General features: G+C 61.7%; 39 protein-coding genes (1 of these 39 only partly in view). 15 read left to right on the top strand and 24 right to left on the bottom strand.

Features of this window, described 5'->3' with window-relative positions:
- On the bottom strand, nucleotides 1-2,045 hold a 2,045-nt coding region (locus tag AC1DD7_RS22450), incomplete at its 3' end, for a DUF7507 domain-containing protein (RefSeq protein WP_477516622.1).
- Nucleotides 2,046-2,298: 253 nt separating this feature from the next.
- Between AC1DD7_RS22450 and AC1DD7_RS22445 the strand changes: the two genes are divergently transcribed.
- On the top strand, nucleotides 2,299-3,051 hold the full coding sequence (locus AC1DD7_RS22445; RefSeq protein ID WP_477516621.1) for a hypothetical protein: 753 nt from the start codon (nucleotides 2,299-2,301) through the stop codon (nucleotides 3,049-3,051).
- Between the two features lie 184 nt (nucleotides 3,052-3,235).
- On the opposite strand, the gene AC1DD7_RS22440 is transcribed toward AC1DD7_RS22445, so the two are convergent.
- From AC1DD7_RS22440 to AC1DD7_RS22425, 4 genes are read right to left on the bottom strand one after another with little or no spacing between them, the layout of a single operon-like run.
- Nucleotides 3,236-5,077 carry an IucA/IucC family protein gene (locus AC1DD7_RS22440; RefSeq protein WP_477516620.1) on the bottom strand — a complete coding sequence of 614 codons (1,842 nt, stop codon included), beginning with the start codon at nucleotides 5,075-5,077 and terminating at the stop codon, nucleotides 3,236-3,238.
- Nucleotides 5,074-5,664 carry a GNAT family N-acetyltransferase gene (locus AC1DD7_RS22435; RefSeq protein WP_477516619.1) on the bottom strand — a complete coding sequence of 197 codons (591 nt, stop codon included), beginning with the start codon at nucleotides 5,662-5,664 and terminating at the stop codon, nucleotides 5,074-5,076. The genes AC1DD7_RS22440 and AC1DD7_RS22435 overlap by 4 nt, the downstream gene beginning before the upstream one ends.
- Nucleotides 5,661-7,004, bottom strand: coding sequence for a lysine N(6)-hydroxylase/L-ornithine N(5)-oxygenase family protein (locus tag AC1DD7_RS22430; protein WP_477516618.1), 1,344 nt, complete (start codon nucleotides 7,002-7,004; stop codon nucleotides 5,661-5,663). Before AC1DD7_RS22430 ends, AC1DD7_RS22435 begins: the two co-directional genes overlap by 4 nt.
- A complete protein-coding gene (locus AC1DD7_RS22425; RefSeq protein WP_477516617.1) occupies nucleotides 7,001-8,563 on the bottom strand; it encodes a pyridoxal phosphate-dependent decarboxylase family protein in 1,563 nt (520 codons plus the stop codon). Before AC1DD7_RS22425 ends, AC1DD7_RS22430 begins: the two co-directional genes overlap by 4 nt.
- A gap of 231 nt (nucleotides 8,564-8,794) precedes the next feature.
- On the opposite strand from AC1DD7_RS22425, the gene AC1DD7_RS22420 reads away from it, so the two are divergent.
- Nucleotides 8,795-9,151: a hypothetical protein gene (locus tag AC1DD7_RS22420; protein ID WP_477516616.1), complete on the top strand. Its 357-nt coding sequence runs from the start codon at nucleotides 8,795-8,797 to the stop codon at nucleotides 9,149-9,151.
- Here the strand turns inward: AC1DD7_RS22420 and AC1DD7_RS22415 are convergent.
- The 6 genes from AC1DD7_RS22415 to AC1DD7_RS22390 all read right to left on the bottom strand — a co-directional run bounded on the left by AC1DD7_RS22415 (nucleotide 9,148) and on the right by AC1DD7_RS22390 (nucleotide 18,297).
- Complete coding sequence (locus AC1DD7_RS22415; RefSeq protein ID WP_477516615.1) at nucleotides 9,148-11,886, bottom strand: DUF7507 domain-containing protein; 2,739 nt, start codon at nucleotides 11,884-11,886, stop codon at nucleotides 9,148-9,150. The two genes, AC1DD7_RS22420 and AC1DD7_RS22415, sit on opposite strands and share 4 nt — an antisense overlap.
- A 221-nt stretch (nucleotides 11,887-12,107) precedes the next feature.
- The gene (locus AC1DD7_RS22410) at nucleotides 12,108-13,676 is read right to left on the bottom strand and encodes a sigma-70 family RNA polymerase sigma factor (protein WP_477516614.1); all 1,569 of its coding nucleotides are present in this window, start codon (nucleotides 13,674-13,676) and stop codon (nucleotides 12,108-12,110) included.
- Between the two features lie 171 nt (nucleotides 13,677-13,847).
- On the bottom strand, nucleotides 13,848-14,204 hold the full coding sequence (locus AC1DD7_RS22405) for a GNAT family N-acetyltransferase (RefSeq protein ID WP_431117533.1): 357 nt from the start codon (nucleotides 14,202-14,204) through the stop codon (nucleotides 13,848-13,850).
- Nucleotides 14,201-15,580, bottom strand: coding sequence for an acyltransferase family protein (locus tag AC1DD7_RS22400; protein ID WP_477516613.1), 1,380 nt, complete (start codon nucleotides 15,578-15,580; stop codon nucleotides 14,201-14,203). Before AC1DD7_RS22400 ends, AC1DD7_RS22405 begins: the two co-directional genes overlap by 4 nt.
- A gap of 90 nt (nucleotides 15,581-15,670) precedes the next feature.
- Complete coding sequence (locus AC1DD7_RS22395; protein ID WP_477516612.1) at nucleotides 15,671-16,882, bottom strand: M20 family metallopeptidase; 1,212 nt, start codon at nucleotides 16,880-16,882, stop codon at nucleotides 15,671-15,673.
- Nucleotides 16,879-18,297, bottom strand: coding sequence for an MFS transporter (locus AC1DD7_RS22390; protein WP_477516611.1), 1,419 nt, complete (start codon nucleotides 18,295-18,297; stop codon nucleotides 16,879-16,881). Before AC1DD7_RS22390 ends, AC1DD7_RS22395 begins: the two co-directional genes overlap by 4 nt.
- On the opposite strand from AC1DD7_RS22390, the gene AC1DD7_RS22385 reads away from it, so the two are divergent.
- Both AC1DD7_RS22385 and AC1DD7_RS22380 read left to right on the top strand, forming a co-directional pair.
- Nucleotides 18,207-19,442, top strand: coding sequence for an Lrp/AsnC family transcriptional regulator (locus AC1DD7_RS22385; protein ID WP_477516610.1), 1,236 nt, complete (start codon nucleotides 18,207-18,209; stop codon nucleotides 19,440-19,442). The two genes, AC1DD7_RS22390 and AC1DD7_RS22385, sit on opposite strands and share 91 nt — an antisense overlap.
- Before the next feature lie 64 nt (nucleotides 19,443-19,506).
- Nucleotides 19,507-19,926: a VOC family protein gene (locus AC1DD7_RS22380; RefSeq protein WP_477516609.1), complete on the top strand. Its 420-nt coding sequence runs from the start codon at nucleotides 19,507-19,509 to the stop codon at nucleotides 19,924-19,926.
- A gap of 21 nt (nucleotides 19,927-19,947) precedes the next feature.
- Here the strand turns inward: AC1DD7_RS22380 and AC1DD7_RS22375 are convergent, their stop codons facing one another.
- Genes AC1DD7_RS22375 through AC1DD7_RS22355 form a run of 5 tightly spaced genes read right to left on the bottom strand, consistent with a single transcriptional unit; the run spans nucleotide 19,948 to nucleotide 24,020 of the window.
- Complete coding sequence (locus AC1DD7_RS22375; protein ID WP_477516608.1) at nucleotides 19,948-20,340, bottom strand: DUF1304 domain-containing protein; 393 nt, start codon at nucleotides 20,338-20,340, stop codon at nucleotides 19,948-19,950.
- Between the two features lie 38 nt (nucleotides 20,341-20,378).
- Nucleotides 20,379-21,086, bottom strand: a complete 708-nt coding sequence (locus tag AC1DD7_RS22370; RefSeq protein ID WP_477516607.1) for a YoaK family protein — start codon at nucleotides 21,084-21,086, stop codon at nucleotides 20,379-20,381.
- Nucleotides 21,087-21,090: 4 nt separating this feature from the next.
- Nucleotides 21,091-22,716: a gamma-glutamyltransferase family protein gene (locus AC1DD7_RS22365; RefSeq protein WP_477516606.1), complete on the bottom strand. Its 1,626-nt coding sequence runs from the start codon at nucleotides 22,714-22,716 to the stop codon at nucleotides 21,091-21,093.
- On the bottom strand, nucleotides 22,713-23,465 hold the full coding sequence (locus AC1DD7_RS22360; RefSeq protein WP_477516605.1) for a FadR/GntR family transcriptional regulator: 753 nt from the start codon (nucleotides 23,463-23,465) through the stop codon (nucleotides 22,713-22,715). The genes AC1DD7_RS22365 and AC1DD7_RS22360 overlap by 4 nt, the downstream gene beginning before the upstream one ends.
- Nucleotides 23,466-23,525: 60 nt before the next feature.
- Nucleotides 23,526-24,020, bottom strand: a complete 495-nt coding sequence (locus AC1DD7_RS22355; RefSeq protein WP_477516604.1) for a RidA family protein — start codon at nucleotides 24,018-24,020, stop codon at nucleotides 23,526-23,528.
- A 258-nt stretch (nucleotides 24,021-24,278) separates the two neighbouring features.
- Between AC1DD7_RS22355 and AC1DD7_RS22350 the strand changes: the two genes are divergently transcribed.
- Nucleotides 24,279-25,922, top strand: a complete 1,644-nt coding sequence (locus AC1DD7_RS22350; RefSeq protein WP_477516603.1) for a purine-cytosine permease family protein — start codon at nucleotides 24,279-24,281, stop codon at nucleotides 25,920-25,922.
- A gap of 66 nt (nucleotides 25,923-25,988) precedes the next feature.
- On the opposite strand, the gene AC1DD7_RS22345 is transcribed toward AC1DD7_RS22350, so the two are convergent.
- The 4 genes from AC1DD7_RS22345 to AC1DD7_RS22330 all read right to left on the bottom strand — a co-directional run bounded on the left by AC1DD7_RS22345 (nucleotide 25,989) and on the right by AC1DD7_RS22330 (nucleotide 30,858).
- Nucleotides 25,989-26,864 (bottom strand): class II fructose-bisphosphate aldolase, encoded by an 876-nt coding sequence (locus AC1DD7_RS22345; RefSeq protein WP_477516602.1) that lies wholly within the window; start codon nucleotides 26,862-26,864, stop codon nucleotides 25,989-25,991.
- On the bottom strand, nucleotides 26,864-28,333 hold the full coding sequence (locus AC1DD7_RS22340; RefSeq protein ID WP_477516601.1) for a GntP family transporter: 1,470 nt from the start codon (nucleotides 28,331-28,333) through the stop codon (nucleotides 26,864-26,866). Before AC1DD7_RS22340 ends, AC1DD7_RS22345 begins: the two co-directional genes overlap by 1 nt.
- Nucleotides 28,334-28,433: 100 nt before the next feature.
- On the bottom strand, nucleotides 28,434-29,336 hold the full coding sequence (locus tag AC1DD7_RS22335; protein WP_477516600.1) for an NAD(P)-dependent oxidoreductase: 903 nt from the start codon (nucleotides 29,334-29,336) through the stop codon (nucleotides 28,434-28,436).
- Nucleotides 29,337-29,361: 25 nt separating this feature from the next.
- Nucleotides 29,362-30,858: a four-carbon acid sugar kinase family protein gene (locus AC1DD7_RS22330; protein ID WP_477516599.1), complete on the bottom strand. Its 1,497-nt coding sequence runs from the start codon at nucleotides 30,856-30,858 to the stop codon at nucleotides 29,362-29,364.
- A 131-nt stretch (nucleotides 30,859-30,989) separates the two neighbouring features.
- Here AC1DD7_RS22330 and AC1DD7_RS22325 point away from each other — a divergent pair, with 131 nt between their 5' ends.
- A complete protein-coding gene (locus AC1DD7_RS22325) occupies nucleotides 30,990-31,793 on the top strand; it encodes an alpha/beta fold hydrolase (protein ID WP_477516598.1) in 804 nt (267 codons plus the stop codon).
- 79 nt (nucleotides 31,794-31,872) lie between these two features.
- The gene (locus AC1DD7_RS22320) at nucleotides 31,873-32,574 is read left to right on the top strand and encodes a FadR/GntR family transcriptional regulator (RefSeq protein WP_477516623.1); all 702 of its coding nucleotides are present in this window, start codon (nucleotides 31,873-31,875) and stop codon (nucleotides 32,572-32,574) included.
- A 74-nt stretch (nucleotides 32,575-32,648) separates the two neighbouring features.
- On the opposite strand, the gene AC1DD7_RS22315 is transcribed toward AC1DD7_RS22320, so the two are convergent.
- Nucleotides 32,649-33,080 carry a universal stress protein gene (locus tag AC1DD7_RS22315; RefSeq protein ID WP_477516597.1) on the bottom strand — a complete coding sequence of 144 codons (432 nt, stop codon included), beginning with the start codon at nucleotides 33,078-33,080 and terminating at the stop codon, nucleotides 32,649-32,651.
- Between the two features lie 173 nt (nucleotides 33,081-33,253).
- Between AC1DD7_RS22315 and AC1DD7_RS22310 the strand changes: the two genes are divergently transcribed.
- Together AC1DD7_RS22310 and AC1DD7_RS22305 are read left to right on the top strand one after the other, a co-directional pair.
- Entirely contained in the window at nucleotides 33,254-34,060 is an 807-nt protein-coding gene (locus AC1DD7_RS22310; protein ID WP_477516596.1) for an SDR family oxidoreductase, read from the top strand.
- A gap of 108 nt (nucleotides 34,061-34,168) precedes the next feature.
- A complete protein-coding gene (locus tag AC1DD7_RS22305; protein ID WP_377667018.1) occupies nucleotides 34,169-34,378 on the top strand; it encodes a dodecin in 210 nt (69 codons plus the stop codon).
- A gap of 50 nt (nucleotides 34,379-34,428) precedes the next feature.
- On the opposite strand, the gene AC1DD7_RS22300 is transcribed toward AC1DD7_RS22305, so the two are convergent.
- Complete coding sequence (locus AC1DD7_RS22300; protein ID WP_477516595.1) at nucleotides 34,429-35,313, bottom strand: helix-turn-helix transcriptional regulator; 885 nt, start codon at nucleotides 35,311-35,313, stop codon at nucleotides 34,429-34,431.
- 234 nt (nucleotides 35,314-35,547) lie between these two features.
- Between AC1DD7_RS22300 and AC1DD7_RS22295 the strand changes: the two genes are divergently transcribed.
- The 5 genes from AC1DD7_RS22295 (at nucleotide 35,548) to AC1DD7_RS22275 (ending at nucleotide 40,385) form a co-directional block, all read left to right on the top strand.
- Nucleotides 35,548-36,369, top strand: a complete 822-nt coding sequence (locus tag AC1DD7_RS22295) for an aldo/keto reductase (protein ID WP_477516594.1) — start codon at nucleotides 35,548-35,550, stop codon at nucleotides 36,367-36,369.
- 27 nt (nucleotides 36,370-36,396) lie between these two features.
- Nucleotides 36,397-37,368: an aldo/keto reductase gene (locus AC1DD7_RS22290; protein WP_477516593.1), complete on the top strand. Its 972-nt coding sequence runs from the start codon at nucleotides 36,397-36,399 to the stop codon at nucleotides 37,366-37,368.
- The gene (locus tag AC1DD7_RS22285; RefSeq protein ID WP_477516592.1) at nucleotides 37,365-38,387 is read left to right on the top strand and encodes an NAD-dependent epimerase/dehydratase family protein; all 1,023 of its coding nucleotides are present in this window, start codon (nucleotides 37,365-37,367) and stop codon (nucleotides 38,385-38,387) included. The genes AC1DD7_RS22290 and AC1DD7_RS22285 overlap by 4 nt, the downstream gene beginning before the upstream one ends.
- Before the next feature lie 83 nt (nucleotides 38,388-38,470).
- The gene (locus AC1DD7_RS22280; RefSeq protein ID WP_477516591.1) at nucleotides 38,471-39,301 is read left to right on the top strand and encodes an aldo/keto reductase; all 831 of its coding nucleotides are present in this window, start codon (nucleotides 38,471-38,473) and stop codon (nucleotides 39,299-39,301) included.
- 34 nt (nucleotides 39,302-39,335) lie between these two features.
- The gene (locus AC1DD7_RS22275; RefSeq protein WP_477516590.1) at nucleotides 39,336-40,385 is read left to right on the top strand and encodes a lactonase family protein; all 1,050 of its coding nucleotides are present in this window, start codon (nucleotides 39,336-39,338) and stop codon (nucleotides 40,383-40,385) included.
- On the opposite strand, the gene AC1DD7_RS22270 is transcribed toward AC1DD7_RS22275, so the two are convergent.
- Both AC1DD7_RS22270 and AC1DD7_RS22265 read right to left on the bottom strand, forming a co-directional pair.
- Nucleotides 40,382-40,612, bottom strand: a complete 231-nt coding sequence (locus tag AC1DD7_RS22270) for a hypothetical protein (RefSeq protein ID WP_477516589.1) — start codon at nucleotides 40,610-40,612, stop codon at nucleotides 40,382-40,384. The two genes, AC1DD7_RS22275 and AC1DD7_RS22270, sit on opposite strands and share 4 nt — an antisense overlap.
- Nucleotides 40,609-40,806 (bottom strand): hypothetical protein, encoded by a 198-nt coding sequence (locus AC1DD7_RS22265; protein WP_477516588.1) that lies wholly within the window; start codon nucleotides 40,804-40,806, stop codon nucleotides 40,609-40,611. The genes AC1DD7_RS22270 and AC1DD7_RS22265 overlap by 4 nt, the downstream gene beginning before the upstream one ends.
- 322 nt (nucleotides 40,807-41,128) lie before the next feature.
- On the opposite strand from AC1DD7_RS22265, the gene AC1DD7_RS22260 reads away from it, so the two are divergent.
- A protein-coding gene (locus AC1DD7_RS22260; protein WP_477516587.1) for an alpha-amylase family glycosyl hydrolase crosses the window boundary here: on the top strand, nucleotides 41,129-43,131 show its 5' portion. It continues 766 nt past the right edge of the window; the window shows 2,003 of its 2,769 coding nt (coding positions 1-2,003); its start codon is at nucleotides 41,129-41,131; its stop codon lies beyond the right edge, outside the window.

The raw sequence follows: 43,131 nt of genomic DNA, 5'->3' as shown, positions 1-43,131 counted from the left end.
GCGGTGGTGGTCGCCGTGCCCGTCACAACGTTCACGAGCTGTTCGTTCCACGCCCCGGCTTTGACCACGACGCTGTACTTCAAGGTGGCGGTCTGCCCGGCCGGGAGGGTGAACGCCGCGGTGGCGAGCAGGGTGGAGGGCGGCACGGGGTTGGCCACCGCCACCGGGGATCCGGTGCCGATTACCAGGGACGCGGACCCGGACACGAACGTCGCATCATCCAGGACCTCCGCCAGGTTGTCCTTCAGCACAACCCCGGTGATGGTGCCGCTGATACTGCTCGCCGTGACCGTGTACACGATGGTCTGGCCCGGAGTCACGGACCCGTTCGCCGGAACTCCCCCGTTGACCGTCGCGGTCTTTTTGATCTTCCACGCCGGGGGTGCGGTGACCTGAGCATCATCGGTTGCCGTGACGGGCAAACCCAGGGGCGGGTTCCCGGTGACCTTCGCCGTGTTGGTCAGCAACCCCGTGGTGACATCGCTCGCCGTGACCACATAAGTTGCGGTCGCGGTCACGGACTGCCCCGGCAATAGGATGCCCGGAAGGCCGGGCCAGGCGTAGGACAGGGCAGATATGGTGCCCGTTCCGGAGAACTGGGTCTCGGCGATGACCACCGAGGTCAGCGTCACGTTGCCCGTGTTTTTCGCCACGAACGTGTACGTGGCCGTTTCACCGGCCACCAGGATGGTCTTGTTCACCGTCTTCACCAACGTGATCGCCGGAGCAGCCGCCGGAGCGACCGTGAAGATGTAATCCTCCACCTCGCCGGAATCAGACGGTCCGATCGGAAGCTGGACCTGGGCGGTGGTGTAACCGACCCGGAACCGCGCATACGTCGTCCCCGCAGTCACCCCCGCAGGGACCGTCGCCCAGGTCAGCGTGGCGGTCGTGGCACCGGTCGCGAACGTGGCGCAGGCGCGCTCGGCAGTGTTATTGAACAGTCCGTCTTTGTTGAAATCAATCCACCCACAGGTCGTGCCTGCTTTACTGGCCCCGCTGATCGCCACCGTTGTGGAGTAGCTGGTAGCACCCTGCACCATCGGTGCCAGCACCACGCCGTCGTCCATCAGGTCCTGGGCCGCCGTCAAACCCGCATTCGGCGACACGGTCCCATTGGCCACAGTCGCGTTGTCCTCAGTCACGTTCGGCCCAAGAGTCACGTCCGAAAGAACAGCCCGGGCGGCACTGCCTTGGTCATAACTGGCCGGGGCATCACCGAAATCCTGCAGAGCGCTCATCGCAATGACGAAGTTGTCCTGGTTGTGGTCTCCGATGTGTGTGATGTCGTTGTCGGTGTAACCAGGCATTGTGCTGCTGACTGGAACGAAGACGCTGCTGATGTTGAAAGTCAACGTGTTCACAATGCCGTTGATGCGGACCGATCCACATCCTGCCGTAGCCTGTGCGTCGACAGGGTCGGGTGTGCCGGTCTGCACACTCGTATTACACGCCGTTCCGGCATTGTTGTTGCTAGTAGTGATGGCGTTGTTTGCCACCGAAAGGTTGCCGCCCGACAGCTTGGTCATCGTCAGGCCTGGGGTTGCGAGGTTTAGGACGGCGCTCAACTGGGATTGTCGGTCAACACTCCCGTTGTCAGTTTCATCCAAGTGAACCTCTCCGCCGAGGCCAGCGATGTTAAGTACGGGATTCCTCACCGGTTGGTTGAAAGCGATGGTGACAGTCCCCAGACCGCTGCAAGGGCCGGTTGCTGCGCAATTGTTGACTGCGTGAGTGGCAAATTCGACGGCAGGGGCCCCGGTTCCGATGTTCTGTGAGAAATCAGAGGCCACATATCCACGGCTACCCATCGTTGACCGGCCCACCATCCAGGTATTTCCCGACATGCCATAGGTGGTGGTCAGATTAGATCCAGGCATCGAAAGTGTGGCGATGGTACCGGGACCATTGAGGTTCGCCGGGGCGGTTGCGATCTCGTAAGCCTGAGCCGGTGTGCCAAAACCCACCGTCCCGAATGAAAGCCCTCCCACGACCACCATTAGCGCGGCAACGAACGCCGTAATCTTCCCAACCGGATACTTCAAGGGGTTCCTTCCAAAGAACAGTGACCCGGCCGACCCCTCAACCGACGAGCAAAACATTTACATCAAGAGAGACCATCCATTTGCGTCCGGCAGGGTTGGTCTCCAGTCAATGAGTGCAGCGTGGGAAAAGTTCATGCCGCAAAAAGGGAAAACTTTTTCTGGCCTGCGGATGGAACCATGTCCAAGCCAGAACGATGTCCAGTATTTGGACGAAATTGCGTCATGACTTCGCGATCAATGGCACTCATTGGACATGAAAGATCAACGCGCTCATCTGAAAATCGAAAGCAGGTCCCTGCAGCTCCGTGGGCGCTGGCGACAACGTAGTGAGCAGGCCGGATGGCTATTCCCAGGTGACTGGCTGGTTCCTGAAGTCGAGGACATTCTGAAGGCCCAAGCTGAGGGTGGTGAGCTGCACATGTCCGCCAAGAACCTCGGGGCGTCCCGCGCCTATCACGGCGTTGGAGTCCGCGAAACCATGAAGGATCTCAGTGCCTTTTTCGAAGCGGCTGGCGTACCCGCTGATGACGGCTCTATGCGGGACCTCGTCGAAGGATGGGCAACGGAAAATGAACGCCTCGAGCCCTTCTCCTGCACCGATGTCTATACAGGGCTTGCAACCATGGCGCACTTTGAACGGCTGATCCATGAAATGTCGCTCCGCCCCAGCGCCCGACGCAAAAGCCACACGATAGCGACCCTTCATCTGGGATGGTCTAAAGGCGGCAAGCTGCTGAGCTGGGAAATGCTGGCCGAAATGGGACAGATATGCCGAGGGGAACTTGCGGCAGTGGAAGCCACTGCGGCCTATCATCGCGGAAGTATTCACACCATGATGACCCGCAAGCGGGAGAGCTACGAGGCGTTGTTCCGCTGTTTGCAACTCATCGACGGGCTACACCTGGGCGTTGGACGGCGAACGCTCGTGGAATTTTTGGATTTTCCCACCTCGCCAGCGGAGTGCGACCGGGCAATCGCAGGCCTCCGCTACAGACGGTCAGCCTGATAAAAGGAAACGCCACGGAATCAGGAAATGTCGCGAAGCCGTGCCCATTTTCGCAACACGATTTAGCGGCAATTGGTACTAGATAGGCGTGGCAGCTGCCTGGGGTCGGATCAGGCAGCCAGTCATGAGGAGGCGCCACCGGATGAAGCAATTTTTCCCGGCGGCGCCTCCGCCAATTTTCCGCTTAAGCGAACTTTGCCAGGGGGTTGGCCAGCCGCCCAGCCATCTGCAATCCACCGGACGGATCCGAGATATCGAGCATCTGCTGGTTGTTCCGCAGCTGCAGCCGGTTAAGGCAGGACAACTCGAAGTCCGCAGCGAACAAATCATGCATGGCGAACTGGTCCGCTAGTTCCGGATGCCGTTCCTGATATTCACGAACCACGGCAGCGGCAGTCCCCCAGAATTCGTCTTCCCGCAGCCTCCCGTCCTCCACAAGGATGGCCCCGAGGAAACGGAAGATGCAGTCGAAGACGTCAGTGAAGATCGCGAGGACCATTTCTTCAGCGGGAATCTCGGCCTTGACCCGGGAGACTTCCTCGGGCAAGTCCAGCCGGTCCCCCATGACCACAATTTCCTCGGCAATGTCCTTCATGATCGCCCATACCGGCACGCCGTCCTCGAGGATCAGGATGACATTCTCGCCGTGAGGCATGAACGCGAGCTCATACTCGTAGAGGCAGTGGACCAACGGAACGAGGTAGGCCTCGAAGTAGCGGCGGAGCCACTCGGTGGGTGACAGGCCGGAGCGTGCAATGAGCGCCGAAACTACGGACGCCCCAGACGAATCCACGTGCAGCAAAGACGCCATGGTGGCCAGCTGCTGCCCTTCCTTGAGCAACGGCAACGGGCTCTCCCTCCACAGAGCCGCGAGCATCTTCCCGTATGGAGAGCCCTTGGCCGATGCAGCCTCGTAATAGTGGTTGTGGTAACCGATGGCCGCCGTTTCACGGATCATGGCCAGGCCCCGGTTCTGGAGCTCCTGGTCATTGCCGATCAGTTCCTGCAGCCAATCGTTAATGGCCGGTGTTGCCTTCATGTATTCCGGGGAAAGGCCACGCATGAAGCCCATGTTCAGCACGGACATGGCCGTTTTGACGTACGCCTTCTCCGGTGAGGTGGTGTTGAAGAACGTACGGATGGACTGCTGCGCCTGATAGGAGTCGCCGCCGCTGCCCAGGTTTACGATGTGGCGCTGGGCGATTTCTGCCGCGAACGTCACGGTGAGCTTGTTGTCCCATTGCCAGGGGTGCACCGGCATGAGCAGGTAGTCCTCAGGATCCAGGCCGGAAGCGGTGAGTTCCGCGTTGAACCATGACAGAGTTGCAGCTCCGAGTTCGGCCTCAAAGTGCGTCCGGTAATCCAAGCCTGCGCTGGACGTAAAGACGGCTTTACTGCGATGCACGGCGATCCACTGAAGCTTCACCACGGCACCGGTTTCCGGCGCGAACGCATGGTAATCGGCGATGCCGAAACCCAGCCGGCCGTTGTTTGCAACGAAGCATGGATGCCCCTCGGTCATGCTGTGCTCGATCGCCTGGAAATCGGCCGCCCGGTCCGTGCCACGGGTGATGCCCGCCGCCAACTCGCCGGAGCTAAAAGTCTTGCCCTGCTTGTAGGCGTGACTGGCCAGCGTGCTGCTGATTTCCTCGAGGTAGACGGGCAGCATCTCCTGGCGGATGGCCAGCGCCTCGTGGAACTCGGTGATGAAGTCCAAGGCATCCAGCGGCCGCTCCGCACCATCGCGGATTCGGGCAATGGATTCCGGGAAGACGGACCAGTGTTCAAGCGCCAAGAGCCGCGCACGGAAGCGGTACTCAACGGTGGCGTCGTCGCTGACAACCTTGTACAGTCCGACGCCGCCGTCCTCCTCACCGATCAGCTCCGGTACCAGGATCCTCTCGTGCGAGAACTCGGCAATGGCTTTTCGGATCAAGTGCCTGTTGGCCACGGCCCAACGCTCGGGGGTCAGGTGGGATACAGGTTCGGTTACCTCGTGGAGGGAAGTTTCAGTGGTAGTGGTCACAGGGAATCTCCTCTGGTCGCCGCGGCAGGCGCGGCCAGAATCGGGGTAAGAGTTGCGAGGAAATCCTCGCGCGCGCAGAAGCTCAGGAGCCCCTGCTTGTGGTCTTCGGCAGGATCGACGGCGGGAAGGGTCACCACGCCGTGCGGGCGGAAGCCCACCTTCTGGTTCAGCACATGGATCTTGTGGTTACGGGCGTCAGGCTCGACGACGACGCGCTGGGCTGCGGGATCAGCAAACAGTTCCGTCATCACCGACTGCATGACGGCTGTGGTGTAACCGGGCTGCGGGTCGCCACTGGGCGGAGACACCAGGAGGTGCATTCCCACGTCGCCGCTCTGGACCTCGTAAACGTCTGCCAACGGCGATGACTCGGGACGATACCGCTCCATCAGAAACGCGGGCACGCCGTTGTCGAGCCCCAGGAACGCCTGGTGGTGACCCGATTCGGCGATCCGCGAGTACTCCTCCACAACGTCCTGCTCGGTGGCCGAAACCATCCCCCAGAACCGGGCGTACTCCTTGCTGACCCAGCTGTGGAGGACCGGTGCGTCCGCTATGGGGTCGACTGGCCGGAATGTGAAGCTCATACAGCGGCCCCCATGGTGTTCGGAATTGTTGAGGCAACTGGGGCTGGGGCGCCGAACTGCTGGAACGCGATGCTCCGCTCGATCGGATAGACCTCGCGGCCGGTAATTTCCCGCAGGATGCAGGAGTTGCGGTAAGCGGCCATGCCAAGGTCCGGCGTGACGAAACCGTGGGTGTGAAGCTCAGCGTTCTGGACGAAGATTTCGCCAGGTTGGACGCCGGTTCCATAGTTTCGTTCGACGTCGAAGCGGCCCTTGGCGTCGCGGCGGATCCGGTCCTGGATGCCGGCCAGGAAGGCGGGCTCCTTGTACGTGTAGCCGGTGGCGAGAACCACGGCTTCGGACTCCAGGCTGTAATCGCGGCCGTGTTCCTCGTGGTGCAACTGCAGTGTGTGGGTGCCCGTGGCCGGGTCCCATTCAGCGGATGTTAGCGATGAGTGCGTGTGCAGCTGCGTATCCACCATGCCGGAAAGACTCTTGGTGTACAGGACATCGTAGATGTCGTCGATCAAGTCCGAGTTGATGCCCTTGTACAGGTTCTTCTGGCTCTTGATCAGGGAATCGCGCTGCTCCCCCGGCAGCGAGTGGAAGTAGTCCACGTACTCGGGCGAGGTCATCTCCAGCGTCAGCTTGGTGTACTCCAACGGGAAGAAGCGGCCGGAGCGGGTCACCCAATTGAGCTGGTAGCCGTACACGTCGATTTCCTGAAGGAGTTCGTAATAGAGCTCCGCGGCACTCTGGCCGCTACCGACGATGGTGATGCTTCGCTTGGACTGCAGCTCACTCTTCCTCGACAGGTACTCGGCGTTGTGGAGGACAAGTCCGCCGCCGTCCACAATCCCTGCACAGGACTCCGGAACGTACGGCGATGTGCCGGTTCCCAAGACCAACTTGCGGGCACAAAGCACCTCAGCGCGTTCCGGGCCCTGCACCGAAAGGCGGTACACGCCGTCGTCGTACGCCACATCCAGCACATCCGTGCTAAAACGGGCCGACTCAAGCTGGCCGGCCACCCACTGGCAGTACTGGTTGTATTCCTCACGCAGCGGGTAGAAGTTTTCCCGGATGTAGAAGCGATACAACCGTCCGGTCTGCTTGAGGAAGTTCAAAAATGAGTACGGGGACGTCGGATCGGCGAGCGTCACAAGGTCCGCCATGAACGGTACCTGCAGGTGCGCCGGCTCCAGCATCATGCCGGGGTGCCAGTCGAAGGATTCGCGACGTTCAAGGAAGACGCAGTCCAGACCTTCCACCGGCTCGCTCAGCGCGGCGAGGCCCAGGTTGAAGGGCCCGACGCCGATGCCGGCGACGTCGTAAATCCTGCTGTTGCCTGGGGTGCTCATGCTGCAGCCTCCGTGGTGGTCGCGAGCAGGCTGGCGCCCGCCCGGCGGATAAGTTCAATGATTTCCTGAATATCCTTCAGGGAGGCCTCGGCGTTGAGGAGGGTGAATTTGAGGTAGTGGCGTCCGGCAACCTTGGTTCCGGCAATCACAGCTTCGCCCGAAGCAAAGATCGCTGCCCGAATGGCCGGGTTGAGGACGTCCGCGGCGTCCTCGTCCAAGATCATGCCGTCAACGGCGGGGCGGTAGCGGAAGACCAAAGTGCTCAACTGGGGTGCGGCGGCGAGTTCGAACTCGGCGTCATCCACCAACAGGGTTCCCACACGGCCGGCGAGGTCGATTGCTTCGTCGAACAGCGCACCAATGGCGTCGGCGCCCATGATGCGCAAGGTGAGCCACAGCTTCAGGGCATCGAAGCGGCGGGTGGTCTGGATGCTCTTGTCCACCTGATTGGGAATTTCAGCCTTCGCGGCGCTCTCCGGATTCAGGTAGTCCGCGTAGTAGGTGACGTGGCGCATCATGGAGCCGTTGCGGACCAAGACCGCGCTGGAGCTGACGGGCTGGAAGAAGGTCTTGTGGAAGTCAATAGTGACGGAGTCGGCCAGGTGGATGCCATTCAGGAGGTGGCGGTAACGGCCGGAGACGATGAGGCCTCCACCATAGGCGCCGTCCACGTGCAGCCAGGAGTCGTAGGCGCGGACCAAGGCCGCCAGTTCGGAGAGAGGATCGACCGAACCGAAGTCGGTAGTTCCGGCGGTGGCCACTACCGCCATAGGCGCCAGGCCGGCGTCGTGCGCTTCCGCCAAAGCAGCCGCAAGCGCGGCGGGGTCCATGCGGTGATCGTCAGCGGTGGGCACGGAGATGACGGCATCGAAGCCGAGCCCGAGCATGGACGCGGACTTCTGGATGCTGAAGTGGCTGTCTGCAGACGTGAAAATTCGGAGTCGGTCAAGGAGGTGCGGGAGGCGCGCGTCGCCGTTCGCGGCACGCAGCCTGGCCACGGCGTGGTTGCGGGCGATCAGCAGCGCCTGGAAGTTGGACTGGCTCCCGCCGGAGGTGAAGACACCATCAGCGGCGGCGTCAAAACCAATACGCTCGGCAGTCCAATCGATGAGCCGGCGCTCGATCATGGTGGCGCCGGCACTCTGGTCCCACGTATCCATGGAGGAATTCACGGCCGAAAGTACGGCTTCACCAACCAGTGCGGGGATGACCACCGGACAGTTCAGGTGAGCCGCGTAACGGGCATCATGGAAGTAGATCGCGTCCTTGAGGTAGAGCTCCTCAAGCTCCTCAAGGGCAGCAGCCGTATCCGGCAGCGGACGTTCGAGGTCGACGCCACCAACGCGGGCCTTCAGTTCTGCATGCGCGACGCCGGTGAAGGGCCGGGCTGTGCGCTGGACTTTGGTGGAGACAGCATTGACTCCCTGAAGAACCTGAGCCACATAGTTGGGCGAATTTCGTGCGTTGAACAGCTGGTTTGTGGCAGCGAGGGCCAGTTCCACCTTGGAGCCAAAGTCCTGCTCCTGAGCGATCCGCTCTTCGACACTTGGTGACGTCACGTCAGCTTCCTTCCATCATTGGGCGCTAGTTAGCAAAGGCAAGCCTTACTTAGGCTTGCCTTTTCGTCAAACTTTTGTGACCTATTTCGCCCGAGCCCCGTCCTCTCGCCGATTTTGGAGAAGAGGAAGCGTCATTGACTTTTATTGGAAGCTATCGCCGTGGAAAATACCCCGGCTCTTGGCCAAGAACTGTAGAGTCAACGCACAGAAACTCTACGGTTGGGGGACCCAGTGGCTGACGACATACACGAGCGGATCGGATTCCGCGAGATCGATGAACACGGGAATGCGGTGCGGGCAGTGAGTCCACACGACCCGGAAGCCCCTGAACGGGGGCGGAGGCGAGTGCTCGTGAACCCCTTCGTCGTGGCTCTTTGGGTGCTGGACGCTGGGTTGGTGTGGTTTTGCTTCTGGGCTTTCGAAGCCGTCGCGGCAATGACCGGCCCGACGGCGCCAAGTCCCTCAGCCCAGGTAAATTTTATGGTCCTGCAGTCGGTGCCTTACGTCATTCCAGGGACCATCCTGGTCACAGCCGCCCTCCTGTTCTGGCACGCTTGGCAATGGCAGAAGAAGCACGCCACTACCTAGACCTGCGGCTCACTCCGAACGGCTTTGCGGCGTCCCATCAGGAGCAGGACGAGACCGGACAGGATGAGGACAGCAACCGGCAGGATGGAGAACGCGACTCCCGTGTTGGCCAATGCTCCAGCGGATGCATTGGCATCGGCCATGGACCCGCTGGGCTGTTTCAGGCCGGCCTGATTCGGAACGGACGTATTCGGAACGGACGTATTCGGAACGGACCACGAAGAGGCCTCTTGTCCTGATTGAATTGCCAGCCGCTGGAAAGCCTCTTCGGTCTCCTTCTGCCCCGTCCGCGGGAATGCCACTGCGGTTGTGGCAGGATGCGTTGTTACCCGCCCACCTGCCGAAGTCGTCCCCATAGCTGTTGCCGCGTTGGTGATGCTGCCTGCTTTGACGTCCCACCACGTGAGTTTGTAGCTTGCCGAAGCAGTCACAGTTTCACCGGGCAACAGTTCGCCCGCGACTCTGGGCCACACGTAGACCAGTGGCCCGAGTCCCCGCACGTGATCGTCAATGGAGACGTCCTTGAGGGTGGCGTTTCCGGCGTTCTTCGCGGTGAAGTTATACGTGATGACCTGGCCCACCTGAGCGGGATCACCCACCGCAGATGCATCTGCAGTCGTGGAGAATTCAAGGCGTGCATCCGGTGACAACGGCGTATCTGTAGTCACCGGCAACGAGGCCGTGAGGCCGCCGGCGCCCGGAACGCCAGCGAGCGCAGCGGAGTTGGCGACCTTACCGGCGTCGAGGTCTGTTTGGGTAATCCTGTAGGCAGCAACGGCAGTCAGCGTTTGACCAGGTAGCAGCTGGCCGGGGATTCCTGGCCAGGAGTATGCCAACTCGGGGAGCCCGGAAAGGGTGTGGTTGATGACCACATCCGTCAGCGGCACGTTTCCGCTGTTCGTTGCCCCGAAGCTGTAGCGAATCACATCCCCCACCTGCGCTGGCGAGTGGACAGCGGAGGCATCAGCGCCGTGAGTAAACCTGAGGCCTGGAAGGGGCGCAGCGGTGCCAGTCAAAATGCACGTGATGTCTGCGCCAGCGACGGGCGTCAGTACAAACGGCCCGTCAACTGCCGCTCCTGCGGGCAAATTCGGCTGCAGGCCAGTCGCGTCCGTACAGGTGATGTTCCGGTGGTAATTGGACGGGATGCCGCCCGCTTCCGTGAGGTAGTAGGTAGTGCCTGCGTCGGCCGCAGTCTGACCTGTGACACCAGTACCCGCGGCGATGCCTGCCACAGATCCTGAGGTAGTTGAGTGACTATTGGCATTCACCACGGGACCGGCAGGAGACCCCGCACGGATCTCCATGGTGAATTGGTCGGAGACGTCAGCGCGGGCGGTGGTCAGCGCCTTGCCCAGCGTAATCCGGGGAGCCCGTACCACAAGGGAAGCCGCTGCAGGAGGGTTCAAGTTGGTTGCAATGTCCGTGGATGCGCTGGAGTACGTGCCCTCGGCCGAAACTGTCACATCCACCACGACGGTGCATGAGGCCTGACCCCGGCGGAGGTCGCCGCCGGAAATCGAGAGAGTTCCGCTGCCGGCATCTGCCGAGCGAAGGAAGGGTTCGGTTCCGGAAACCTGAACGCACGTTCCCCCGATGTTCGGATTCCCTGCGATCCTCAGTCCGGAAGGAAGCACCTGATTGATGGACCAGTCATGCTTCGCGTTGAGCTCGCTGGTATTGGTGACGGTGATGCTGAGGGTGGAAATCCCGCCGGGCCCCACCACCGAGGGCGTAAAGGATTGCTTCAATAGCGGAGTCACGTCCATCAGGCGCACATCGTCAAAGGCGCCATCGTTTCCGTTGGTGGTGCCGTTGTTGTTCCACATTTCAAGCCCCAGGGAATTGCCAGTGGCTTGGATCGCCGTGTTCGACGTCATCGAGTTGATGTTGACGGTCCTGGTGACGGTTCCTGGGTTTCCGCCGACGTCGCTGGTGACTTGTTGCTGGAATGAGTCCACGTTGGGATCGTCCGAGGTTTGGCACCCGTTGAGTGGGGTCCCGATGAGTGTGGCTGTCCCGTCGCTGTCAACGGTAGCGAACTGATAGGACGGATCGCCCCCAGCCAGGCCGCAATTCATGTACGCCGTGTTGAGGCCGAAAGTGTAATAGTGGCCCGCGGTCACCGGGACTGGGCTGGCCGTCCTGAACATCACTCCATCAGTGGGCCCTGAAGGGATGGAATCGCACACCGATCCGCTGGAGCTGGTGGAGGGGCATTCAGTGTAAGAGCTGTTGACGTGATTGGTGGTGGGAGAAGCCGGGGTGAATTGTTGACCCATGCCCAAGGCCAACATGCGCATGTACTGATAGCTGCGGACATCCGCGAGCTCGGCGCACCTGTTGTTTTTGCCTTCGGCCGCCGTTCCGGACTGCGCCCATGTGGGGGTGGTCGAGTTCCGGTAGCTCAGAATGACGCCATTGCACCGGGCGGCGTCGATCCAAGCTGGAGAACCTGTGTACGCCTGGCCGCCCTTGCCAACGTAATGCTTTGACCCGGGAGCCGAGTAAGACTGCGCACCCAAGGCGGAGTTGGGGCTGCCGTGCTCGAAATTCTCCGAAAACACCACAGTGCCAGGCTGGGTAGCATCGGGCGTCGAGGATGTTGAGGGCGTAGGTGGCTTTGACGGCGTTGTCGCCTGCGCAGGCGAAAGTTGAAGGCCGCCCAGCACTGAAGCAGCAGTGAGGGTGGATAGAAGTATCACCAAAGTTCTGGCCAGGAGAGAATTCTTCACGGCTGTTACTTGTCTTTCCATCGTCCCCAAGCGCCCCAGGCTCAAGTCCCAGGCGGTTGCGCTTGGTGCTTCCGCTTCCAAGGAAGCCGATGCGCACAGATATTGTCAGCCTCTTAGTGTTGGTCAAAGGCGAATCGTGACGGCGAAAACGGAAAAAGATTTAGGATCTTTTCGAGCAAGCTCAGCGCTGGGACCGGCGTGTGAAAGGCAGCGGCCAGCGGCTAGTGGAAACTGTTGGCGAAGGACTTGGTAAGGATGTGTTGGCCGCCGAACTGATAGTTCAGTGTGCTGCCTGCTTCTGGATTCCGAAGGGAAACGCCCAGCTTGAATGCCAGGCTGGCTGGCTCCATGGACGTCGTGGTGCAGCGGATCAACCGACTGTCCACAGCGGGATCCGAGCACGACCATCCGGACGGTGCCGAGAATTTCCCCGGGATGAACGTGGCATTCTCCGGCAGGCTGAAGGTTGTTTCACCGGAGCTTTGTACTGAGCCTCCAAGCAGTGAGAAGCCCACACTGATATCGCGCTCGAGTAGCCCGCCGCCGGCTTCCATGCCAAAGACGGCGTCGACTGTCTGTGACGGGGCAGCCGTTGAAGGCATGGCCTCGGTGGTTGAGGACACCGTCCCGGAGTTCGTGACAACTGCTGCCCGCTGTTTGGCTATTTCCTCGGATACAGGATGTGGGCCAACCTCTACTGGTACAAAAGGTTGCGGCAACTGCACCGTTGACTGAGCTGGGGACGGCACGTTGGGCACGTCCTTTGTGGGGCTGGACGCCGAGGGTGACGCAGAGGTGCTTGGAGCATCGCCGGCGTTATTGACCTCGGCACCGGACTGCCCGAACCACGCGACCAGACCAAAAATCGCCACGCCTGCAGCAACAGCCGCAGCAACAGCAACCTTCCACACGCGCCCGAGGGATCGAACTGTTGCAGGGTCTTGCCCGGTGTGGGCGGAAGGGTTCGACGCCGAGAGCAGTCCCGCAGCCGCGCCAGGAGTCAGTGCGATGCCCGTCACCAGGGGGAAGAGAGCTGCCCGCATGGCACCTTGGATGTGGTTGAGTTCAAACAGCAGTGCTGTGCACTTTGAGCAGGTCTCCAGATGCGCGCTGACCTTTTCGCTTGAGGTCCGTTTCAGCGCGTTCCGTGCATATTTGCCCAACTGGCCGGAATACTCCGAACACTCATCGTCAGGAGCAAGCACCACGTGGCTTTGCAAATACGCCTGACGGAGTCCCTCCCTTGCCCGGATGAGCAACGATGACACTCCATTGGGGCTGACACCTATGAACGGCGCAGCTGCGGCCGGCTTCATGCCCTCAATATCCACATGCCAGAGCACCGCTTGCCAGCGTTCGGGAAGGGACCTGAACGCCGTCGCCACGGCCGAGGATTCGAACTCCCTCAAGATGGGGTCGGCGTCCACGACGGCGGTATCCAGCATTGCGTCGTCAGGGGCAGACTGGGTGAGCCTGGCTTTCCGGTTCCGCGCATGCGCTGTCCGCTGCACGACTGTCAGCAGGTAGGCACGAAAGAACTCCCGTGGTCCTTTACCGCTGCTAAGGGCCTGGAACACTGATGCGAATGCCTCGGCGACGATGTCGTCGGCGTCACTCGGGTTATCAGTGTTCGCCCGCGCAACGTATTGCGCAGCAGCCAGATGCCGTCGGTACAACGAGTCAAAGGCCTCGGTGTCGCCTCCTCGGACCGCCGCAATGATTTCCTGATCGCTGACTGGTCCAGCGGTGATGGTTCCGCCGCTGGAACCCGTATCAAAATCGCTCCCCATAGGCCCAGTGTGACAGCAAAATCCGGGATGACTTGAATCGCAGGGTACTGAGGACTAAGGGGTCAAATTACTTGGAATTTCCGCGACACGATCCGGCAGGAAGGTGCACTAATCAGTTGGAAGGAGTCGTGTATCGGCCGCCCTACAGGCGTCAGTATGAACCCGGGAACCTTACTCGTTGTCCGGTTCGCCTACAGGTTTCTCGGCGGGCCAGTCGACGTCCTGCTCGTAGCCCTCATGCTTCTGCAGGTATGCCGCGATGTACGGGCAATGCGGAATGATGCGCTTGCCGGATGCCACCACATCATCCAAGGCAAAATGTGCCAACACCTTGGCCAGCCCCTGGCCTTTGAACTGTGACTTTGTTTCGGTATGGGTGAAATCGATGTGACCGGGCCTATCGATGAATTGGGAAATCACCGCCAACTCCCCGTCTACGCGGAGTTCATAGCGATGGAATTTGTCGTTTCGAACTGTGGTGACGCCAGCGCGGAACGAGTCTGCCAATGATTCAGTGTGCTCGGTCATGATTCGAGATTGGCACGTAAACCCTGCGCTGGCAATGTGGACCGCTTTCCCCCGCGCGTTGGCGTCCCGTCCACCCCGGACGGCGGCAGCACCGGCGTCGGGACCCTGCCAAGCAGCAGGACTGCGAGCGCGAAGCATGCAGCTCCCCCGCCCAGGAGCGCCAGCGTCAGGCCATTGAATGCGGCATCTGCAACCGGGACAAGAACCACGACGGCGGCGGTAACCACAGCGGTGCGCGAGGGACCCCGCGCGTGGCTGGCCGCCGTCGGACGGTTCTCCAGGCGACCAAGGAGCAGCACGACCGGCAGCAGCAGGGCTACGACGGCGAAGAAGACGGGAATGCGTCCCCACCACCATTCCGCTGTGCCGTCAGCTGGTTTGGGAAAATCGGTGAGCAACAGGAGTCCGGACATGCCCACCAGGAGAGGAAGATGCCAGAGGTAAACGGTCATGGACCGGCGCCCCGCCACCGCGATAATCGTCTGGACCCAGCGGACAGAGGCGATCCAGCGTATGCCTTTGCCCAGAAGTTGGAGGGTGGCAGTCTGTGAAATCGCCAGCAGAAGCAGGCAAAAGTTGGGTGGGTTGATGTTCACCACCATGTTGCCCGGATATACGCCCACGCCGGTCACCAGCCCGAGCAACACGTTGCTGACTATGATCGCCCCTACCAGCCAGGTTCTGCTGCGATGCTCAAAAAAGCCGTCGGCCATGAAGAAGCCGAGCTGCTGGACTGCGCACCAGACAAACACCATGTTGACGAAGGCAAGAACCGGGACAGCGCCGCGGAGGGAATCGACGGTAATGATCAGCGCCACGAGGAGGCCCAACGTCGGGAGCGGGGCGCGTTGATGAAGCCTGGCCATGAGCGGGATGCTGACCTGTGCTGTGAGGTACGCGGCCAGGAACCACAGGGGCATCGCGGCACCGGTGGTCATCAACTGGATCACCTGTGGATCAACGCCGAGGAGCAGGGCCGCCCAAAGCCCCGCCCACATCACGGCGAGCAGGGCCATGGCGGGGCGGACCAGGCGAAGGAGTCGCAGCTGGGCGAAGTCGAAGCTTGTGCCGCCGCGTGCTTTCAGGCGTCGCCACGACTGCAACCCGGTAACGCCACCGAGGACGAAGAACAACGGGACGATCATGAGCACCCAAACCACCGGCGTGAACCAGCCTTGCTCCATGAGCGTGTTTCCCGTGGTGACTTTCCCGTCCCTGTGCAGAACGGGACTGACCATCATGCAGTGGGCCGCGACCACCAGGAGCAGGCAGATGAAGCGGACGAGGTCGATCGCTGGATCACGCCGCGCAGCCGAAGCTCCCGGCACAGCCGTGCTCCGGCTGGCGGGAGGATGAACCGGCTTTGCCCGCTGCATGGCCCTCCCTACGACTACACGCCCCTGCGTGCTGACTCCATTGTCCGCCCCGGGTGCCGTGCGGACCAGCGGTGCTGGCGTTGGCAGGTGCTAGTGGCGCGGCCTGGTCAGTAACCGCCTCCGTTCCTCCGGGTCCAAGGCGCCAGCGCATGCGGCCGCGGCCAGGCCGAACGATCCGTCAAGTACTGCCTTGTCGGCGCCAACCGAAGCGCCAAAGGCGGCGAATTCGGCTGTGTGATGGGCTGCGCCACGAACGTCGTAGCCAACCATCGGGTGGATGGTTGGCACCAGTTGGGAGACATTCCCCATGTCCGTTGAGGCCACGGGATCGGCATTGAAGACAACGTCCCGTCCGATGGCCATCATGGCTGCGCGGTAGGCATGCGATAGGAAAGGGTCTTGTTGGAGTTCGGCGTAGTCATTGCCGGTTGGCGTGACTTCCAGGGTGCAACCGCTGGCGTGGGCGCCTGCTTCGAGGCAGCGCCGGACCTTGTCCTGGATGATTCGCAGCTTCTCGATGCTCGGAGCCCGCATCTCAACGCTCGCCCGTGCACGCTCGGGGATGACGTTGACGGCGCTTCCACCTTCAGTGACGATCAGCGAAATGATCGACCCGATCGGGAGCTGTTGCCTTGCCAGCGCAATGGCCGTCTGCGCGACGACAAGTGCGTCCAGGGCGTTGACTCCTTCCATCGGGGCAGCAGCGGCGTGGGCCGGCCTGCCCTCGAACAACACGTCCCACATGGACATCGCCAACGACGAACCTCCTACTACGTCAGCCGCACCGGCGTGAACCATCATCGCCAGCGAGACGTCCTCGAAGAAGCCTTCCGCGATCAGGTCCACTTTGCCGCCGGTGGTCTCCTCCGCCGGCGTTCCGAGCACTTTGACAGTGATGCCGAGCTCGTCGGCCACCGCCGCCAGGGCCAGCGCCGCCCCCACGGCACTGGCAGCATTGACGTTGTGCCCGCAGGCGTGGCCAATGTCCGGCAGGGCGTCATACTCAACGCAGAGGGCCACCACCAATTCACCGCTTCCGTAGCTCGCGCTCAACGCGGTGGCCTGCAGTGGCTGGCGATCATCGAAGCGGAAGCCAGCGGTACGGAGAAGCCGCCTGATGCGCTTGACGGCACGGAACTCCTGGCCGCCGAGCTCCGGATCGGCGTGGATGGCGTGGCTGAGGTCCAGCAGGTCCGGTTTCCAGCGCTCCGTGGCGGCCTTCAGCGCGGCCTCGATGTCGCTTTGGGATCTGCGTACGACGGCGGCGCCGCGGCTCTTGCTGTTAAGACCAGCCGCGATCATGCGGACACCTCGGCGTTCTCGCGCTTCGGGTAGCGGGCGCTTGCCGCCGCCGCGATCAGTGCAGCCACTGCCAAGGCTCCCCAGATGGACAGAAGCCCGGCCTCAGTGATGCGGCCGGATTCCACGGATGCGGAGGAGATCAGCTTCACCACGGCCGCACCCACCGCGATCCCTACAGACAACGCGAGCTCATTGAGTCCGGCCGCAGTTGAAGTTTCCTCCAATGGGACGCCTTCCACAGACAATGAGCGTGTCCCGGCCTGGTACATCCCCAGGCTTAGGTTGAACATGGCGAAGCCCACGCAGTAACCGGACAAAGTCCCGTGCGCCAGGATCATGACCAGGAAACCGCATGCCAGCAGGACGCCGGCAAAGACGAGCGTGGCCCGCTCACCGAATTTTCGCAAAACCCGGGCCGTGAGCAGCGAGGACACAAGCGAGAGAACGGAGGCCAAGGCCAGGACAATGGCGATCATCAAGGGGCTCAGGGCAAATCCGTAACCGGTCTTGTCGGGATTGGAGTGCAGGAATATCCCGTTGGTGCCGAAGTAGCTGATGGACGCGAAGCCAAAGAAGAACGTGGCCACGGACATGGCGCGGATCCGTGCATTGGCCAGCATGCGAAGATCCATGAACCGGCTGCCATGGGCCCCGCTGTAGTCGCGCTTTGCCCAGTAGGCCAGCATGGCGAGCCCCACCAAGTCGGCAGCCATCGTGCGGGCGTCGAGCCAGCCCCATTCAGGCGCCATTGAGAGTGCCACCACGAAACCAATCAGCCCTAGGGAACAGGCCAGAAGCGGGACCAAAGCGATGCCCTCACGAGTGGGGACCCCGGCGTCGGGCAGTACGAAGGAACAGACGAAAGCGATCACTGCGAACGGAACGGCAACCCAGAATCCAAGCGTCGGATCGGTGACGCCGACGATTCCTGCAAGCAGCCCGCCGGCTCCCACCATGATCATGAGCATCCCGATCATGACGCTCACGCCAGTGCGCGTGTGTCCAGGGCTGCTAACGCGCAGGATGCCCATCATGAGGGGGATGAAGCCCACCACGCAGGTAAGCATGACCACACCAATCGTCACCGTCCACAGCGAGGGCCACAACGCCATCTGAAGCACTCCGAGCGTCACCACACCTGTGGACCAGCGCAGCACCAGCCTGTATCCATAGCTGTCGCCGAGCCTTGAAATGATCGGGGTGAGGACCGCAAAGCTCACGTTGGAGATCAGGAAGATGCCGTTGATGGTCGGATCGTCAATGTCGAAGACGGGTCCGAGCGCGGGAAGGATGGGGTTCAGGTAGCCCTGAGTGACTCCGCTCAATGATTCAATCAATGCCATCGCGAGAATCATTCCCGCAATGGCCCGGCGCGTCGTTCCTGACGCCGCCGCTGGTGCTGTCCTGCTTGCCATGTGCTTCCTTGTGGTCTTGGGGCCGTTTAAGGTGGGCCGCCCGATTAGTGATGCGAGTCACGACGATATGGCCGTCGCCTAGACTGATCTCGAAATCGTTTGAAATACACATCAGATGGGCCAAAGTGAACGAATCAGCCATAATTTCCGAGCTAGACCTCGAAATTGTGAATGCTCTCCAAATCAATCCACGGGCCGAATGGAGCCGGATTGCAGACGCCCTTGGCCTGTCCGCCCCCACCGTGGCCAGGCGATGGAACGCCCTCGCCAGCCAGGGCCAGGCTTGGATCACCCCTGCACCTGGCCAGCGCTATCTCAGCGCTGGGTGGTCTGCGTTCATCCATTTGTCATCCTCGCCCAGCGAGAGTGAGGCCCTGATCGAACGGCTGTGCGCTGAGCCTGCATTCGCCACCGTTTCTTTGGTGACGGGCTCGCACGACCTCTTCATGGACTGCTTTGCGTCCAGCCATGAGGAGCTGATGGATATCGTCACCGGCGCCTTTCCGAAGCTGCCCGGCGTCACACACCGTGAGGTCGTTTTCGTCACCAAGCTGTATCGGCAGGCCTCAGAATGGCGCAGCGGCACGCTGGAACCGGCGCGCGCCAGGCTCGTGTCCGCGGAGCCCCTGCCCGAGCACCCCGCTTACGCCCCGGACAGACTCGATGCAGCATTATTGGAAGAGCTCGCCAAGGATGGCAGGGCAAGTTGGGCCGAGTTGGGTGCCGCCTGCCACGTCTCGCCCCAAACAGCCCGCCGGCGTGTCGAACGGTTCCTTGCGACCGGCTACATCACGCTGAGATGCGATTCGTCCACGTCCGCCCAGCAGGGGCTCCGGGAAGTGACGCTTGTCCTGAACGTTCCGGCCCAGTATGTTGACGGCGTCGGACGCTTCTTCGCTGCCTTGCCCAACTGCCGGCTTAGTGCCCAAGTCCTTGGCGCGCAGAACCTGCTGGTCACTCTGTGGGTCCGCGACTATCTGGAAGTCCAGGCGTATGAACGCGAACTGGCAGAGCGAGCCCCGGGAAGTGCGGTCATCTCCAGGCAGGCGGTAGTTCGGACTTTCAAGCGGCTCGGCCATGTCCTTGACCAAGCAGGTTGCAGCCGCAGCGTTGTGCCCCTTCCTCTCTGGAGGGAATCTTCCTAAGCGTTATCCACCGCTGCCTGTCGTGCTCTGGACGGAATGGCGAAACACCGGCAGGATCGGACCCATGACTACGTCCATTTTCGTGAACCTGCCCGTCAGCGACCTCGAGGCATCCAAGGCCTTCTACACGGCCCTTGGCTACTCCATCAATCCGAACTTCACCGATGAGACGGCCGCGTGCGTGGTCTTCAGCGACACGATTTACACCATGCTTCTGACCCACGACAAGTTCCGTCAGTTCACCGATCAGCCCATCGCAGACACCCGGAACTCGGCCGGGGCAATTGTTGCCATCTCTGCCGACAACCGCGAAGGTGTTGATGCCCTGGCCACTAAGGCGGTGGAAGCCGGAGGTTCCGAGACGTACGATCCCAAGGACCTCGGGTTCATGTACAGCAGGGCGTTCCGTGACCTCGACGGCCACCACTGGGAGGTTGTCTATATGGACGAGGCCGCTGCGCAGAGTGGCCCGCCGGAGCACTAAGGCGCATCGGCCCCGCTGGCTCTAGCCCAGCGCCAAAGCCAGCACGCCAAGCACGACGGCGAGCAGCGGCGTTGTCCCTTGGAGAACCGCAGGGCGGAGATACTTTTTGCCGCTCGCGGCGAGCACGAGTGCCGCAAGGAGCATGGAACCGCAGCAGCTGAAGACGAGGGTCCAACCAACCTGGGGCGCACCCATGGCCACTGCGATGATGCCTACCAGCGCGCCAATGGCCAGGAAGAGATTGTAGAAGCCCTGGTTGTAGGCGAGCGGCTTGGTGGTTTCGGCATCAGCCTGCGATGTGACGCTGAACCGTTTCCACGTGGCCGGCTTGGTCCAGGTGATGGACTCCATCGTGAAGATGTACACGTGGAGCAACGCCGCAAGCAGGGCAAAAATCAGGGAGGCCAGGATCATGGTCTGATCCTAGCCTCCCTGATGCTGCTGCCCGCAGCTCAGGCTGGAACGAGTGCCTCGGAATCCTTGGGTGCCCTCTTTGATGGGTGGTGAATCACCGTAAATGCCACGGCAACGCTTATCAAGATAAATGCGGGGACAAGCATGGCGCACCACAATGCGGTCTGCAGAAGCAGAGCGCCGCATGCGGCCCCCAGGAACATGGACACTACTGCGGCCAGCCGGCGCATGGTGGATGCTGTCTGGGCCCCACCCCAATATCGGCCGGCCTCGCTGAACAACAGGGATAGCGTGGAAGTGATGACGACAGTGGAAACGTCAGGCACTCCCACTCGGCGAGCCGCAATGGCTTGGAAACCCATCAGGATTCCAATGGCGAGAGTCACCGTGTGGATGAGGACCTCGTTGATCGGGAGAAATGAGAGCGCGCCTGTAACAGCCAGCATCCCGCACGCCGCGATCCAGAGGACGGAAACCAGCGCCGCATCCCGTCCGCCAGAAGGGGGGAATAGCCGCAGGATTAGTCCCAGCAGCCACGACCCGGCTGCGAAACCGCCCAGTGCTGACAGAGGCCCAACAAGGGGAGCGTGTTCAGAACCGGCGATCGATAGGCCGATCAAGATGACGTTGCCGGTCATGTTTGCTCCGAATACACGGTCCATGCCCAGATAGGTGGCGGCATCCAGGGTTCCGGTGCCGAAACTCAGCGCGATCATCAGCCAAAAGGACAAGCGTGAATGACCCACGCGACTATTTCCCCTCGTTCGTCGGGCCTTTTGATGAATTCGTTAGCCCGTCGGACCGCGGATCAGAACCCACATCGAAGGTGCCTGTCGCCGCGCCTTGACGAACCACCTGCAGATGACCTGCGGCGTCGTCCAGTGCTTCCAGCTCCTTCGTGTAATAACCGGCATCCAGAAGCTTGTACACGGCAGTCACAGACACGCCGGACTCCACTGCGATTGTCATGGCGTCGTCCGCGGCTGCGGCCCCTGCCTCCATCTGTCCCACGATCCAGCGAGGACGTGCGGTGGCTTCGGCAGGCGTCATTCCCAGCGCAAGATTCAGCGCCAGGTGTGTATGGACTTGCGGTTGGGCGCGTCCGCCCATGGTTCCGTGTGCCCCGATCAGCTGCCCGTCCCGACGGGCCAACACTGGCATGAGCGTGTGTGCTGGCCTTCTGCCTGGTGCAAGCTGGTTCGCAGCCCCGGGAGTAAGGCTGAATGAGGCCCCTCGGTTATGGAGGAGAATGCCTGTCGCCGGGTCCAGAACGCAGGACCCAAAGGCATGGAAGGCGCTTTGGATAAGGGACACCCAGTTGCCATCGGAGTCGGCTGTGACGATCGCTACGGTGTCGCCGGTGCGTCGGCCGTAAGCGCGGCTGCGGGAAGCGGTAGCTGCCTGGCCGGCCATGGCGCCAGAGGCCAACGCCTCAGCAGACTTCGCGGAGAGCAGTTCGTGGACAGGGATTTCGGTGTGTTCGAGGTCGCCGAGGTAGTGGTCGCGATCCTTCGCAGCAGCCGCCAGAATTGACGCGACGATTCCGGCCTCGGCCCCATCCGGATCAGGAAGGCGGCCCAGTTCTTCGGCTACTACATTAAGCGCGGACATGCCTTGCAGGAAGAACGTGCCTTGGCTGTTGCCGGCGGCACTCAGGTATTCAGTGCCGGCGAACATCACAGAGACAGGCAGTTCCACTGCGGCTTCGTAGGCTGCGAAATCTTCCCGGGTGAGGTCGCTACCTTGGCCGCGGAGGGTTTCCAGGATGCTTCGGCCGAGGGAACCGCGGTAAAACGCATCCGTCCCGCGTTCAGCGATGGCCGCTAAGGATTCCGCCAGACGGTCCAGCTTCATGGCCTCGCCTTCACGCAGGAGGGCTCCGTCCCGGAAGAAGACCTCACGGCATCCCTGGTCTTGTGACAGAAGGTGTTCTTCGCGAACCAAGTCCCGGGCAACGCCGGGAGCCACAGGGACTCCAGCTGCGGCCGCTGAAGCTGCCGGTAGGAGCGCGTCCGAAAGGGGCAACCGCCCCCAGGTTTCGGCAAGAACACGCCAAGCACCCAGGAGCCCGGGCACTGTGACGCTTTTCGCGCCGGAAACTGGAACGAATCCGTCTTCGCCTATGTAGTTGTCCGGGTTAAGGGCCTGGGCGGATCGCCCGCTGCCGTTGACCACGGTGACGTTACCGTCACGCGTTCCCACCATGGCGATCGCGTCCCCGCCGATGGTGCATTGATTGGGATAGACAACCGCGAGCATTGCTGCTGCTGCGAGTGCTGCGTCCACGGCATTGCCGCCATTGGCGAATGCAGCATGGGCTGCGGTCGTGGCAGCTGAGTGTGGCGTTGCGGCCGCGCCGGTGAATTTCTGGCTCATGGCTTGTTGTGCTTTCTGCTGAGTGGGTCCGGGTCCCAGGCGTCAATGCCAATAGCATTCGCAACCTCGTGGATGTGCCCGGACATGGCCTCGCGTGCGTCATCAGCCTGATGACCACGGATGGCCTCGTAGATTCTCCGATGCGCAGCAACGGACTTTTCGATTCGTGTCATGGTCTGGTGCGCGGTCTCCCTGGAAGGCGCCATCCATTCGTTGGCGACATCGAGGAGCTTGACCAGCATGGGGTTCTGGGTGAGTTTGGCGACACCCGCATGGAACTCGACGTCCAGCCTCACCAATAGATGCATGGACGGCTCATCCCGGCGGAGTTCTGCCTCGGCCAGCTCCAGTGGATGGAGGAGGGCACCCAATTCAGTGGCCCGACCCCGAAGTGCGGCGCGCTCAGCCATCGGAGGTTCGATGACGGCGCGGAGATCCATCACTTCGCGGAGCATCCTTTGTGAAGACTCCATCGATCCCAGCATTCCAGCGAGGAGTTCAGGCCGGGTTTGTGCCTCAACGATGGTTCCCCGGCCAGGTTTCCGGCTTATGAGACCCCGAAGTTCCAGTTCGCGCAGGGCTTCGCGCACCGATGTCCGCGATATTCCTGCTGTCTCTGCGAGCTCGCGTTCATTGGGAAGTTTGTCGCCCGCGCTGAGCTCACCGTTGGTGATCATGCGGATCAGCCTTTCGCTCAACTGCTCCGAAAGGGGACCGCTGGCTACTGAAATGCTGCTCAAGGACGACACGTCTAACCTCCACTGAATTTGGTTCGACAAACCTACCAGCCGCTGGGACCGCCGAGTCTCCTACTCAAGGATTTCCACTGTGACCCAGTTTTCGAAGCAGCTACCGCCGGCAAGGCTCATAACGCCTATGGTGGCGCGGCCGCCCAAACCGACCTCAGGTCCAAACACCTCGACAAAGAGATCCGTGGCTCCTGAGGACACCTTGTGCACCTCCGTGAATTCCATGGTGGAGGTCACGAAGCACAGGGAGCGGACGATTCCTTTGACGCGGTCGAGGGAACCCAGCGCGAGACGAATTCCACCCAGGCAGTTCAATGCGGTCAGTCGGGCAGCCTCATATCCCTCCTGCACCGTGAGGTCGGCGCCAAGCCGCCCAGGGTAGCGGACTGTCCCGTCGCTCTTATCTGGCGTGTGGCCGCTGAGGTAGAGGACATTGCCCACAATGTGGTGGGGCTTCATGCTCCCGTACGTGTCTGCACCGTAGTATCCGTCAACGGCGAAGTCTGGAATTTCCAGGCCCAGCTCACGTACGCGGTCTTCATAGCTCGTAGTCACAGTCTTGCTCCTTGTGTACTGCCGCCACGGCAGTTAGTCCAATGGTCCAACCAAGTTGCTATGACACTAGTCACCACTGAAGGTCGCAGTCAAGAGGAAAAACAAAAAATGAACGTGATTCATAAAAACTGTTGACTTCGGTCTGAAGGTCGGACAAACTCCAGTTATGGGTGATTAGCCACCTCCCTGCCAATCAAGTGATAACACTCCCCACCGGCCGGTCCCAGGACCTGCACATCACTTGCAAAGGAACCTGTTATGTCCACTCTGGATCGCTCGCTGGAGCCGCTCCACGTCAGCTATGTTGACGACCCCCGTGTTGTAAAGGAAGCTGCAACCGAGGACTACACCACCCATGTTGTTCCGCTTTCATGGCGTAGCAGCAAGAAGTCACTCTCCATGTCCTGGTACTCGTTGGTCAGCGGCATGTTCTATCTGGTCACCGCCGCAACTCTGGCCGCAGTGGTCGGAACTGTGGACACACTGATCGGCATTGTCCTGGCCTGCGTTGCCTTCGGCACTCTTGGCTACATCTTCTCCGGCTATGCCGCCAAGACCGGTCTGACTGTCGCCCTCATATCGCAGCGCCTCTTCGGCGCATCCGGGTCCATCGTTGCGCCGCTCATCCTGGCCGCTACGTCCATTTACTACGCGGTGTTCGAGAGTTCCATGATCGCCCACGCTTTCTCCGCATCCATCGGAGGCATGGACATCCGTGTTTGGTACGCGATCGCTGTCGCCATGAACCTTCCGCTGGTCATGGGTGGCATCCGCCGCTGGATGGACAAGTACAACGCAGCACTTCTCCCCGTCTATTGGGGCGGGCTGATTCTGGTCATCATTCTGGCTGCTACGCGAATGGATACGTCCGCATGGTTGGCCCACACGCCCCAGCAGGCCGCAAGTCTCGCTGCCCCAGGCTGGCTTTACGCCTTCTTCATCTACCTGGGCGTACTCGTTCTCATGATGTTCACCATGGACTTTGCCCGGTTCGGCAAGCCGCGCGACACCAAGATCAACGGCATCGCAACGTTCGGTCCCGTCTTCTACGTTTTTGTCTACCTGGCCAATGGCCTCATCGGTATCTTCATCGCTTACGCGGCTGGTTTGGCCGGGGGCATTTCGTCCACCGCGATCGTGGACTTCATCGTCACGCTGCTGGGTGGCTGGGGCTTGTTCCTGGTTTGGGTCACGCAGGCACGCATCAACACTGCAAACTTCTACGTGGCCTCAACCAACATGGAAGCACTTTGGACACGACTCTTCCGCACCCGGCTTCCCCGGGTCTGGGCAGTCCTGCTATGCGGTGCCATTACTTACCTTTTCATGTTGACGGATGTGCTCAGCTACTTGCTTGTGGCTTTGGCTTGGCAAGGCGCTTTCATTGCATCGTGGGTCAGCATCATGTTGGTGCACATCATCTTCAGTTCCCGAGGCTCCGCGCGTTCCGGAGGTGACAAGAACGGCCTCCCGGAATTCCGTCCAGGGCGTTTGGCCCGATTCACCTTGGGCGCCTGGGTTTGGATCGGCAGCTCGATCCTGGGAGCTCTCTTCTACCAGTTCGGCGGCACGTTTGGCGCTACCTGGTCAACACCCCTCACCTTCGCTCTTGGCGCCGTGCTTTACGCTGCTGCCTACAAGGCCCAGTCGAGTAAGGCCCTCCTCCAACGCGCCAACGACCCCCGTGACGAGGTAGATGACATTTGGGAGGCACGCATCCGCTGTCACGTCTGCGACCACAGCTACATCGCGGTCGAGATGGACAGGGATCCGAGCCAAGCAGGTCAGCCTGCCATTTGCACAGCCTGCGCTGGACTTAGCAGGCAGTACCTCGAGGCCTGCAGGAATGAGCACTTGAGCGGCGGTATCGCCGCACTCGATCCAGATCGACAGCCCGCCTAGGGAGTGCGATAAATGAGTCGACGACGGCGGGACATCCCGCCGTCGTCGATTTATGTCCAGTCGGCGTCAGTCGCTCAGCATCGCCAGTGTTGCTCCGGCGAAGGACCACACGGAACCATTCCATCGGGCCAGCAGGCCTTGGAGGTTCTCACCGTCGGCCCGGTGCGCGGGGGTTTCCGCTTCAAGGGTGGCCAGGATTCCGGTTCGCAGCTCGGTATTGAAGTTCACCTTGCCAACCTGCATGGAAGGAGCCTTTGCGAGTTGGTCAGCCGGGATGCCTGAGGCGCCATGCAGCACCAAAGGCACGTCCGTCCGCGCAGCAACTTCCTGGAGTACGTCCCAGCGGATATCGGGCTCGCCCTTGTATTTTCCGTGGACGTTCCCCACGGCGATCGCCAGGAGTTGCGCACCGGTGCGTCCCACGAAGTCAGACACCTGCGCAGGGTCAGTCAGCCCGGCGACGGAAGTGCCGGCGTCGGGCGCTGGATCTTCAGTACCGAAAGCCTTGTCCTCGTCACCGGCGAGGCCGCCAAGTTCTGCTTCGATCACGACGTCGAACGCACCCTGGGCATCCAACGCGGCTCTGACTTCGCGGACCAAGGCGATGTTGTCCTCGTAGGACAACGACGAACCATCGGCCAGCACTGCATCCGCCCCGGCCGCCACGGAATCCCTGATGACCTGCAGGTCCGAGGCATGATCCAGCTGGACGGATACAGGAACGCTGGCGTCGTTGGCCAGGCCGCGAAGTGCTGCGATGAGCCTGAGCCCGTTGGGCGTGGATGCCGTCTTGGGCGCTACGAGCAGGATGACGCCGAGCCGGGCTTCCTCCGCCGCCGAGACAACGGCCAACGCAGTGGTGAAGTCGTAGCAGGTGAAAGCCGGAACAGCAGAGCCGTCAGCGAGGGCGGAGATGACGAGCTGATCGAGTTTGGCGCGCATTAGTGGGCCAAACCTCCCACCAGGATCCATGCGACGTATGTCAGTGCGAAGCCAGCCAGGCCGAGGATGGTGGTGAGGACGGTCCAGGTCTTGAGGCCGTCCGTGACGGTAAGCCCGTAGTAGCGGATCACGGTCCAGAAACCAGCATCCGTCACGTGGGAGAGCCCCAACGCGCCGAATCCGATGGCGATCACGATCACGGCGATCTGGGCGGGCGTGTAGCCGCCTTCCATCACAGCGGAGGTGAGCAGGCCGGTCGTCGTGACAATGGCGACGGTGGCCGAACCCTGGGCGGCGCGGAGTGCCAGGGAGATGATGAAGCCGAGCACGATCACCGGCAAGCCCAGGCTGTCCAGGGTGTGGGACAGGGCTGCGCCGATGCCGGAGGTGCGGAGGACTTCACCGAACACGCCGCCCGCTGCGACAACCATGAGGATGGACGCGATGGGAGGAAGGGCGCCTTCGAAGATCTCACCGGTTTCCTTGAGTGACCAGTTGCGGCGGACCGCCAGCAGGAAGAAGGAGAGGGCAACCGCCACGAGGAGCGCGAAGAACGGGTTGCCGACGAACGCGGCCACGCCGTACCAGTAGTTGTCCTTGGCAATGGTCAGCGTTCCCAGGGTGCCCACGAGGATCTGCACGATCGGAGCAGCGATCAGGAACATGATCAGGCCCGGACGCGGAGGGGCGATGGCGCGGGCGCCGGGGCCGTCGTGACCAACGTGCACGAGCGAGTCTGCAGAACCGAATTCATCCACCTGCGCCTTGACGCCCGGGAGCAGCTCGTAGTCCTTGCGGTTCATGATGCTGGCAACCCAGTAGGACAAGAAGCCCAGGGGCACGCAGATGATGAGCGAGATAAGAGTGATGAGTCCAATGTCGGCGCCAAAGACACCAGCGCCCGCAACGATTCCCGGGTGCGGCGGGACAGCCACGTGGATGGACAGCATGATGCCGGCCATGGGCAGGCCGAACTTGATCGGGTGAACGTTCGCGATCTTGGCGAAGGCGTAAACAATCGGGACGAGGACGATGACGCCCACCTCGAAGAACACCGGAATCGCCACGAGGAAGCCCACGGCCGTCAAGGCGATGGCAACGCGCTTGGCTCCGAGCTTCTCAGTGAAGTGTGTGGCCAACGACTGCACGCCGCCGGATACCTCGATCATGCGGCCAAGAATGGCGCCGAGCGCAATCAACAAAGCAACCTTGCCCATGGTGCTGCCAACGCCGTTGGCCACCACGGTGAAGATGTCCTTGAGCGGAATCTGGGCCGCCACACCTACCAGGATGCTGACAGCCAACAGGGCAACGAAGGCCTGGATCTTGAAACGGATGATCAGTACCAGCAGCAGGGCAATGCCCGCAGCCGCAATGGTCAGCAACAGGGGTGTTCCCAGTTCCACTGCCGGTTTGATGGCGGGGGCATCAGCAGCCCGGACCACCAAGGAGTTGATGAGGGGATTCATTGGGGATGTCTCCTTTGACATACCAGTCTAAAAGACCGGCGGGAGGTGGCGACGACGGCGAAGGGGGGACCGCCGTCGTCGCGCGTTCTTATTGGGGTGGTTAGGCTGTGCGCTTTGTGGGCGCGACAACCTTGATGACGGCGGAATCGTCGGCGGCGGCGAGGCCCTGGGCTTGGCCGAGAAGGTAAAGCTGTTCTGCGGCGGCAGCTACGGGCGCGGCAAGACCGGCAGCGCGGGTGGCCTTGCCGACGATGCCCATGTCCTTCACGAAGATGTCCAGGCGGCTGAGCACCTCGGCGCCGTGCTCGGTATAGGCCTCTAGGATGCGGGGGCCGCGGTTGGAGAGCATGAAGGAGCCTGCAGCGCCGGCTTCGAGGGCGGCGAGGGTCTTCGCCTGATCCAGACCCAGGGCATCCGCCAGGGCCATGGCCTCGGCGGCAGCGGCGATATGTACACCGCACAAAAGCTGGTTGACAGTCTTGAGGGCCTGGCCATCACCGGGCTTGTCGCCAACAATGCTCAGGGTGGATGCCAGCAGCTCCAGAGCAGGCCGGGCCTTTTCAAGGGCCTCTGGTTCGGCTCCAACAACAATGAGCAGGTCGCCTTCACCCGCGCGCTTCGGTCCACCGGACAGCGGAGCATCCACCAACGCGACGCCGTACTGGGCCAGCTTTTCGACTGTGGCCGGGATGGCCTCGGTCCCAACGGTGCTGCCGAGGATGACGACGGCGCCCGGCTTCAGAACCGAGGCAACGCCGTCCTCGCCGAACAGGACGTCGTTGAGCTGCTCCCCGTTGCGAACGGCCAGGAGCAGCGCGTCGGCATCCTGCGAGGCTTCGCGGGCAGATGCGAAAGTCTTGATACCGGCTGCTGCAGCGAGCTCCAAACGGGGCTCGGCGATGTCGAAACCGTGGACGGTCAGTTCAGACGCGAGGCGGGTGGCCATGGGCAGGCCCATGGCGCCGAGGCCCAGGACGGTGATGGTGTAGTTGCTACTGGTCATGGTGTTCTCCATTGAATTTTTGCTGTTAGAAAGTGGCGCTGAGTTTGCGGGTGACCTGGGCGAGCGACTGGTCATCGCCCACATTGCCGGCGAACACGATGTAAGGGATGCCTTTCGCGGGGCCATCCACCGGTTCCCAGAGCGAGACGATGCCCGGCAGCATGGGGCCGCGAACGATCGCGTGGCGGATTTCCAGGCCGTGCGCCGCAACATCCGAGGACGTGATGCCACCCTTGGCGATGACGAACCGCGGCGGGAAGGTTTTCAGCGTCCGGTTCACCACATTGACGACGGCGGCCGAGACTGTGCGGGCGATCTTCAGGCTCGCTGCGGCGTCGTCGGTCTTGATGAGCAGGCGGCTGGTGTGGACGATCACGTCGCCTTGGTGCAGGGCATCGACGACGTCGGACACCACGGTGGCAATGTAACCGTCAGCTTGGGGAACCAGCAGCTTCTCAACGTCGATCTCGACAATCCGCGCGGAGCTGTGCGCGGTCGTCAGGGCGCCGAGCTGGCGGGTTGTCACGCCGACGTGGGAGCCAACCACGATCAGGCCACCGGCTGTGGAGGGAGTGTTGCCCGCGTACGCCTCTTCGGAGGTCAGTGCGGTGCGGATTTCCTGGCCGATCCGCCCGCGGACGAACGGGGGGCCTACGCGGTAAAGGAGCTTCTTGCCGCGGCGTTCGGCTTCTTCCAGGCCAAGCGCGAGGGCACGCAGATCGTTTTCGGTGACGATGTCGGCCACGATCGGAGTCGAGTTGGTAGCTGGCTCAAGGGCATCGGCGATGGCTTTGGCGGAAATGGCGGGGTCCTGGGCGGAGGCACCGGCGCGGATGATGTTCAGGTCCAGGACGATCACGTCGCTGGCCCGGAACCTGCCCTGCGACTTCTCCTCTACATACTTTGCCATCTCGGAGTTGCCGAAGCCGAAGCTGGCGTCCTTGGCGAATTCCGTCTCTGCCACGGGGGTGAGCTTGCCGGCTTCTTCCCCTGTGCCGCGCATGTAGTGGACACCGCCGATGGTGACCCTTCCGGCGTCGGGGAATGCGGGGACGATTACTACGCCGTCGGTGGTTTCACCGGTCTCGGCAGCAACCGTGGCGGCAATGACATCGGGCTCCAGCGGGTAGTGGCCACGCAGGGTGGAGTCGCTGCGGCTAACAAAACCAAGGCGGAGCCCTGGGCTCGCGGAGGCCGCCGCCGCGAGTGCGTTACGGACAATCTCTTCGTTGCGCGCTGCAGCCTCCGCCGGATCCAGGCTGCGGGTGTTGGTCAGGACGTACACGGCGGGCTTGGTTTGGTTCTCACGGATGTGGGTGAAAGCCCAGGTGAAGTCCGCGACCTCCCAACGGGTGAGGACGGCGAGATCCGAGACGGACTGCGTTCCGGTGGGGTCGTCATCAAGGACAACCAGGATGCGTGGGGCCTGGGCCGAAGACGCGGCAACGGCGTCGGCAACCAGCTGGGCAGGAATGTGGACTTCCGCCGGGAAAGCGGCCAGAACGTCGGCTTCAAGGGTCACTGTGCACTCCATCGTGGGAAATCTTTGTAGCGGTTTCGTGAATGTAAGATGTCAGACATCTAACATTTCATGGTTAGTGTGACACAGCGCTCTTCGCCGCGCAAGATGCTGTGCGTCACTAGTCTGGAGACATGGCCGGCACCGCAGTTCCACTCCCTTTCGTGGACGTTCGAACCCCCTCGTCTCACGCCGACGGGCAAGTCCCAGTGGTGCTGATCCACGGATGGGCTTCGGGCTCCGTGTATTGGGAGCCGCTCGCGAAGATACTGCTCGACGCCGGACACGAAGTTTGGATCCTCGACCTCCCGGGCTATCACCCGGGTCAGGACCTGCCGTCCGACTTCTCGTGGACGTTGGACACCGCCGCCGCTTCGGTTGCAGCAGCGATCCGCGCCCGCACAGAAGGGCCGGTCCATCTGGTGGGGCATTCGATGGGCGGCAGCGTCTCACTGACTTTGGCGGCAAAGCATCCAGAACTACTGGCAACAGTGACCTTGGTGGGAATGGTTCCGGCGCCTCAAAACGAGGCCTTCAAGAACCTCTTGGTGTCACAGCTGAAGCAGGGATATTTCGACGCCGATACCAAGCTGAAGCTCATGAATGCTTGGTACGGGGACCTCTCCACGGACGACATGGAGCTGCTCAGCAAAGGATTCGATGCGCCGTTCCGGATTCTGTCCGCCAGCGCCTGGGCGGCCATGACCGGCGTCGAACCTTCAGTGCCCAGCCGCGTTCAGGCGCCGCTGCTGGTGATCGCTGGAACCGGAGACCGTGTGCGGTCCATCGAGCAGATGACTGCGTTCGTGGCGGCGAGCCCAACGCGCAGCTTAAAGTCAGTTCCCGACGCCGGTCACAACGTCCACTGGGAGCAGCCGGAAGAATGCGCCAAGACTTTGGATGAATTTTGGAAAACGAGCTGGCCACCGCCAGCGTAAGATGTCTGACAACCATCCGCGCTTGGAGGAAAACATCCATGAGGTGCCGGACGGTCTGAAATACAGGAAATGGGGATACATGGCACGCAAGTCGCTGGTGGGCGTCGTTGCTGATGAGCTGCTGGACCGGATCATCGCGGGCGAGTTTCCGCCCGGGACAATTGTCCCTGGCGAACTGGAGCTCAGCGCCCGGCACGAGGTGAGCCGCATGACCGTGCGCGAAGCCATGAAAACACTCGAGGCGCAGCGGATCCTCAGCGTGGAACGCGGCCGCGGCACGTTCGTTAATCCGCTGAACCAGTGGGCATCCCTGGAAGCCGTCCTGCGTGCGGCATCCGAAGGAACCAAAGACGCGGCAGCTGCCGTCCAGCTCATCGAGCTACGCCGGATGCTTGAAACCGGCGCCTGTGAACTCGCTGCGGAACGTATCTCGGACAATGAACTGATCGCCCTCAAAGACCACGTTGAAAAGATGCAGGCCGCACACGAGGTTAACGACGTGGCCGCCTTTGTGGAAGCTGATCTCGCCTTCCACGATGTCATCCTCCATGCCTCGGGCAATGTGTTCGTGGCTGTACTGTTCGAGCCACTGCATCGTGTACTTGAGGCCCGGCGTACGGAAACTTCAGCTTTCGCTGAAATCCAGGAGCACGCGATCGGCCATCACCGGAAAATCGCCGCGGCCTTGGACTCGCGGAATCCGCACGAGGCGCGGCTGGCCATGGACGCCCACATGCAGCAGACCTTGGACGATCTGAAAACGTACGTCTTGGAGGCGTAGGCCCAAAACTGAGGGACAGCACTTGTCGCTATGCGTGCTCAGAGCGACAAGTGCTGTCCCCTACTTGGGAACGGCTACGCCTCCACGTCCGTGTTCACGATGTAGACGTCGCACGGAGCACCGTGCGCCACGCTGTTGGCGATGCTGCCAAGGACACGGCCCAGGCCCTTCATCCGCTTGTTTCCCACGACGATCAGCGAGGCGTTGTTGGTCTCGGCGTAGTTGATGAGCGCGTTGGCCGGCGTACCGCGGGCTGCGAAGTACTTGATGTTGCCGCTGGGGACATCGAGTTCCTCAGAGACCTTGCGGGCCACGTATTCTGCGGAGTCGGCCGAAGAAACCGTGATCCGGTCGCTGCCGCTGCCAAATTCTTCAATGCGGTCATCGGAGAACCCGCTGATGACATGCAACTCGGCGCCGAGGGCTGTGGCAAGCTTCGCTGCTGCCACTGCTGCGCGTTTGGCCGTTTCGCTGCTGTCAACGCCGACGACAATAACTTCAGACATGAGTACTCCTGGTTGTGGGAATTCACTGGTGGTGCTGCTAAAAATCTACACTCGATCACCATCCGCCGCCGGGATCCGGGAAGAACCGGCATCTTCCAGCCCCGTGTTTACGATCCGGCGTGTCCGGGTAGGGATAAGTCATCGGAACCATCACGCGACCGAAAGGCAAGGACATGAGCGAGGCATCATTTTCCCCGCAAACCGCCATCGTCACAGGATCTGACTCAGGGATAGGACGTGCCACGGCGGTTGCACTGGCGAAGGCAGGCATGGATGTCGGCATCACCTGGCACACGGACCAGCAGGGTGCCGAGGACACCGCAGAAGAGGTCCGCGGCCTGGGCCGCAAAGCGGTGGTGCACCACCTGGACACCACGAACGTCTCCGAAACCGCTGCCAGCATTGACAAGCTGGCCGAGGAACTCGGGGGCGTGGACGTGTTCGTGAACAATTCCGGAACGGGCGATGGCACCAAATTCCTGGAACTGGACTACGACACCTGGATGTCCACCTTGGACACCAACCTCAACGGCGCATTCGTCGCCATGCAAGCGGCTGCCAAACGCATGGTCAATGCGGGGCGCGGCGGACGCATCATCGCGGTCACCAGCGTGCACGAGTTCCAGCCGCGTGTGGGAGCCTCCGCCTACGACGCCTCGAAGCACGGCCTTGGCGGGCTCATCAAGACCATGGCACTGGAACTCGCAGAGTTCGGGATCACCGCCAACAACGTGGCTCCCGGTGAGATCGCAACACCCATGACGGGCCAAACGGACGAGGACCCCAGGCAGAAGGAACGGCCGGGCGTGCCCCTTGGCCGTCCAGGTGACGCACGGGAAATTGCGGCGGTCATCACTTTCCTGGCCTCCCCGGATTCCAGCTACGTCACTGGCGCCTCGTGGCCGGTGGACGGCGGAATGCTCCAGATGGGACCGCATGCAGGATCGCACATCACTGGCAATGACTGGCGCGAAAGCTGAGCCCGCCAGACCTCTGGCCCGCACGGACGTCCGTGGGCTAGTCTGCAGGAACGGCCTGCCGAGCGGGCCAGCATTTTCAAAGATTCAGGGACGATGATGAGGAGCACCATGGCTGACCACACATATAGCGTTTCCGAAATTGTTGGCACTTCTTCCGAGGGCGTCGATGCGGCCGTCAGGAATGGAATCGCCGCCGCCTCCCAGACGCTGCGTAACCTGGACTGGTTCGAGGTGAAAGAGATCCGCGGTCATCTGGAGGACGGCGCAATTGCCGACTGGCAGGTAACCATCAAGCTTGGTTTCCGTTTGGAGCGCTGATCCCTCCGCTAGCTAACACTTGACGCCCATGTTCCGAAAAAACATGGGCGTCAATTGTCATCCCGGCGGACGGGTTCGGGCGCCGGGGTGGTCGCTGCCGATACCTCGCCAAAGCTGCTGAGCAGCGTCAGGGCGTCCGACGACGGCGAACCGGCCTTCGCAGAATGGACCCGCAGGAGCTGGTCCGGATCGTCCGGGAGGCTTAGCGTTTCAAAGTTCAGTTCAAGATCGCCAACCAGTGTGTGGTGCAATCTCACCGTGCCGGCAGAGCGTGACGCCACCCTGTGCCCAGCCCACCATTGACGGAAATGCTCACTGTGCACTGCAAGTTCGCCTACGAGCTGGTTGGTTTGGGGATCGTTGGGGTGCCTGCCGACGTCCATGCGCAAGGCGCCCACTGCCTCGGCGGCCACGGTTTTCCAGTCCCTGAACAGGTCCTTGGCCGCGGGATCCAGGATGATCCAGCGGGTCAGGTTCCGTTCAGCCGCTGGCAGTGCCGTGAAATCCGTGAACAGCAGATGCGCCATCCGGTTTCCGGCCAGTACGTCCGCGCGTCGCCCAAGGACCATCGCGGGAACATCCCCGACGGCGTCCAGCAGCTGCCGCAACGCGGGGCGTACTTTTTGGGCGGGGCCGGGATTGCCGGCCGAACTTGCGCAGTGCTCCAGCAGGTCCAGCATGTGCGCGTGCTCCCCCGCGTCCAGGCGAAGTGCCCTTGCGACAGAGTCGAGGACAGCCTTGGACGGGTGGATGTTCCGGCCTTGCTCCAGGCGTGTGTAGTAGTCGGTGCTCACCCCGGAGAGCCTTGCCACCTCTTCACGGCGGAGACCTGGCACCCTGCGTGAGCCCGTGGACTCCTGGGCCCCGGCGTCCTCCGGCGAAAGGCGGGCACGCATGACTTTGAGGAATTTTCCGAACTCGGCGCTTTGACCCATCCGTCCATTCTGCCGTTATCGCAGCTGGCAAGGCCAGAGCAGGACCACCGATTTGGGTAGGACTGCCAGACCTAGGAAAAACAGGATCAGGCTGGATTGCTGACTCTCCGGCAAAAACTGAATAGGCTCAGTACAGAGCCTCCCGAAAACGCTTTCTGGAAAATCCGGCTTACCTCGGCCGAACTCACAGGAACCACGGGCAGGCCTGTGAATATCTACCTCGAAGGAGACCTCATGCCAGAGCTGACCCTAAACAATGGCGTCACTATTCCCCAGCTCGGATTCGGTGTTTTCCAGGTGCCTCCGGAAGAAACACAAAAGGTGGTGGAAGACGCTTTGGAGGCGGGGTACCGGCACATTGATACTGCCGCCGCCTATCGGAACGAGGCCGGCGTGGGCGCCGCCATCGCCGCCTCAGGTCTTCCCCGCGAAGACCTATTCATCACCACCAAGCTCCGCAACGGAGAGCAGGGCGAGGCGTATGACGCCTTCCAACGCAGCCGCGACGCCCTCGGCTTGGACGTGGTTGACCTCTACCTGATCCACTGGCCCGTCCCTTCGCAGGAGCTGTACACCCAGGCTTGGAAGGAGATGGAGAAGCTCTACCAGGACAAGCAAATCCGGTCCATCGGCGTCTCCAACTTCCTCACAGACCACGTTGACCAGCTGTTGCGGGAAGCTGACGTAGTGCCGGCCGTGAACCAGATCGAGCTGCACCCCACGTTCCAGCAGGCCGATCTCGCAAACAAGTGCCGCGATCTCAGCATCGCCGTTGAGGCGTACAGCCCGTTGGGGCAGGGCAAGGACCTGAACGCCGAGGTAGTGGCCCTGGTCGCTGCCGCACACGAAACAACCCCGGCCCAGGTAATTCTGGCCTGGCACCTCGCGCAAGGAACCATCGTGATCCCCAAGTCCGCGGACTCTGCCAGGATGCGGGAAAACCTCGGAGCCGGCGATCTCACCCTCACACAATCCGAACTGGCTGCCATCACCGCCCTCGAGGCCGGCGCCCGCATAGGTTCCGATCCCGCCGTCGCGGCTTTTACCCAGTTCTAAAACAGACCACGTAAAGGACACAAAAACATGCAGTACACCCATTTGGGCCGCTCCGGCCTGAAAGTTTCACGACTCTGCCTGGGCACCATGAACTTCGGCCCCCAGACCGACGAAGCAACAGCGCACTCCATCATGGATTCCGCACTGGATTCCGGCATCAACTTCTTCGACACCGCCAACGTTTACGGCGGATCGGGTCATCGGGGATGGACCGAGGAAATCATTGGGCGCTGGTTCGCGAAGGGCGGCGAGCGCCGGGAACGGACTGTGCTGGCCACCAAGCTGTACGGCACCATGACGGATCGCCCCAATGAATCAAAGCTCTCCGCGCTGAACATTCGCCGGGCCCTGGATGCCAGCCTGAAGCGGTTGCAGACGGATTACATCGATATCTACCAGTTCCATCACATCGATCGTCAGACACCGTGGGATGAGATCTGGCAGGCAATCGAAGTGGCCGTCCAGCAGGGCAAGATTCTGTACTCCGGCAGCAGCAACTTTGCCGGCTGGCACATTGCCCAGGCCCAGGAAGCCGCCCGCAGGCGGAACTACACCGGTCTGGTCAGTGAGCAATCCATTTACAACCTCTTCCGGCGCGAACTGGAGCTTGAGGTCATCCCCGCCGCACAGCATTACGGTCTCGGCTTGATCCCGTGGTCTCCGCTGCAGGGCGGCCTGCTGGGTGGCGTACTGAAGAAAGAGGAGCAGGGCGTTCGCCGCACGGAAGGTCGTGCGCTGGAGACGCTGCGCAAGCATGAGGACCAGATTCGTCAGTACGAGGATTTCGCGGACGAACTCGGGCAGAAGCCCGGCGACGTTGCCGTGGCTTGGTTGCTCCATCAGCCTGCCGTGACGGCACCGATCGTTGGACCGCGCACCCAGGAGCAACTGGATGCCGCAATCCGCGCCCTGGACGTGACCCTCAACGAGGACGCCCTCAAGCGCCTCGATGACATCTTCCCGGGCCACCGCACCGCCCCGGAGGACTACGCCTGGTGAGCAGCCTCCTCCCACAAGCGGACACCGTCCGGCCGCGGAACATCCTGTTCATCGGCGGGACCGGCGTCATCAGCGCGGCTGCGGCTGAACGCGCCGTCGCGCTGGGCCACCGGCTGACCATCCTCAACAGGGGACGGTCAGCCGGGCGGCCGGTTCCCGAGGCCGCCGAGGTGCTCCACGCCGACATCCGGGACACCGAGGCTGTGCGGGAGGTACTTCGCGGAAGGGAGTACGACGCCGTAACAGACTTCATCTCCTTCACTCCGGCTCATGCGCGGGCTGGCTTGGAGATGTTCCGGGGGAGGACTGGTCAGTATGTTTTTATAAGTTCCGCCTCCGCTTACCAAAAACCGCCCACCACCTTGCCCATCAAGGAATCGACTCCTCTGAAGAACCCGTTTTGGAAGTACTCGCAGGACAAGATTGCCTGTGAGGAATTGTTCTTTGAGGCCTACCGCGAGCAGGACTTCCCTGTGACGGTGGTCCGGCCATCCCACACCTATGACCGGACCAAGATCGCGCTGGTGGGTGGTTGGACGGACATTCACCGGATGCGCGCGGGAATGCCCGTGTTGGTTCATGGGGACGGGACCTCCCTATGGACGCTGACCCACAGCCGTGATTTCGCCAAGGCCTTCGTCGGCCTCTTGGGAAGACCGCAGGCTGTCGGTGAGAGCTACACCATTACTTCGGACGAGTTCTTGCCGTGGAACCAGATCTATCGTCTCTTCGCCCGGGCAGCCGGCGTTCCTGAACCCGAGCTGTTTCATGTTTCCTCCGAGACCGTCGCCGCCCACAGCAAAGAGCTAGGCCCCAACCTCCTGGGGGACCGCTCGCACTCGGTGGTGTTCGATAACTCCAAGATCAAAGCACTCGTGCCGGACTATCAGGCAACCATCCCGTTCGCGGATGGTGCGAGGGAGATTATCGACTGGCACGATCAGCATCCCGGGCTGCAGGTGGTTGCGGAAGACTTCATGGAGCTGAGCGATCGGCTTTACGACTGGTCTCGGCGGTAGCTGTTGCCAAGCAGCCAGTGGCCAGCGTAGAACAGCAAAGAGACCCGCCGGCCGAGATTCAAGCATTAGAGGAGATCATGCTCATGACACTTGCCCCGCTCATTGAACTCAACGACGGCTACAAGATCCCCCAATTGGGGTTGGGTACCTGGCCCCTGGATGATGCCCAGGTTGCTGAGGCCGTAGTGGAAGCTGTGTCCTGCGGCTATCGACACATTGATACGGCGGTCAAATACGGCAATGAGAAGGGAGTGGGCAACGGTATCCGCTCCTGCGGGGTGGACCGGGGTGAGCTCTTCATCACCACCAAGCTGGACGGCGGATTTCAAGGCTCGGGCAAGGCAGTGGCTGGGCTCGACGGCTCGCTGGAACGACTGGGGCTGGACTACGTTGACCTGCTGCTGATCCACTGGCCGCTCCCCCGCCGTGACGAGTTCGTCTCCACCTGGAAGACCTTCGAGGAACTTCAGGCCTCTGGCAAGGTACGGTCCATCGGCGTTTCCAATTTCAAGCCTTCGCACCTGGACCGGCTGTTGAGTGAGACGGATGTTGTTCCAGCGGTCAACCAGATTCAGGTCAATCCCACCATCCCGCGTCCTGTTGCCATCGCGTTCAACGAGCAGCACGGGATTGTCACGGAATCGTACAGTCCGCTAGGTGCAAGCAGCGACCTCCTGAATGCCCCGGTTTTGGCGAGCATCGGCACCAAGCATGGAAAGACGCCCGGCCAAGTGGTTCTCCGTTGGCACGTCCAGCAGGGCCTGGTTGCCATCCCCAAGACCGCCAATCCGCAACGGATGCGGGAAAACCTTGAGGTGTTCGACTTCGAGCTGGACCAGGATGATCTTAGAAGGCTGCAAACCCTCGACGCCGGTCCTGATGCGGGCGTCGACTCGGACGTGCAGGGACATTGATGGATTGGGGCCACTAAGCATGGGGGAATACAGCATGGAAACAGCAGGCACAGAAACGCTGATCTGGACCGGGTCCTACACCGCGGACCGGAATGGAAATGGCGAAGGGATCGGCGCCATCACCCTGGATACAGACGGGAAACTCACTTCGTTTGGCCTGGCTGTCGCAGCGAACTCCCCGTCCTTCCTCGCCGTCCACCCAACCGTCCCTGTGCTCTATGCCGTGGCCGAGGAAGGCAAGATGGTACGCGCCTACCGCCGTACGGGCACCGCTGAACTGGAGCAAATGGGCGAGCCGTGGCTGGCGGGCGAGGCTGCTTGCCACGTCGCGACGGATCCACAGGGCCGGTTCATTGTGGTTACCTGCTGGGGTGACGGCCGGGTGATTCTTTACGAACTGGACCACGACGGCGCCATCACGTCGCGGACCAGCGCGGAAGCCGCCGTCGACCCCCATCAGACTGGACCCACCGACGAGCCGCGGCCCAGCCGCGCACACTCAAGCCTCATGCTTCCCGATGGTCGCGTGATGACCACGGACCTCGGACACGATCTTGTGCGGATTTGGCGGTATGAGCCCGGCCAGGGTCTGTTGCCCGACCACCACGTGATCCTGCCCAAGGGCTCCGGCCCGCGTCACATGGTGCGGCATCCCAGCGGTACGGTTTTCATCGACACGGAGTACTCGATTGAGGTTGCAGCCGTGAGGGCCGAACCCCAAGGAGTCTACGAACTCACGGCCGTGGTTCCCGCCAGTGTCAACAAAGCGTTCGACGGCGACTCCGCCGCCGAGATTGCAATGTCCACTGACGGTCGGTTCGTCTACGTGGGAGTCCGCGGCTCCAACCGGATCTGTGTCCTGAAGGTGGGCGCACAGGGCACGGACGTGACACCCCTGGCCGATGTGCCAAGCGGGGGCGATTGGCCACGGCACCACCTGGTCCACGACGGCTGGCTCTTGGTGGTGCATGAAGGTTCCAACGATGTCCTGAGTTTCAGGCTCGACCCCGAAACCGGCCTGCCCGACGGTCCCGTGGGCAGGGTAGAGACAGGGTCCCCGAGCGCGCTGGTTCCGGCGGGTTAGGCCGCCCAGACCTGGACGTCGTCCGTTCCGCAGAACAGCTTGCGGCCAGTGGGTTCAAGGACCACCCACAGCAGTTCCTGGTGGTGGGAAACGTCGTCAACACGGCCGGTACCGGCACCCCAGGAGACGTCGTAGATCCAGACGCGATCCCCAGCGCCCAGTTCAGTCCACTGGGCTGCCGGCACGTGCCGGTAGTCGGCGGGCCTGTTCAGGATGGAGCTGGTCATGCTGAGACTTCGCCGGCGGTCCGGCGCCGCCAGACAGTGGGCACTCCATTGTGCGCCGGGAGGACGTGACCTTCGGCGAACACCTGGACGGCATCAGGCTCAGAGTCCGGGCTCCACAAACCCGAGGCCGGGCAGTGGGAACCGGTGGGCATGACACGGGTGGCTCGTTCGCGCAGGAGGGCGATGCTCTTCATCGTTGAAACTCATCCTTGGGTAGTTCAGGGCGCTGCATGCTGTGAAGCAGGCCCTGGTGTGAAGCAGATCTCCTCAACCCTATGCAAGTCATGGATGGTTCGTTATAGGCAATTGCATAGCATTTCCGCATGGTGTCATGCAGGCGAACAATAGGATTTCCGCTCGTTCTCGGTTAGAAGTCCTGCAAACGCTTCCAGATTCGAAGCACGTAACAGCTCTTCACATCTAAAAAACCTTCTATTTCTGTGGAATCCATCGAAGCAAGCGCTTACAGTTGTGAGTTGCCACACAGCAGAGTCGCTTAGCGGAAGGTTTCATCACTTGCTATCTCGCAGCTATAGATCCATTGTCCCCGCCGTCGTACTCGCCACCGCAGTGGTGACGGCATCCACCGTCCTGCCCGCCAGCGCGGCGGTCGCTACCAAGAAAACCCCGCCTGATCCCGGCGGCCAACACTCGGTCCGCGGCGGCGTCAGTGATCAGAACTTCTACTTCGTCATGGCTGACCGCTTCAACAACGGCACAAAAGCCAACGACGACGGCGGGCTGGGTTCGGATCCGATGGTGTCCGGCTACGACCCCACCCGCAAGGGCTTCTACAACGGTGGTGATCTGAAGGGCCTCCAGGACCGTTTGGACTACATCCAGGGTTTGGGAACGAATGCCCTTTGGCTTACGCCGAGCTTCAAGAACAAAGCTGTCCAAGGCGGCGGCGAGCTGGACAACAGCTCTGCCGGATACCACGGGTATTGGGTTACGGACTTCACACAGATCGATCCCCACTTGGGCACGAACGCGGAGCTGAAGACGCTCATCGATGCCGCCCACGCCCGGGGCATGAAGGTCTACTTCGACATCATCACCAACCACACTGCGGACGTGGTCCAGTATCAGGAGTCGGAGTCAGCGCCCTACATTTCCAAGGAAAGCGAGCCGTACCGCACGGCGGCCGGTGAGGCCTTCGATGACCACGATTACGCCGGCACGCAGGACTTTCCAGCACTGGATCCAGCCACGTCCTTCCCCTACACGCCGGTGGTCCCCGAAGCCGAGAAGAACGTCAAGGTTCCCGCATGGCTCAACGACTCCACGCTCTATCACAACCGTGGCAACACCACCTTTTCCGGCGAGGACGCGCTCTACGGTGACTTCTTTGGCTTGGACGATCTGTTCACGGAGAATCCCCGCGTGGTCAACGGATTTGTTGATGTCTACAAGAGTTGGATCCACGACTTCGGGATCGATGGCTTCCGCATCGACACCATGAAGCACGTCAACGATGAATTCTGGCAGCAGTTCGGCCCGCAGGTCCTGAGCTATGCCAAGGAGCAGGGCAAGGACGAATTCTTCATGTTTGGCGAAGTCTTCGACACCTCCAAGAGCGTCACGTCCAAATTCACCACCAGGAACAAGATGCAGGCCGTTCTCGATTTCGGTTTCCAGGGAGCTGCCCGCAGCTTCGCCTCCCAGAGCAGCAAGGCCAGCGGTTTGGCCGAGTTCTTCAACGGAGATGACTGGTACACGGATGCAGATTCCAACGCCTACCAGCTGCCCACCTTCCTCGGGAACCACGATATGGGCCGTATCGGCACGTTCATTGCCCAGGACAATGCAGGAGCCTCCGACGCCGAACTCGTCGAGCGCGATGAACTCGCCCACGAGCTGATGTACTTCTCCCGCGGTAACCCCGTTGTCTACTACGGCGATGAGCAAGGATTCACCGGGGCAGGCGGGGACCAGGACTCGCGGCAATCAATGTTCGCCAGCCAGGTTCAGGAATACCTTGACGACGACCTTCTGGGCACGAGCGCGACGCATGCAACGGACAATTTCGATACCGGCCACCCGCTGTACAAGAAGATCAGCGAACTTGCTGCACTCACCGCCGAGCACCCCACACTCCGCAGCGGTGCACAGCAGAACCGCTACGCTGCCGACGGCCCGGGGATTTACGCCTTCTCCCGCATCGATGCCAAAGATCAACGTGAGTACGTGGTTGCCGTGAACAACAGCGAGAGCGCCCAGACCGCGGAGATCCCGACGTACGAGGCGAAGCAGCCGTTCAACCTCATTTATGGCGACGCTGCAGCCGACGCCAAGACTGACACTCAGGCGAAGCTGACCGTTACGGTTCCTCCGCTTTCCACCGTGGTGTACCAAGCAGCGGGGCGACTCGCGCAGTCCAAGGCGGCACCCGGCGTCGTACTCAAGAAGCCAGTCACGGCCGCCGGTGACGCTTCCCGCCTGAAGGTGACGGCCGACGTCGACGGTAACTCGTTCTACGAAGTCACCTTCCAGGAGCGGACGGCGGGCAGCGAGTGGCA

The sequence above is a fragment of the Paenarthrobacter sp. 10L412 genome (assembly GCF_056395565.1).
Note: the sequence above shows the minus strand (reverse complement) of the source record. Positions and strands in the feature narration are given on the sequence as shown.

Bases quoted from the DNA above. Each gene is read 5' to 3' on its own strand.
- AC1DD7_RS22280 (WP_477516591.1), top strand. From the start codon at position 38,471: ATGACACTTGCCCCGCTCATTGAACTCAACGACGGCTACAAGATCCCC.
- AC1DD7_RS22320 (WP_477516623.1), top strand. From the start codon at position 31,873: ATGGCACGCAAGTCGCTGGTGGGCGTCGTTGCTGATGAGCTGCTGGAC.
- AC1DD7_RS22385 (WP_477516610.1), top strand. From the start codon at position 18,207: ATGATTCAATCAATGCCATCGCGAGAATCATTCCCGCAATGGCCCGGC.
- AC1DD7_RS22405 (WP_431117533.1), bottom strand. From the start codon at position 14,204: ATGACCGAGCACACTGAATCATTGGCAGACTCGTTCCGCGCTGGCGTC.
- AC1DD7_RS22305 (WP_377667018.1), top strand. From the start codon at position 34,169: ATGGCTGACCACACATATAGCGTTTCCGAAATTGTTGGCACTTCTTCC.
- AC1DD7_RS22430 (WP_477516618.1), bottom strand. From the start codon at position 7,004: ATGAGCACCCCAGGCAACAGCAGGATTTACGACGTCGCCGGCATCGGC.
- AC1DD7_RS22335 (WP_477516600.1), bottom strand. From the start codon at position 29,336: ATGACCAGTAGCAACTACACCATCACCGTCCTGGGCCTCGGCGCCATG.
- AC1DD7_RS22340 (WP_477516601.1), bottom strand. From the start codon at position 28,333: ATGAATCCCCTCATCAACTCCTTGGTGGTCCGGGCTGCTGATGCCCCC.
- AC1DD7_RS22375 (WP_477516608.1), bottom strand. From the start codon at position 20,340: ATGATCCTGGCCTCCCTGATTTTTGCCCTGCTTGCGGCGTTGCTCCAC.
- AC1DD7_RS22310 (WP_477516596.1), top strand. From the start codon at position 33,254: ATGAGCGAGGCATCATTTTCCCCGCAAACCGCCATCGTCACAGGATCT.
- AC1DD7_RS22295 (WP_477516594.1), top strand. From the start codon at position 35,548: ATGCCAGAGCTGACCCTAAACAATGGCGTCACTATTCCCCAGCTCGGA.
- AC1DD7_RS22265 (WP_477516588.1), bottom strand. From the start codon at position 40,806: ATGAAGAGCATCGCCCTCCTGCGCGAACGAGCCACCCGTGTCATGCCC.
- AC1DD7_RS22395 (WP_477516612.1), bottom strand. From the start codon at position 16,882: ATGATCGCGGCTGGTCTTAACAGCAAGAGCCGCGGCGCCGCCGTCGTA.
- AC1DD7_RS22400 (WP_477516613.1), bottom strand. From the start codon at position 15,580: ATGCAGCGGGCAAAGCCGGTTCATCCTCCCGCCAGCCGGAGCACGGCT.
- AC1DD7_RS22270 (WP_477516589.1), bottom strand. From the start codon at position 40,612: ATGACCAGCTCCATCCTGAACAGGCCCGCCGACTACCGGCACGTGCCG.
- AC1DD7_RS22445 (WP_477516621.1), top strand. From the start codon at position 2,299: ATGAAAGATCAACGCGCTCATCTGAAAATCGAAAGCAGGTCCCTGCAG.
- AC1DD7_RS22390 (WP_477516611.1), bottom strand. From the start codon at position 18,297: ATGGCAAGCAGGACAGCACCAGCGGCGGCGTCAGGAACGACGCGCCGG.
- AC1DD7_RS22300 (WP_477516595.1), bottom strand. From the start codon at position 35,313: ATGGGTCAAAGCGCCGAGTTCGGAAAATTCCTCAAAGTCATGCGTGCC.
- AC1DD7_RS22290 (WP_477516593.1), top strand. From the start codon at position 36,397: ATGCAGTACACCCATTTGGGCCGCTCCGGCCTGAAAGTTTCACGACTC.
- AC1DD7_RS22350 (WP_477516603.1), top strand. From the start codon at position 24,279: ATGTCCACTCTGGATCGCTCGCTGGAGCCGCTCCACGTCAGCTATGTT.
- AC1DD7_RS22435 (WP_477516619.1), bottom strand. From the start codon at position 5,664: ATGAGCTTCACATTCCGGCCAGTCGACCCCATAGCGGACGCACCGGTC.
- AC1DD7_RS22345 (WP_477516602.1), bottom strand. From the start codon at position 26,864: ATGCGCGCCAAACTCGATCAGCTCGTCATCTCCGCCCTCGCTGACGGC.
- AC1DD7_RS22410 (WP_477516614.1), bottom strand. From the start codon at position 13,676: ATGGGGAGCGATTTTGATACGGGTTCCAGCGGCGGAACCATCACCGCT.
- AC1DD7_RS22380 (WP_477516609.1), top strand. From the start codon at position 19,507: ATGACTACGTCCATTTTCGTGAACCTGCCCGTCAGCGACCTCGAGGCA.
- AC1DD7_RS22325 (WP_477516598.1), top strand. From the start codon at position 30,990: ATGGCCGGCACCGCAGTTCCACTCCCTTTCGTGGACGTTCGAACCCCC.
- AC1DD7_RS22275 (WP_477516590.1), top strand. From the start codon at position 39,336: ATGGAAACAGCAGGCACAGAAACGCTGATCTGGACCGGGTCCTACACC.
- AC1DD7_RS22315 (WP_477516597.1), bottom strand. From the start codon at position 33,080: ATGTCTGAAGTTATTGTCGTCGGCGTTGACAGCAGCGAAACGGCCAAA.
- AC1DD7_RS22365 (WP_477516606.1), bottom strand. From the start codon at position 22,716: ATGAGCCAGAAATTCACCGGCGCGGCCGCAACGCCACACTCAGCTGCC.